Source organism: Pedobacter nutrimenti (genome assembly GCF_032678445.1).
Lineage (GTDB): Bacteria > Bacteroidota > Bacteroidia > Sphingobacteriales > Sphingobacteriaceae > Pedobacter > Pedobacter nutrimenti_A.
The window spans coordinates 1-50,981 of the sequence record NZ_JAVTSQ010000024.1 but is presented as its reverse complement, the minus strand read 5'-3'; the positions used below and the strand labels follow the sequence as shown (position 1 = coordinate 50,981).

At 36.6% G+C, this 50,981-nt stretch carries 46 protein-coding genes; 39 read left to right on the top strand and 7 right to left on the bottom strand.

Translation table 11 applies throughout. The annotated features are described in order from the left end of the window. From R2S08_RS28390 to R2S08_RS28380, 3 genes are all read left to right on the top strand, one after another. A partial coding sequence (locus R2S08_RS28390) for a hypothetical protein (protein ID WP_316838279.1) occupies positions 1-684 on the top strand: 684 nt, incomplete at its 5' end. 12 nt (positions 685-696) lie between these two features. Beyond that, complete coding sequence (locus tag R2S08_RS28385) at positions 697-4,092, top strand: DUF6443 domain-containing protein (protein ID WP_316838278.1); 3,396 nt, start codon at positions 697-699, stop codon at positions 4,090-4,092. A gap of 1 nt (position 4,093) precedes the next feature. Then, positions 4,094-4,747, top strand: coding sequence for a hypothetical protein (locus R2S08_RS28380; protein ID WP_316838277.1), 654 nt, complete (start codon positions 4,094-4,096; stop codon positions 4,745-4,747). 566 nt (positions 4,748-5,313) lie between these two features. Here R2S08_RS28380 and R2S08_RS28375 read toward each other — a convergent pair. Continuing rightward, positions 5,314-6,519, bottom strand: a complete 1,206-nt coding sequence (locus R2S08_RS28375) for an ATP-binding protein (protein ID WP_316838276.1) — start codon at positions 6,517-6,519, stop codon at positions 5,314-5,316. A gap of 360 nt (positions 6,520-6,879) precedes the next feature. Then, positions 6,880-8,088: an ATP-binding protein gene (locus R2S08_RS28370; protein ID WP_316838275.1), complete on the bottom strand. Its 1,209-nt coding sequence runs from the start codon at positions 8,086-8,088 to the stop codon at positions 6,880-6,882. 284 nt (positions 8,089-8,372) lie between these two features. Here R2S08_RS28370 and R2S08_RS28365 point away from each other — a divergent pair, with 284 nt between their 5' ends. The 6 genes from R2S08_RS28365 to R2S08_RS28340 all read left to right on the top strand — a co-directional run bounded on the left by R2S08_RS28365 (position 8,373) and on the right by R2S08_RS28340 (position 15,943). Next, positions 8,373-8,603, top strand: coding sequence for a helix-turn-helix transcriptional regulator (locus R2S08_RS28365; protein WP_316838274.1), 231 nt, complete (start codon positions 8,373-8,375; stop codon positions 8,601-8,603). After that, complete coding sequence (locus R2S08_RS28360) at positions 8,575-8,904, top strand: HipA N-terminal domain-containing protein (protein WP_316838273.1); 330 nt, start codon at positions 8,575-8,577, stop codon at positions 8,902-8,904. Before R2S08_RS28365 ends, R2S08_RS28360 begins: the two co-directional genes overlap by 29 nt. 77 nt (positions 8,905-8,981) lie before the next feature. After that, the gene (locus R2S08_RS28355) at positions 8,982-9,905 is read left to right on the top strand and encodes a HipA domain-containing protein (RefSeq protein WP_316838272.1); all 924 of its coding nucleotides are present in this window, start codon (positions 8,982-8,984) and stop codon (positions 9,903-9,905) included. Between the two features lie 185 nt (positions 9,906-10,090). Further along, positions 10,091-13,294 carry a TonB-dependent receptor gene (locus R2S08_RS28350; RefSeq protein WP_316838271.1) on the top strand — a complete coding sequence of 1,068 codons (3,204 nt, stop codon included), beginning with the start codon at positions 10,091-10,093 and terminating at the stop codon, positions 13,292-13,294. 29 nt (positions 13,295-13,323) lie between these two features. Then, positions 13,324-15,225: a RagB/SusD family nutrient uptake outer membrane protein gene (locus R2S08_RS28345; RefSeq protein ID WP_316838270.1), complete on the top strand. Its 1,902-nt coding sequence runs from the start codon at positions 13,324-13,326 to the stop codon at positions 15,223-15,225. Positions 15,226-15,241: 16 nt separating this feature from the next. Beyond that, positions 15,242-15,943 carry a DUF3823 domain-containing protein gene (locus R2S08_RS28340; protein WP_316838269.1) on the top strand — a complete coding sequence of 234 codons (702 nt, stop codon included), beginning with the start codon at positions 15,242-15,244 and terminating at the stop codon, positions 15,941-15,943. A 64-nt stretch (positions 15,944-16,007) separates the two neighbouring features. On the opposite strand, the gene R2S08_RS28335 is transcribed toward R2S08_RS28340, so the two are convergent. From R2S08_RS28335 to R2S08_RS28320, 4 genes are all read right to left on the bottom strand, one after another. Further along, positions 16,008-16,730: a LytR/AlgR family response regulator transcription factor gene (locus tag R2S08_RS28335; protein ID WP_316838268.1), complete on the bottom strand. Its 723-nt coding sequence runs from the start codon at positions 16,728-16,730 to the stop codon at positions 16,008-16,010. After that, positions 16,727-17,773 (bottom strand): sensor histidine kinase, encoded by a 1,047-nt coding sequence (locus R2S08_RS28330; RefSeq protein WP_316838267.1) that lies wholly within the window; start codon positions 17,771-17,773, stop codon positions 16,727-16,729. Before R2S08_RS28330 ends, R2S08_RS28335 begins: the two co-directional genes overlap by 4 nt. Further along, positions 17,773-19,179 (bottom strand): alpha/beta hydrolase family protein, encoded by a 1,407-nt coding sequence (locus R2S08_RS28325; RefSeq protein WP_316838266.1) that lies wholly within the window; start codon positions 19,177-19,179, stop codon positions 17,773-17,775. Before R2S08_RS28325 ends, R2S08_RS28330 begins: the two co-directional genes overlap by 1 nt. A gap of 117 nt (positions 19,180-19,296) precedes the next feature. Further along, positions 19,297-19,962 (bottom strand): tyrosine-protein phosphatase, encoded by a 666-nt coding sequence (locus R2S08_RS28320; protein WP_316838265.1) that lies wholly within the window; start codon positions 19,960-19,962, stop codon positions 19,297-19,299. 338 nt (positions 19,963-20,300) lie between these two features. Between R2S08_RS28320 and R2S08_RS28315 the strand changes: the two genes are divergently transcribed. From R2S08_RS28315 to R2S08_RS28170, 30 genes are all read left to right on the top strand, one after another. Further along, on the top strand, positions 20,301-21,080 hold the full coding sequence (locus R2S08_RS28315; protein WP_316838264.1) for a polysaccharide biosynthesis/export family protein: 780 nt from the start codon (positions 20,301-20,303) through the stop codon (positions 21,078-21,080). A 22-nt stretch (positions 21,081-21,102) separates the two neighbouring features. Beyond that, complete coding sequence (locus tag R2S08_RS28310; protein WP_316838263.1) at positions 21,103-23,487, top strand: polysaccharide biosynthesis tyrosine autokinase; 2,385 nt, start codon at positions 21,103-21,105, stop codon at positions 23,485-23,487. A 15-nt stretch (positions 23,488-23,502) separates the two neighbouring features. Further along, positions 23,503-24,792 carry a nucleotide sugar dehydrogenase gene (locus R2S08_RS28305; RefSeq protein WP_410479544.1) on the top strand — a complete coding sequence of 430 codons (1,290 nt, stop codon included), beginning with the start codon at positions 23,503-23,505 and terminating at the stop codon, positions 24,790-24,792. Then, positions 24,789-25,196: an FdtA/QdtA family cupin domain-containing protein gene (locus tag R2S08_RS28300; protein ID WP_316838261.1), complete on the top strand. Its 408-nt coding sequence runs from the start codon at positions 24,789-24,791 to the stop codon at positions 25,194-25,196. The genes R2S08_RS28305 and R2S08_RS28300 overlap by 4 nt, the downstream gene beginning before the upstream one ends. Further along, the gene (locus tag R2S08_RS28295; protein ID WP_316838260.1) at positions 25,189-25,602 is read left to right on the top strand and encodes an FdtA/QdtA family cupin domain-containing protein; all 414 of its coding nucleotides are present in this window, start codon (positions 25,189-25,191) and stop codon (positions 25,600-25,602) included. The genes R2S08_RS28300 and R2S08_RS28295 overlap by 8 nt, the downstream gene beginning before the upstream one ends. Further along, positions 25,599-26,666 (top strand): hypothetical protein, encoded by a 1,068-nt coding sequence (locus R2S08_RS28290; RefSeq protein ID WP_316838259.1) that lies wholly within the window; start codon positions 25,599-25,601, stop codon positions 26,664-26,666. Before R2S08_RS28295 ends, R2S08_RS28290 begins: the two co-directional genes overlap by 4 nt. Continuing rightward, positions 26,666-27,556 carry an NAD-dependent epimerase/dehydratase family protein gene (locus tag R2S08_RS28285; RefSeq protein ID WP_316838258.1) on the top strand — a complete coding sequence of 297 codons (891 nt, stop codon included), beginning with the start codon at positions 26,666-26,668 and terminating at the stop codon, positions 27,554-27,556. The genes R2S08_RS28290 and R2S08_RS28285 overlap by 1 nt, the downstream gene beginning before the upstream one ends. Beyond that, positions 27,553-28,170, top strand: a complete 618-nt coding sequence (locus R2S08_RS28280; protein ID WP_316838257.1) for an HAD family hydrolase — start codon at positions 27,553-27,555, stop codon at positions 28,168-28,170. The genes R2S08_RS28285 and R2S08_RS28280 overlap by 4 nt, the downstream gene beginning before the upstream one ends. 9 nt (positions 28,171-28,179) lie before the next feature. Then, on the top strand, positions 28,180-28,794 hold the full coding sequence (locus R2S08_RS28275) for an acyltransferase (RefSeq protein ID WP_316838256.1): 615 nt from the start codon (positions 28,180-28,182) through the stop codon (positions 28,792-28,794). A gap of 28 nt (positions 28,795-28,822) precedes the next feature. Beyond that, a complete protein-coding gene (locus tag R2S08_RS28270; protein WP_316838255.1) occupies positions 28,823-29,920 on the top strand; it encodes a DegT/DnrJ/EryC1/StrS family aminotransferase in 1,098 nt (365 codons plus the stop codon). A 25-nt stretch (positions 29,921-29,945) separates the two neighbouring features. Further along, positions 29,946-30,515: an acyltransferase gene (locus R2S08_RS28265; protein ID WP_316838254.1), complete on the top strand. Its 570-nt coding sequence runs from the start codon at positions 29,946-29,948 to the stop codon at positions 30,513-30,515. Positions 30,516-30,525: 10 nt separating this feature from the next. Further along, positions 30,526-31,815, top strand: a complete 1,290-nt coding sequence (locus R2S08_RS28260; RefSeq protein WP_316838253.1) for an O-antigen translocase — start codon at positions 30,526-30,528, stop codon at positions 31,813-31,815. After that, positions 31,805-33,016: a hypothetical protein gene (locus tag R2S08_RS28255; protein WP_316838252.1), complete on the top strand. Its 1,212-nt coding sequence runs from the start codon at positions 31,805-31,807 to the stop codon at positions 33,014-33,016. Before R2S08_RS28260 ends, R2S08_RS28255 begins: the two co-directional genes overlap by 11 nt. After that, positions 33,010-34,299 carry an O-antigen ligase family protein gene (locus tag R2S08_RS28250; protein ID WP_316838251.1) on the top strand — a complete coding sequence of 430 codons (1,290 nt, stop codon included), beginning with the start codon at positions 33,010-33,012 and terminating at the stop codon, positions 34,297-34,299. Before R2S08_RS28255 ends, R2S08_RS28250 begins: the two co-directional genes overlap by 7 nt. An 81-nt stretch (positions 34,300-34,380) precedes the next feature. After that, positions 34,381-35,265, top strand: coding sequence for a hypothetical protein (locus tag R2S08_RS28245; RefSeq protein WP_316838250.1), 885 nt, complete (start codon positions 34,381-34,383; stop codon positions 35,263-35,265). A gap of 52 nt (positions 35,266-35,317) precedes the next feature. Next, the gene (locus tag R2S08_RS28240; RefSeq protein ID WP_316838249.1) at positions 35,318-36,376 is read left to right on the top strand and encodes a glycosyltransferase family 4 protein; all 1,059 of its coding nucleotides are present in this window, start codon (positions 35,318-35,320) and stop codon (positions 36,374-36,376) included. Positions 36,377-36,395: 19 nt separating this feature from the next. Further along, positions 36,396-37,496, top strand: coding sequence for a non-hydrolyzing UDP-N-acetylglucosamine 2-epimerase (gene wecB / locus R2S08_RS28235; protein WP_316838248.1), 1,101 nt, complete (start codon positions 36,396-36,398; stop codon positions 37,494-37,496). A gap of 71 nt (positions 37,497-37,567) precedes the next feature. Next, positions 37,568-38,779 carry a glycosyltransferase gene (locus R2S08_RS28230; RefSeq protein ID WP_316838247.1) on the top strand — a complete coding sequence of 404 codons (1,212 nt, stop codon included), beginning with the start codon at positions 37,568-37,570 and terminating at the stop codon, positions 38,777-38,779. 5 nt (positions 38,780-38,784) lie between these two features. Next, the gene (gene rfbF, locus R2S08_RS28225) at positions 38,785-39,564 is read left to right on the top strand and encodes a glucose-1-phosphate cytidylyltransferase (RefSeq protein WP_316838246.1); all 780 of its coding nucleotides are present in this window, start codon (positions 38,785-38,787) and stop codon (positions 39,562-39,564) included. Further along, positions 39,555-40,658: a CDP-glucose 4,6-dehydratase gene (gene rfbG / locus R2S08_RS28220; RefSeq protein ID WP_316838245.1), complete on the top strand. Its 1,104-nt coding sequence runs from the start codon at positions 39,555-39,557 to the stop codon at positions 40,656-40,658. Before rfbF ends, rfbG begins: the two co-directional genes overlap by 10 nt. After that, positions 40,643-41,578 carry an NAD-dependent epimerase/dehydratase family protein gene (locus tag R2S08_RS28215; protein WP_316838244.1) on the top strand — a complete coding sequence of 312 codons (936 nt, stop codon included), beginning with the start codon at positions 40,643-40,645 and terminating at the stop codon, positions 41,576-41,578. The genes rfbG and R2S08_RS28215 overlap by 16 nt, the downstream gene beginning before the upstream one ends. A 74-nt stretch (positions 41,579-41,652) precedes the next feature. Then, on the top strand, positions 41,653-42,690 hold the full coding sequence (locus tag R2S08_RS28210; RefSeq protein WP_316838243.1) for a polysaccharide biosynthesis protein: 1,038 nt from the start codon (positions 41,653-41,655) through the stop codon (positions 42,688-42,690). Next, complete coding sequence (locus R2S08_RS28205) at positions 42,691-43,131, top strand: WxcM-like domain-containing protein (RefSeq protein ID WP_316838242.1); 441 nt, start codon at positions 42,691-42,693, stop codon at positions 43,129-43,131. It abuts the gene before it with no gap. Continuing rightward, positions 43,128-44,249: an NAD-dependent epimerase/dehydratase family protein gene (locus tag R2S08_RS28200; protein WP_316838241.1), complete on the top strand. Its 1,122-nt coding sequence runs from the start codon at positions 43,128-43,130 to the stop codon at positions 44,247-44,249. The genes R2S08_RS28205 and R2S08_RS28200 overlap by 4 nt, the downstream gene beginning before the upstream one ends. A 24-nt stretch (positions 44,250-44,273) precedes the next feature. Next, positions 44,274-45,416, top strand: coding sequence for a non-hydrolyzing UDP-N-acetylglucosamine 2-epimerase (gene wecB / locus R2S08_RS28195; protein WP_316838240.1), 1,143 nt, complete (start codon positions 44,274-44,276; stop codon positions 45,414-45,416). A gap of 6 nt (positions 45,417-45,422) precedes the next feature. Further along, entirely contained in the window at positions 45,423-46,646 is a 1,224-nt protein-coding gene (locus R2S08_RS28190; protein WP_316838239.1) for a glycosyltransferase family 4 protein, read from the top strand. Continuing rightward, positions 46,628-47,230, top strand: coding sequence for a sugar transferase (locus R2S08_RS28185; RefSeq protein ID WP_316838238.1), 603 nt, complete (start codon positions 46,628-46,630; stop codon positions 47,228-47,230). The genes R2S08_RS28190 and R2S08_RS28185 overlap by 19 nt, the downstream gene beginning before the upstream one ends. Further along, a complete protein-coding gene (locus tag R2S08_RS28180; protein ID WP_316838237.1) occupies positions 47,231-47,833 on the top strand; it encodes an acetyltransferase in 603 nt (200 codons plus the stop codon). A gap of 8 nt (positions 47,834-47,841) precedes the next feature. Beyond that, positions 47,842-48,987 carry a DegT/DnrJ/EryC1/StrS family aminotransferase gene (locus R2S08_RS28175; protein ID WP_316838236.1) on the top strand — a complete coding sequence of 382 codons (1,146 nt, stop codon included), beginning with the start codon at positions 47,842-47,844 and terminating at the stop codon, positions 48,985-48,987. Between the two features lie 36 nt (positions 48,988-49,023). Beyond that, positions 49,024-50,169, top strand: coding sequence for an acyltransferase (locus R2S08_RS28170; RefSeq protein WP_316838235.1), 1,146 nt, complete (start codon positions 49,024-49,026; stop codon positions 50,167-50,169). A 32-nt stretch (positions 50,170-50,201) separates the two neighbouring features. On the opposite strand, the gene R2S08_RS28165 is transcribed toward R2S08_RS28170, so the two are convergent. After that, positions 50,202-50,981, bottom strand: a 780-nt coding sequence (locus tag R2S08_RS28165) for an FkbM family methyltransferase (protein WP_316838234.1), incomplete at its 5' end; no start/stop codon positions are given.

The window sequence follows — 50,981 nt, the reverse complement described above, 5'->3', positions numbered from 1 at the left end:
GAGGAAACAATTTTAACCAGCGATGGACTGGCCAGGGAGGTTAATTACAAATATCCGCATGAGATGGTGAGCTTAGGACGGGATCCGAATGGAATCTATCAGGGCATGATTACCAGAAATATAATTAGTCCTGTAGTTGAACAAACGATTGTGAAAAATGGCAAAACAAGTTTAGAGCGTAGAAATTTCATTCAACCATTTTCGAATATCTATGTACCCGGAAGCGTAGATGTACTCAATACAGTATCAAATACCGATGAAACACGTATTCGCTACGAAGCTTATGACAACAAAGGAAATCCTTTGAGCCTTGCCCAAGAAAAAGGTGCTAAAATTAATTATGTATGGAGTTATAATGGACAATATCCAATAGCAGAAATAAAGAATGCAGATTATAGTTCTGTAGTTTCAGCATTGGGAGGTGAAGCCGCTGTAGCCACGTTCAGTGCAAAGCCTAGTCCTATAACGACAGAGGTTAATAGCTTTCTTGCTAATCTTCGTACCTCGCTTCCAAATGCACAAGTTACCACTTTTATGTATGAGCCACTAGTCGGACTGGTTAGCCAAACTGATGCCAAGGGGCAAACAACCTATTATGAATACGATGAATTCCTGCGGTTGAAGAACGTGAAAGACCAGAACGGAAATATCATCAAGAACAACATTTATCACTATAAACCCTAACCAGCTCTCCATATGAAAACAAAATCAAATAGGACAAAGCGGATCATATATTCCTTTGCCATCCTGGCAGCATTATTAACACCCGCTTTCACGGTTCATGCCCAGCAGGAACAGGATAGAGAGGTGTCCATTTTTAACAATGAAGCAGAAATCACGGCCCGCGGTAGCGTTACCTTAAAGCCTGGTTTCTATATTCCATCAGGAAAAACGGTACGGATCTATACTACCGGACTGAGTTTTGAGAAATGTGTTGCGGCCATCAATACCTTAACTACGGTAAGTGCCAACCAGAATTACATCTTAACCAAAACCTTTAAGCGAAAGGGGATTCTCACCGATGGTGATACCCAGCAAAACCTCAGCACCTGCGAGGTCAACCAAACCGTCCAATATATCGATGGGTTAGGAAGACCGCTGCAAACGGTAACCGTGCAGGGAAGCCCAGGCTTCCGGGATATGGTACAACCCATAGCCTATGATGCTTTTGGAAGAGAAACCGTGAAATACCAACCTTATGCCGCGATTAGCAATGGTGGCGCTTACCGCACCGATGCCTTAACAACTGGGGCAGGTCAGGCGGCCTTTTACGCTAGTAGTGCTGGCATCAAAACCACAGCCACACCCTTCTCTGTCACGGTCTTTGAGTCCAGTCCTTTAAATCGGGTCGAGCAGCAGGGTGCACCTGGTGATGCCTGGCAGCCTTCTACCAGCCGTACGGCTACAGCAGGGAGAACCGTGGTGAGTGAATATGGAACCAATGTCTCCGCAGAACCAGTGAAACTGTGGACAGTGACCTCCTCAGGTGCTTCTTCGGTAGGTACTTATGCCAACGGGAAACTGTATAAAACCAAGATCAAAGACGAAAACTGGGTGAGTGGAAACGGGGGTACAGTAGATGAATACAAAGATTTTGAAGATCATGTGGTACTCAAAAGAGTATGGGAAACCGATACCAAAAGTCTTTCTACCTATTACCTATATGATGACCTGGACAATCTGCGCTATGTATTGCCTCCGGCAGTAAATGAAAACGGCTCCAACATCAACAACTTTACAGAAAGTGATGCCGCCTTTAAGAACTTCATTTATGGTTACCATTATGATGGACGCAAACGCTTAACCGAAAAACAGGTTCCCGGAAAAGGCTGGGAATACCTGGTCTACAATACCCTCGACCAGGTAGTACTGAGCCAGGATTCCCTGCAAAGAGGATTGGGTAAATGGAACTACAGCAAGTACGATGCTTTCGGTAGGGTGATAACTACTGGTTTATATACCCGCACCCTGGCCAGACCAGCCATGCAAACTGAAGTAAGCACGGATGGGCTAAGCAACAGCCTTTGGGAAAGCAGACCGGATGCTCCAAACTCAGATTATAGTAACCTGGCTTTTCCACGAACAGCCACAGAGCCTCAGGTGATCAATTACTATGACAACTATTCTTTTGCAGGGAACAGCTTTAATGGACCTACCGGAGATCAAATGCCTGCTGCCCGTACCAAGACCCTGCTCACCGGAACCAAGGTGAATACCCTTGGAACAGCCACGATGCTGTTAACGGTTAATTACTATGATGATGAGGGGAGAGTGATCCAAAGCAAAAGCCAAAACCATGTAAGTGGTACTGATGTGGTAGATAATACCTATGATTTCATTGGGCAGCTGAAAGCGAGCAAACGTACCCACGTTGGAAATGGAGCGACTACCACTATAGCTACCCGCTATGATCTGGACCATATGGGCCGAAAACTCGCCACCTGGGAGTCCATCAATGGTGCACCAGAGATTGCCCTGAACAGGATGTATTACAATGAACTGGGGCAGCTGATCAAGAAATCCGTACACAGCAGTGATACCACGAATTTCCTTCAATCAGGTACTTATGCCTATAATGAAAGAGGCTGGACAAAAACTTATACTTCCCCACAGTTTAGTTTTGACCTGAAATACCAGGATGGTACCACAGCTCAGTTTAACGGAAATATCGCCAATCAAAGCTGGGGGTCTAATGGAAGTAATCCCAATACTTTTACCTATGGCTATGATAAACTGAACAGGTTACTCAGCGGAACCAGTACAGGCATTGTGATGAGTGAAGTGCTGACCTATGATGTGATGGGTAACATTGCCAGTTTAAACAGAAACGGATCGTTGGGAACGTATGACTATACAGGTACAGGCAATAAGTTGAACCAGGTGACTGGTGGATTGGCCACAGGGCTTTATACTTATGACGGCAATGGAAATGCCAAAGTAGACGGAAGGACAGGAGTAACTTTAACCTATAACCAGTTGAACTTACCAGCTACGGTAACTAAAGCAGGTTTAACCATGGCCTATACCTATGATGCCACAGGTGCTAAGCTGAGAAAAACAAGCAATGGAGCAACCCGGGATTATGTTGATGGAATAGAATACGATGGGGCTAATATTGATATTATCCATACAGAAGAGGGCCTGGCCAGAAGAAGTGGAACTGCCTACAGTTATGAGTATAACCTGACGGATAATTTGGGGAATGTACGGTTGAGTTTCTACAAGAATCCAAGCGCTGCTCTGGAAGTTTTACAACAGACCAACTATTATCCATTTGGAAAAACGCTGGTTGCAAAAGCTGGAACGAACAAGTATCTTTATAACGGCAAGGAGTTGCAAGAAGAGCTGGGACAGCTCGATTATGGAGCAAGGTTTTACGATCCGGAGATAGGTAGATGGAATGTGGTGGATCCGTTAAGTGAGAAGATGAGGCGGCATTCTCCATACAACTATGGATTTAATAATTCAATAAGATTTATTGATCCGGATGGAATGATGCCAGTTGGAAACGGGGGGCCTGGCGATGAAGATGGTGATCAAATTGGTTTTATAAGAAATGCTCCAGAACACTATAAAAAATCTAATCCTATTAAGGCAGCTATTACTGATGCTTCATTTGCATTTCTTGAAGCATTTGGGATAAATAGATTAGATAATTTAATTACTTCTGGTGAGGAGATAACGGTAGGAAAAGTACTCTCAGCCGGAGTTGTTATTATTCAGGGGATAGAGACAATTGATGGTGCAGCTAGCAGCGGAGCAAAACCATCTGAATCCATTAATGGAAATTCAAAAACGTCAACAAAAACACAACATTTATACGAGATAAAAAATGTTAAATCAGAGGAACCATTAGAGTATGGTATAAGCGGACAGAAATTAAATAAAGATGGAACCTCTCCTAGAGTTGCACAGAAAATCCGAACTAAATATGGAAAAGATCCGGATATTTATGGAAATGTCCTTGATGATAATATCATTAATAGAGCAGAAGCATTAAAGGCAGAACAAGCAAAAGTTGATGATTTTTCTATCTTAAATGAGGGACGTGGACCAGTTAATCAGATAAGACCAAAACCAAAAAAACAGTAATATGTCGTTATCACAGATAGATTTAAGAGCAAAATTTAGGCATGAGTATTCTGCAAGATTTAATAAAGAGAGTTGGTGTATTTCTGAACTATATTGGTCTTTTTTAGGAGATTATCAAGTTGGAAAAGTAAAGAAATGTTTGATAATTGTTAGTGATGACTGGGGAGAAGAACTTAATACCTATACAAATTGGAATGATTGTAAAGGTGTTAACCTGGATTTAAATTTCGAAAAGTACTTTTCTTATAATAATTATCATAGGAAAGAAATACTTTTAAAGATGATTCATTCTGGTATGATGATTATAGCAAATAAAGAGGGCTGGGAAGTTAATCAATTATTAGATACCGTCAATTTATGCGTTAAAGCAAAGTTGGAATACAAATTCTTAGTCCAAAATAAATTGAAATCTTCACCAAATAGGCAATATAAATTTGGACTTTGGTGTGAGTGGGATATAGATGAATTTAAAGTATTTTGGATTTTATTAGATAAGAGCGGCAAAGAAATTAGAAGGGAGCTATTTATTCAAGACAGTCCTTCTTTTGGAGAATTTATTTATTATGTTGGTTTCAAATGGGTAGATAACAATACTGTCTTAATTAATGATGATCATAGAAGCGAGAAAAGAGCTTGGGAGATCAAAATTGACTAATATTTTACCCTTGATTTATAAATTTAGATTGTTACAAAACAGATAAATAACAGAAGCCCGGTATATCCGGACTTTTGTTATTTACAGCGAAGCAGATTGTTATGATTTCAGTTAAATATACTTCAAAACCTTGTATCGAATGTAGTAATCGGTATTGTATCTTTTTGCAATTGAATAATGGGGTTCGGCATAAAATTCTTCTATATAGCTTGGGTTTTCGCAAATTTTAATATATCTGGCATGGTATGGGGCCTCTGCTTTCGTCAATACTTTTTTAACTATATGAGTGTTGCTTGCTCTTTGTCTGTGAACTTATGCTTATACACGCATTCAGTTTCGACCAGAGAAATCCATACCTACTTATCGAAAGGAATTCCCTCCGTATAAGTTTCATGTATACCGTAAACTTTTCTTAAAATACATTAAAGTTTCATGTGTATCGTAAATAGATGTCTGGTTGTTTTGTGATGAAAAATATGATTTCTGATCGCGCTGGATCTTACAGATCCTGAGGCTTGATCATGAAATCATATTTTTTTTGGTGCGGACCGGATAGGGTGTGTAATTTAAAGTTGTTCTGTTAGGAAATCTATCAGGTTTTTTTGAATAATTCCATCTTTACCTTGGCCAATCAAGATGTCATTTAATGTGATTACGTATTTTGGGTAGTTATCCTCAATTTTCAAAAGATTACCAAACTCCCTGTTCGCTGTACTTTCATCGATTATGGTAAGGCATACCTGAACATAGATTTTTGCTCCGTTTTTATCTCCTACGAAGTCGATCTCTTTGTCTCCAAGTTTACCCACAAAGACCTGATAGTTTTGTTGTTTTAAATATAAATAAACAGCATTTTCCATGAGTTTATGAATGTCGGCGCGTTGATTAAAACCTACAATGGCATTGCGTAAGCCCATATCCTCAAAATAGTATTTCTCACCGATTTCAAAGATTTTTAATCCTCCTATTTCTGATCTGACGGCTTTATGTACAAAAAATGTATTGGAAAGCGCCCGTAAGTAGCTAATGGTAAGTTGTGGTGAGATGTCGACCTTTTGTGATTTTAGATACTTACTGATGTTACTGGCGGAAAATAAGCTACCAATATTGTCTGCAAGATAAGCGACCAGGTTTTCTAAAAAAGAAACGTTCCGGATGTTCTCTCTGGCCACGACATCTTTTAGCAGAATTGTAGAGTAAACATTACGCAAATACTCATAAGGCAAGTCCTCTCTTAATCCTATGCTGGGTAGAAAAGGCATCCCGCCATACTGCAGATAGAGCAGGAGTGATTCAAGTTTGTTTTCAAGTTGGTGAAATTGTAAAAACTCTTGATAACTTAGGCTATGGATGTGGAATACTAGATATCTGCCGGCTAAATAAGTTGCCAATTCCCCTGATAGCATATTTGCATTGCTACCTGTACAATAAATATCACAAGTCCCTTTGGCTAATAGGCTTCGTAAGGTTCTTTCAAACTCTTGTACTTCTTGTACTTCATCAATGAAAAAATAATTATTCTTGCCTTCAATAAACTTATCTTTAAGATATGCACTTAAATCTACATGGGTTCTGATGTGGATATAATCATCTAATTCCATGTTAATGTAGATAATGTTGGCTTGTTGATCCGTATTACGGATATGTTCCATTAATTGAAGCATTACATAGCTTTTGCCTACACGTCTCTGTCCTGTAAGAACTTTAATAACCTGTTTGTTGATAAAGGGTATTATCCGGGTTGTATAAATCGGCCTTTGTATGAGTTTCATGTATATCGTAAACTTTTTATAAATATAACAAAGTTTACGGTATATCGTAAACTTTGTTTGAAATATATCGAAGTTTCATTTGTATCATAAATTCATGGGAGTGAAAAGTATGATTTCATGATCAAGCCTCAGGATCTGTAAGATCCAGCGAGATCAGAAATCATACTTTTCTTGGGTGCAGACGGGAGTTGGTGTGTGATTGGTGTTTATTGCTGAATTAGGTTGTTGAGTAAAAAATGACTTTGAAAATTTAACGTGGCACCATAAATGGCACTGAAGATGACACTGTAAATGGCACTGTAAAAATTGATCGTGCAATAGAGATATTAAAAGAAATTAGCAGTGATAATAAGGTATTCGTTATTGAGATAGATACTCGTGTGCTGGGATAAGTTTGATTACAAAGCCATCTTCTTCGAAAAGATCTGTCTGGTCTAAGGTCACAATAGTTCCTTCTGATAGTTTGAAAAATTTTAATGCTTCCAGAAGTCCGTTATACTCTCGTTTGAAGTTATTGTCATCTATCTGGTAGCATACTTGTACAGCTTCTTGTGCTTTTCCTTTGTTGAAGCTTATAAAGTCGCATTCTCCTTTTTCTTTATAATAATAGAGTTCTTTGCTTTTTCTGCGGAGGTGGAGATAAATCAGGTTTTCTAATTTGTGGCCCACATTTTCACTGAATGCGGTAGAGGTAGCCGAAATCAGGCCGGTATCGATAGCATATACTTTTTTAGGATTCCTGGCCTGAACTTTTAAAGAGTAACTGAAAAGGGGCAGGAATTCAATTAAATAGGCGTTCTTTAGCCATGCAAAATATTCTAATATAGTCGCGCTTGATTTGATCCCGAACAGATCTGTTAATTTATTCGCAGAAACTAATGTGCCTACGTTGGAAATTAAATAAACAGCTAATTGCTTCAGAGATTCTACTTCTCTAATGGAATGTCGCACCGCGATGTCGCGTACCAAAATGTCTTCCATCAAACTTTGCAGTATCAATTCTGCACCTGTTTTTACAAACTCTGGAAAACCGCCGGATTGAAGGTATGCCCGGAGAGAGTTAGGGTTGGCTGTCTCACTTTTAAAAGTAAGATACTCTGTATAAGAAAAGGGGAACATCTCCATGGAAACATGACGACCTGTTAAGTGGGTACCTAATTCCTTACTTAAAAGGGAGGCGTTTGATCCGCTAATAAATACGGTGTAGCCTTCGCGCAATAGTTGGTGTACAAAGATCTCCCATTTGCTGATTAATTGTATTTCATCAAAGAAGAGTACAGTAACTCCTCTTTTTTCTACTTCTTGTTGAAAGCGGATTAAATCAGTGGTTTCAAAGCCAACTAAACGGAGATCTTCGAAATTAAAATATAATGCGTTTTCGTATTTGTCTTTAATGATCTGTAAAAGGAGGGTGCTTTTGCCACATCGACGTACGCCGGATATTATGGTTGCAAAACTTGATAGAATAGGAACTTGTTTAAGTACTTCTCTGGACAAGGTGGAGTCCTTTTTTAAGAAAGATTTTTGCTGTGCATCTAAAACGGTTGCTATTTGGTCTTGTCTAAGCATTTGCTTTTGAATTGTTTATGTGCAAATATAAGTTTTATTTGTTAGTAATGAAAGATATCGTTTATTAGTAATGAATGATATGGATAAGGGTGAAAAATATGATTTCTGATCTCGCTGGATCTTACAGATCCTGAGGCTTGATCATGAAATCATACTTTTCTTGGGTGCAGACCGGGAAATAGTGCGGACCATTTGGTAGATTAACATTTAAAATCACATTATGATGTGATTTTTGTTTGTTTTATACAATTATAATACTTATTTTTATTAAAAATCACATTATAATGTTATTGTCGATAGGTGAATCTATAAAGTTTAGAAGGAAGGAGTTAAAAATCACCCAACCTCATTTGGCGGAACTCGCCGGCGTTAGCAAAAATACTATTTATAAAATAGAGAGGGGGGAGGCTAATCCTTCTTTAGATATTCTTACCCGAATTGCTGATGTGCTGGGGTTAAGGCTTAGAATGGATATTAAACAATTAAATGATGAGACAGGCAACCGTTTATTGTAATCGCAGACTTGCTGGAGTCTTAACGGAAGAAGAGGATAATAGCTACACTTTTGAGTACGAACAGGAATATTATACCGACCCTATGGCACCAGAGGTTAGTTTGACCCTGCCAAAAAAACAAAGAAAATTTCATTCAGCTTATCTATTTCCTTTCTTCTATAATATGTTAGCCGAAGGGGTCAACAAAAAGCTACAAAGCAGGCAACTCCAGATTGATGAGGAAGATTCATTTGGTTTGTTATTGGCTACTGCGGGCTCTGATACTGTAGGTGCAATTACTGTAAAGCCTTTGAATAAATGAATCTACCTGAAATAAACAACTGCCCGGGAACCCTTGCAACAGGATTTCATACCTATAGTCCGTTGGCATTGAAAAGGATGTTTGGTGGTAAAAAGGTTAGTCATATCTTGCCATACCATTCTCCAAAATCTAGCGAAGAAGATGCGGAAAAATTTATAGAGAACCGGAAGCGGATTTCCATTTCTGGAGTGCAGGAAAAGTTATCGTTGTTGTTGGAGAAAAAAGAACTTCGATTAACTAATGAGGGAGAGCAGGGTACATATATTTTAAAGCCAATTCCCCGCGATGTTTCACTAGTTGATCAGGTGCCGGCAAATGAGCATCTAACCATGCAAATTGCTAGACAGGTATATAAAATCTCTACTGCTGAAAATGCTCTTGTTTTTTTTGAGGGAGGGGAACCTGCCTATATTACATTAAGGTTTGATGTGAAATCTAATGGTGAAAAATGGAGGAAAGAAGATTTTGCCAGTCTGGCTGGAAAATCAAAAGACAGTAGTGGACCGGATTATAAATATCATTATAGTTATGAAGAGTTAGGCGGGTTGATCAGACAATTTGTTCCTGCATGGAGAATTGAAATTGAGAAATATTTTCAGCTTGTGCTCTTTAATTATTTGTTTTCTAATGGAGATGCGCATCTTAAAAACTTTGCGTTGTTGGAGACCTCGCAGGGTGATTTTCGATTAAGCCCAGCCTATGATTTGTTGAATACAAAAATCCATGTAAAAGACTCCGATTTTGGTCTGGATAAGGGACTTTTTGCTGATGATTATAAGTCTGTGGCGAAAAGGAGAACGGGGCATGTGGGGAAGGCAGATTTTATCGAATTTGGGAAAAGAATTGGTGTTCAGGAAACTAGAATAGAAAAAATAATGTCTGCATTTTTGGAACGTCAACCGCTTGTATCATTGTTAATTTCACAATCTTATCTTTCTGATCAAGCCAGAGCTAGTTATCTTCGTTATTATAATACCAAAAGAAATCAACTTCTGGCTTAACCTTTGGAAAGACTTTTTGAAATTAATTTAGATTGTGTAATGATAAAGAAAATATTATAAATACATTATTGCCTAATGGGCGTAATACTCTGTAAAATCGAGACAAATTGCAGAAAACTTGATACAAATCTGTAGGGGAGCGTAAGGCTAAAAGATCAATATTTGGGAAACCAAATTTAAACCTTATGAACAGAAGTCTACGTGCTTATTCAACGAACATGTCTTTTGAATGGTGCCTATTTTGGAAATCGTCTTTGTTTAGGAGTTTCTTGATCACGTTTGTGGCGGGTTTTTCTTTTTTGATGATTTCTTTTGCTGCGAGTGCCCAACAAGCTTTTAAAGTAACCGGAACGGTTAAGGATGAGTCTGGCGAAACATTGATTGGAGTGAGTGTCAAGATCAAAAATGGCAAGGGAGGGGCCACAACCGATAAGAATGGTAATTATAGTGTTAACCTTGATGATAAGAATGCGACATTGGTATTTATTTATGTTGGTTATGATCAGAAAGAGGTGGAGGTGAATGGCCGAAGCCAGATTAATGTATCGCTGAAGCCTGCTGCGAACAGCCTGGAAGATGTGGTGGTGGTGGGTTATGGCACGCAGAAAAAGGAGGCCATTACCGGGGCTATTGCGACGATTACCAGTAAGGATTTTGAGAAGGTACATGGTGGTTCTACCGTGAGTACTGGTCTTGCTGGTAAACTGCCTGGTGTGTCTTTCAGGATGCCGGATGGCCGGCCTGGATCTAGTGCGGCTATCCAGATCAGGAATATGGGTGATCCTTTGTATGTGATTGATGGTATCCAGCAGGATGCGGGTCAGTTTAACAATATCTCTCCAACGGATATTGAAAGTATAACGGTATTGAAGGATGCTTCTGCGGCGATTTATGGAAGCCGTTCTGCCAATGGGGTTATTATTGTGACGACTAAGAAGGGTACTAATAATAGCAGAAATACTTTTACGGTTGATGCTTATACGGGCTGGCAAAACTGGGTGCGTTTTCCGGAAACGACTAATGCTTATCAGTGGATGTTGGGCAAGGCGACTGCAGAACTGAATTCGGCGGGGAAAACAGATATTACACGGGCTGAACTGGAGAAATGGAAAGCTGGAACGGAATATGGTTATCAGAGCCAGAATTGGAAGGATTTAATCATTGTTCCGAATGCGCCGCAGTATTCGGTGAATTTGAATGCTTCGGGAGGTACGGATAAGATCACTTACTACCTGTCTGCTACGCATTTGGACCAGAAGGCGGTTTATGGTAAGGAGAGGGAGTTTGATTTTAACCGTACAAATATTCAAAGTAATGTGGAAGCTAAGATCAGTGATCGTTTCAAGGTGAATATGCTCATTAATGGCCGGATTGAAACCCGTGATCAGCCGGGTGTACCTGGTGGGGATGATTACTGGGCTGCGCGTTTTGCTTTGCTGAGAAACCGGCCTACTGAACTGGCTTATGCGAACGGAAATCCATTATACCCTAATGATATTGGTCATAATACGGAGCAGTTTGCGGTACAAAGCAAGGCCTTGACGGGTTACTGGAAGTCTGACTGGAGGGTATTGCAAACCAATTTGTCTGCAACTTATGATACGCCGATTACGGGTTTAAGTATAAAAGGCTTGTATTCTTATTATATAGCGGATAATGTGGTGAACGGACACGAGTACACGTATAATGTTTATACGTATCATCCGGATACAGATACGTATGAAGAGAAGGTAGGGAGTTCTAATCCTTATCGGGAGCGTCGTAATGAAAAGGTTATAACGAATACCTATCAGCTACAGGCTACGTATAACCGGACTTTTGGAAAGCATACGGTGGGCGGCATATTGCTTGCGGAGCGTTTGGATCGTTTCCGCACCTATACTTTCCAGCATGCGGTTCCGCAGACCAATGTTTTGCCTGTTTTACAGTTTGCAGATATGGATGGTCAGGATTTTCAGGATGTACAGGAGGAAGAGGCTAGAATCGGGTATGTTTCCCGTTTGAATTATAATTATGCGAATAAATATTATCTGGAGGTTTCGGGTAGAAGGGATGCTTCCTGGAAATTTGCACCAGACAGAAGGGTAGGTTATTTTCCTTCGGCATCTATTGGCTGGAGAATTACGCAGGAGGGCTTTATGAAGTCATTACTGGGAGAAAACTCGGTTCTGGATGATTTAAAATTCAGGGCTTCTTATGGTCAACTGGGTGACGATAATATTAATATTAACCCCTTTGCTTATATTCCAGGATACAACTATAATGCGGGAACCGTTATCCTGGATGGGAAAACGATTACGACCTCAAGGGATAAAGGCCCGATTGTGAACAACCTGACCTGGTTTAAAAGCCGTATCACAGATATTGGAGCAGATTTCTCTCTCTTTAAAACGAAACTGACGGGTACGTTTGATTACTTCTATAGGAAACGTACGGGCCTTAGAGGCACTAAGAATGATATTTTGGTACCTGCTGAATTGGGTTATAATCTTTCGGATGAGAATGTAAACAGTGATGCGCAATATGGCGGGGAGTTTTCTCTGAACTATCAGAATAAAATAGGGGAGTTTGGATATACTGTTGGTGGAAACTTTTCTTTGTCCAGGAGCAAATTCCTGGAATCTTACAAGCCACGTTTCAACAACTCCCTGGATCAATACAGGAATTCAATAGAAAACCGCTATAACAATATTTTCTGGGGCTATGAGGTGACCGGACAGTTTAAGAGTGTGGATGAGATCAACAATTACAAAGTGAATATTGATGGTAAAGGAAACAGCACTTTGTTGCCAGGGGATTTGATTTATAAGGACCAGAATGGGGATGGTGTAATTGATGGTTATGATGAAAGGCCTATTGGTTATACGACAACTGGCCAGCCCAATATTATGTTTGGCTTTAGTATTGGTCTGAGTTACAAAAATTTTGATTTCTCTGCAGATTTTTCTGGTGGGTCTTTGTATTCCTGGAATCAGAACTATGAACAGCGCTGGGCATTTCAAAATACGGGCGCTTTATTGCAAAGTTTTGCTGACGATAGCTGGCACCGGACCGATCCTTATGATTTGAATAGTCCTTGGGTGGCGGGTAAATATCCTGCTTTACGTTTTAATGAAGGCGGCCATAGCAATTACAACAGGAATTCTACTTTTTGGTTGCACAATGTGCGTTATCTGAGGGCCAGGACAATTGAGTTTGGTTATACCTTGCCTAAGAGATGGCTGGAGAAAATCAAGGTTCAAAATGCAAGGGTTTACCTGAATGGCTACAATTTGTTTTCTATCGATAACCTGAAAAGTTTTGGGGTTGACCCGGAAATTGCAGACGATAATGGTTTGCAGTATCCGCAAAACAAGTTTTTTAATATAGGAATCAAATTAGCCCTCTAATCATCAATCGATCAAAATAAGACTTAGTTATGAAAAATATAAGATATGCCTGGTTTGCCATCGTCCTGCTGACTTTTGGACAATCCTGTAAAAAAGATTCTGAATATTTAAATAAACAACCAACGAATACGCTTAGCGTAGAAGCCACCTGGAAGGATCCGAATCTGGTTCTTTCTGTGATTGGTGACCTTTATGACCGTTATCCTGATTTCCAAACCATTGAATCCTGGTGGGAGTTTACGGATTTTGATGAGGCTTTTGCTTCCAACGGTGGAGATTATGGACGTCATCAGAATGCTGAATTTGGTTATGACAACTGGAACTGGTGGGATTATGGCTATATCAGAGACCTGAATGTGTTTTTGAAAAGAGGCCAGGAAGCGACTGCATTGAGTGAGGCAGATAAGAACCGTTTTATTGCTGAAGCTCGTTTTATCAGGGCGGGTGTGTATTTTGAGCTGGTTAAAAGAATGGGTGGTGTTCCTTTGATTACGGAGCCTATGGAATATAATTACAGTGGTGATCCGACTTATCTTCAGCATGCCCGTGCTAAAGAATCGGAGATCTATGATTTTGTGATCAGTGAACTGGAGGCGGTTAAAAATAAGCTTCCAAATTCGGCTGGTACGCAAAGCCGGGCGACTAAAGGTGCGGCTTTGGCTATGGAATCTCGGGCGGCTTTATATGCGGCTTCTATTGCTAAATATGGTGTGTCGACTGGACAGGTGAGTTTGCCGGGTGGAGAAGTGGGTATACCTGCCTCTATGGCGACGGCTTATTACCAGAAATCTTTGCAGGCGGCAAAAGAGATCATCAGCGACGGACAGTATTCTTTATACAAGAAGAATCCGAATTTGTCGGATAATTTCTCGAGCCTTTTTACGGATAAGGCCAATAATCCGGAGGTGATCTTTGCTAAAGATTTCAAATTGAAGACCAATAAGGTACATGGGTATACGATTAATAATCAGCCTCGGTCTTCTGCTGAAGAACAGCAGGGTGGGCGTTTGAACCCTTCTTTGAATTTAGTGCAGTCTTTTGAAAAGTTAGACAATACTTATGCTTCTTTGGCGAGTGTGGATGCTTCTGGGAACCCGGTGTATTATACGGGGATTACGGATATTTTTGCTGGAAGAGATGCCAGGCTGGCAGGTACGGTGATTCTTCCTGGAACGCAGTTTAAGAATAAAACGGTAGATATCTGGGCGGGTTATATGTTGGCCAATGGAACGATCATCACCGGAGATAATTTTGGGCAGACCAAGAAAGATGTGCTTCCTGGTAAACCTGGAACGGTGCAGGTGGTGGGCGCAGACGGGCCTATTGATGGATTGGAGTTTAGTGCGCAGTCTGGTTTTTATGTACGTAAGTATTTGGATCCGGCTACGGGTTCTGGTCAGATTGGTACCCGTAGTGAGGTTTGGTGGATCAGGTACCGGTATGCGGAAGTGTTGTTGAATGCTGCTGAAGCTTCTTTTGCTTTAGGTGATGCTCAGGGGGCTGCAGATTATCTGAAGCCTGTTCGGGACAGGGCTGGTTTGACCACGGCATTGACTGCGGGTGATATGAGTTTGGATCGTTTGGTTCATGAGCGTAGGGTAGAACTGGCTTTTGAAGGGCATGAGCTTTGGGATATGAAAAGGTGGCGGCTTGCGGATAAGGCCTGGAATGGAAATGCGATGTCTGTTGCTGATTTTACCAATGCGACCAATATCGGTGTTGCTGCAAGAACGAATACGCAGGTGTTTGGTTTATGGCCTTATAAATATTATAATCCGGGTGATGCCAATGATGGTAAGTATGTGTTTAAGTTGGTCAAACCAAGTAAGGTTACTGCGGCACACCGCTTCCGTTTAGGGAATTACTATTCGTTGATCAATCAGGATATCATCAACAGAAATCCGAAAATTGTTAAAAATCCTAATCAATAAGTTTAAAGATACAGATATGAAACCTAGATTTTATTTTTTAACTGCTGCGTTGCTGGTGCTCTTTTTGGGTTCTTGCAAGAAAGATAATTATGATGCGCCGGCTACAGATTTTAACGGCAGGATTGTTTATAAAGGGGAAGCGATTAATGTGCAGTACGGGAATGTTTATTTTGAATTGTGGCAGCCGGGTTTTGGAAAGAGCGGTGCTATTAATGTGAATATTGACCAGGAAGGGCATTATTCTGCGAAATTGTTTGATGGGAATTATAAGCTGGTGTTTTCTGCGAACCAGGGACCGTTTTTATGGCCAAAGAATGGGCAGGGTGCACAGGATACGGTGGCGGTGATTATGAGTGGGAGCAAGACGATGGATATAGAGGTGATGCCTTATTATATGGTGCGGAATAGTGTTTTTACGGCGGCTTCTGGTAAGGTGAATGCGAGTTGTAAGCTGGAAAAGATCATTACGGATGTTAATGCGAAGGATATTGAAAGGGCGGTGTTGTATATTAATAAGACGCAGTTTGTTGATGGGAGTAACAATTTAGCCAACCAGGAATTGACGGGTGCTGCGCTTGCGGATTTGAATAATTTGAGTTTTTCGGTTGCTGTTCCGACGATTGTTCCGACGCAGAATTATGTTTTTGCACGGATTGGGGTAAAGATCAGCGGGGTGGAGGATATGATTTTTTCTCCGCTGCAGAAGGTGCAGTTTTAATTGGGGATTTCGTTTAGATTGAGTGGTTTTTTGGCCGCCCTGGTGTTGGACCGGGGCGGTTTTTTTATAAGGTGAACAGTTCTTTAATGCGGTTGGCTTGTCTTCGCGATACATCTACAATTTCGCCGGTGCTTAGCGTAAGTTTCAGTTTGCCTCCGAACCATTCATTGACATTACTGATAAACCTGGTGTTGACAATTTGCTGCCTGTTTATACGGATATATTGCTGCTGGTCTAATACCAGGTCAATTTGCTGAAGGGATTTTAAAATCAATGGGCTATTGTTTTCAAAATGAATTTGCGTGTAATTGCCTTTGGATTCAAAAAGGCGGATTTCTTCGAGGGTTACAAACCAGCATTTAGCCCCATCTTTGACAAAGATGCGGTCTGCTGAGGTCATTTTCTCTTTTTTTGAGCCTGGGTTCGGCTGTTGTTTTAATTGTTCTTTTGCTTTGGAAATGGCCCTTTGCAATTGTTCTGGCACTACGGGCTTGAGCAGATAGTCGATGGTATTGTATTCAAATGCTTGCAGGGCATATTGATCAAATGCTGTTGTGAAAATAACCAGTGGGACTTTATCGAGTTCCCGCAATATATCGAAGCCGTTTCTGCCTGGCAAATGTATATCCAGGAACAGGAGATCGGGTTCTTCAGCTGAGATAACGGATAAAGCCTGTTCTGCCGAATCTGCTTCTGCCACGACTTCAATTTCGGGATGGGCTTTCAGCAGCTCTTTTAATTCTTTACGGGCTAAACGGGAGTCTTCAACAATAACGGCAGTGATCATAAGTGTTTCTCTAAACTAATGGTTACGGTTACAAAATTAGCTTCTTCCTCCATGTGTAAGGAGGCCTTATTTCCATAAAGTAGTTTTAGGCGTTCTTTAATGTTGTTCAGGCCAATCCCCAGGCTTTCTTCCAGGGGGCTGCCTTGCTGTATTTTTCCTGTGTTTTTGACCGATAAAAGGAGTTTGGTTCCAGACCTTTTAAGTGTGATCCAGATGCTGCCGCCTGTGCTGCTTAGACCAATACCATGTTTAACGGCATTTTCTACCAGTAGCTGCAGCACCATTGGGGGGATCAGTTCTTTGAGCAGTTCAGTGTCTGCATCAATGAAATACTGTAGTTTTTCTTCATATTGGATTTTCAGTAGTTCCAGGTATTGCGTTAGAATTTTGAGTTCTTCGGCTGCGCTGGCTTCTTTTTCTTCTGAGTGTTGCAGGGCATAACGGAACAGTTCTGAAAATTTGGTGAGCATGTCTCTCGCCTGTACCGGGTTTTCGAGGATCAATGCGCGGATATTATTCAGTGCATTGAACATGAAATGGGGGTTGATCTGTGCTTTGAGTGCGCCCAATTGCGATTTTTGTACTTCGGCTTCCAGTTTCCATCTTTCTACCTCTGCAAGGTGGTTCTCGCTGATCAACCGGTAGCTGAGGTAAGCCAGGTTCCAGATCAGGATTAAAGCGAAAAGCGGAATAATATTGTAAATAGGGGGGAATAATGGGAATGAATATTTTTTATAAAAGGGAACACAAAACAGGCAAATGAGTAACAGCCAGCCAATGGCTTGCAGCAGAGAGGAGCCGAGTAGAAATAATATAAATTTTCCCCCTCTTATCCTCAATTTTTGATGATATCTCTTCAGATAATAACGATAGGCTGTGGTGATGAGTAAGCCACCGGCAGTCATATTTACAAAATTGAGGTATAAGATAACATCCTGTATTTTTGGAATACGTTTCTGAAACAGATAGTTGATCAGGCCGATTATAAACCAGGTACTGATTTGAACCGTCCAGAACCAATTCTTTTTCTTTGTTTCTGTCATTATAGCGTATTGATCCAGGTGGATACTTTTTGTAGAACTGCTGGGTTAATGGTTTCTTCTATTTGGCTGTATTCAGAAATAGCGCCTGTACTTGCTTTTTGAAGGAGATGGTTTAGTCCTTGCATAGGAAGGGTTTCAACACGGGTATTTCCTGCTTTTTGCAAACTGGATTTTATTCCGGCGAGATTGGATGTGCATTCTACCTGGCTATCTAGTGTTCCATTGAGCGCTAATACCGGACATTTAACTTTGCTGAGGTACTCTGCCGGGTTAAAGGTTATGAAGTACCTGAACCAGGGACTTTTATAGGCATCGGTTGTTTGTTTAATGATCTTGTCTATCTCGGTTTTGTTTGTTGCTTCCTTTGTAGAGGTCAGTTCCTGGCGCAGAATGGAGTCGATATTGGAGATGGATTTTTCCAGGGGAAGGTTTTTACTTTGTTGCATGCCCATAAATACCTTTAGATTGGTTGCTTCTGCCCGCTGAATAGTTTCTGAAGGTGCCCCACCTAATTTCATCTGATCGGCAAGTTGCTGGGTGTAGAGTTGAGGAATGTTAATTCCCGGGCCTGCCAGAAGTATGATAAATTTAACCGATTTATTGCGGCTGGCCACCATTGGGGCGATCATACCGCCTTCGCTGTGCCCTACCAAACCAATTGATAGCTTTTTAAGGTCCGGCCTGGATTGGATGTAGGTTACTGCAGCTTCTGCGTCATCTGCGAAGTCAGCGGTTGTTCCGGTTTTAAAATCACCGGTTGATTTGCCTACACCGCGATCGTCGTAACGAAGTACTGCAATGCCATTTCTGCACAGATGGTCACTCAGTACCAGGAATGGCCGGTGATTAAATTGATTAATCTCTTCGTTGCGGTTCTGTGGGCCCGAACCTGTAATCAGGACAACGATTTTTGATGCTTTACCGTTGGCTGGCATGGTTAAGGTTCCGGCAAGTGTATGGCCTCCTTTAGGGTTGGTGAAGGTCACTTCTTCTTGTTTGTAGGGGAAATCTTTTGGGTCTTGTGGTCTTGGCCCTGTTTTGAAGCTCAGCTTTTCTTCTGTTGTGCTTAGATTTAAAGGAAGGCTTTTACCTCCTTGTTGGAAGGTGCCGGTTATTTTGTTGCTGTCAGGCAGAAAGACTCCGGTGTAGGTCAAGCCCATGTTCGGGGCTTCTATCGTTAAGGTCTTGTCACTGAAGGTGGTTTTTGCTGTTGGAATGCCTATGGCTTTTTGTAATGGGCTATCCATAGTGGTGCTGTAGTCATTACCTTTTTTGACAATGTGAAATATCAGGTTAAGGTTGGTGCCTGAGATATGAAGTGTGCCGTACCAGGTGCCGGTAATGTCTTGTGCATAGAGACTGGTACTTAGAAACAGAACGGTGAGTAGCGTATAGATTTTTCTCATAATTTTTAGCGTTGTTGCCCAAAGGTGGTAAAAATTGAGCTGTCTCTTGCGGAAATTATGACGAATGGATTTATAAGAGGATAAATGGTAGTTGTGGCCTTATTTGTTGTTTTCCATTTATAGTAGTTGGTCGTTTTTTAATAATCCGCTGTCTATTAGTTTTGCGAAATGTCTCGTTCCTGGGACTTTTTTCAGGGAGTCCAGGTGTCTGAGGTGATGGATGTCTGTTCCGATGAAATCGATATAGTCTTTGTCGATGAGTTTTTGCGCGATGACATTGATCCTTTCGCCATAGTGTGGGGTTAAGGACATGGCGTTTACTTGGAATTCAACGCCCATTTCTTTCAGGCGTTTATAGTAATCAAATTGTTTGTGGAAGAAAAGGTAACGTTCCGGGTGGGCAAGGATTACTTGATAGCCTTTAATGCCCAGGTCGAAAACTTGTTCTTCAAGATCATGCGGGCGTGAGATTTGACTGAATTCTATGAGCAGGCGGTTGCCTGGCATCGGCATTACTGTTCCTGCTTCTACCTGGTTTAGGAATTGTTCGTCCAGATAGTATTCAGAAGAGAGGTTGAGTTTCATGCCTTCAGGTAATTTGCCTTCTAGTAATGCATGGCCTGCCTGTAAAGTGTCCTTTGTATTGGGATGGATATCCTGTAAGGTATGGGGGGTGGTGATGAGATGGCTGAAGCCTAATTCTTTTAGACCGGTGATGAGTTGTATACTATCTTGTACGTCTTTTGCTCCATCGTCTACACCAGGAACCAGGTGAGAGTGCATGTCAATTCCGATGGCGGAAAAGTCTGAATGGGCAGGTTTACGTTTGAAAAATAGCATTGTATTCTGTTTTTTATTATTTAATTAATCTAAAGGCAAGGTAGTTAATATTTTCAAAACCCGGAAAGGTTTTACTTTAAGTGTAGGTAGGTGTTGTTTTTGTGTTAGTTATTTGAGGATTTTGACATTTTTTGAGTGTTAAAGAGTCCCAAATAAATATATGGTACGCAAATTGGCATTGTAATTGTTTAGAGGGATAGCGTAACAAAAATGTAGTAAAATTGTTTCCACTGATTTAATATTATCTTTGGGGGATTTTAACTAAAATGTGCTTAGAGCCTATGAAACAGATATTATACTTGTCTATTGTTGTTGTCCTATTTTTTAGCTCCTGCGGGGTTAAATATAAATCTGTGCCCTATTTTCAGGATTTACAGGATAGTGGACTGGTTGCTGAAAGAATTGACAATTATAATCCCTTAAAGATTCAGAAAGAGGATATATTAGCAATTACCGTTACAAGTTTAAATAACGAAGCTTCAGCGATTTTTAATATGGGAAATACCTCATCTACTAATCCAGCTATTAATAATAGTACTGTGTCTAGTACTGCTGCTAATGGTTTTTTGGTAGATGAGAAAGGGGATATTCAATTGCCTTTGGTCGGTTCAATTAAAGTGTCTGGCTTAACGACAACGCAAGCGCGGGAGTTAGTTCAATCTAAATTGCTTACATATTTAAAGGAGCCTGTTGTTAGTCTGAGACTTATTAATTTTAAAGTTTCCGTTTTAGGAGATGTTGCTCATCCAGGTGTATATCCAATTCAAACAGAGAGAGTTTCTCTACCTGAAGCTTTGAGCCTTTCTGGGGATTTGAATATAACTGCTATGCGTAAGAATGTATTGTTAGTAAGAGAGAATGAAGGGAAAAGACAATTTATAAGGTTAGACTTGAGTAGTAAGGATATATTCAAATCTCCATATTATTATTTGCAAAATAATGATGTGTTGTACATTCAACCTGGAAATGCAAAATATGCCAGTGTAGATTCATCATATCGAAATGTTAGTCTGATTATTTCTGCACTTTCAGTACTTGCGATTATCATAACACGTCTATAGTTTACTTGCATTAAATATTAACATGAATACAGAAATACATTCTGATAATTACGACAAAGACTCTTCAGAAGATCAAAATATAAATATAGGGGAAGTGATAAATAGGTATATTTATTACTGGCCAGTTTCAGTACTTAGCTTAATTATAGCATTATCTGTAGCTTTTTTTTATTTGCGTTATACAAAACCAATATATCAAGTTAACTCTACCCTGTTAATTAAGGATGAGAAGAAAGGGGTGCAAACTGACGATGTGTTAAGTCAACTTGATCTTTTTGGTGGACCAAAAAAAGTAGTTGATAATGAAATCGAAATTCTTCAATCTAAAACTCTAATGCGACAAGTTGTTAGTCGTTTACATTTGGATGTTAGATACGAAGCCGAAGGAAGAGTGATTAACACGGATATATATGAGAAAAGTCCCATTGATATTACTACGTTTGGAATTAATCCGAATTTTTTTGGAAAAAAATTCTTATTTCATTTCATTAACAATCGCAATTATATTCTTGAAGAATATGCTACAGGAAAGAAGGTTTCAGGAGTATTTGGCGATATGGAACGAAACGTCTTTGGCGTTTATAAAATTAGTAAGATTGAGAATTATTCACCAAAATATAGTGGTTTAAATATTGTTTTTAACGATCCGGTTCAAGTAGCCGATAATTTGTTATCTACGTTATCTGTGAGTGTTACTACTAAGCAATCAACAGTATTGGATTTAAGTTTCCAAACCACTATTCCTCAAAGAGGTAAAGATATTTTAAATACCCTAATCCAGGTTTACATTCAAGCCTCCTTAGCAGATAAAAATAGGACCACAGAAAGTACTAAGGATTTTATTGATCAAAGACTTAAATTAATAACTGGTGAACTCAATGATGTAGAGAAGAGCGTTGAAGGATTTAAAAGTAGTCAGGGACTTACAGATATAAGTAGTGAAGGAGAATTGTATTTAAGTAGTGTTAAAGAGAATGATGCTAAGCTAAATGAAGTCAATATTAAGTTGAATGTAATCAAGGATATGGAACGTCGACTTTCAGGGTCTGTGAATGATAAATTACCTATGACGATCGGATTAGATGACCCTGTTTTGCAAGACCAAATCCAAGAATTAACTAAACTTCAATTGGAAAGGGAAAGGTTATTGGCTACTACCCAGGCCAGTAATCCAGTTTTGGATCCAATTACAAAGCAGATTGAGTCAACCAGGAGTGGTATCCGTTCGGTTATTAAGAATATTGAGGCTAGTTTAGTAAGTACTCAAAAATCTTTACTGTCTAATAGTTCAAAATATGAGGGTTCTATTAAAAGGATACCTGGACAAGAAAGACAATTTATAAGTATCAAAAGACAACAAACGATAAAAGAAAATCTGTACCTGTATTTGCTACAGAAAAAGGAAGAGGCTGCATTATCTTATGCTTCTGCCGTTGCTGATAGTAGAATTGTAGATGCAGCTTTTTCTTCCGCATCCCCTATCAAACCTAAAAAACAATTAACATATAGTATTGCCCTATTGCTAGGTCTTCTTTTTCCTATCATCTATCTCTATATTAAAGATTTATTGAATAACAAAATACTTAAATCTGGGGATATTGAGAAATTAACTAAGGCTCCAGTATTGGGTGAGATTGTTTATTCTGATGATAATGAACAAATCGTTGTTCAGGCCAATAGTAGAAGAGCTATCGCTGAACAGTTTAGAACAATTCGTACGAATTTGCAATATATCCATGGTAGAAAGGAAGGAACAAGAGTTACACTTTTAACCTCTAGTATGTCTGGTGAGGGAAAGAGTTTTGTTGCCTCGAATATTGCTGCTGCTTTAGCTATTAGCGGACGTAAGACGGTTTTGTTAGAGTTGGATTTACGAAAGCCAAAGGTTAGTAAATATTTGAATTTATCAAACAAAATGGGCTTGAGTAATTATTTGATTGGTAAAGCAACATTAAATGATATTCTTCAGCCTTCAAATGTGAATCCTAACTTATATATAATCGGTTCTGGACCGATTCCGCCAAACCCATCCGAATTATTGATAGATAGTGAAATTGAGATCCTAATCGAAAACCTGAAATCCAGGTTTGATGAGATTATTATCGACACACCTCCAATTGGCTTAGTTACGGATGCTCAAATTTTAGCTAGGCTGGCTGATGCAACGATTTATTTAGTAAGACATGGTGTAACATTTAAACAGCAAATAGTAAAATTAAATGAGTTATATCTTGACCATAAATTCCCTAAACTGAATATTATTCTCAATGGAATCCAGATGGGTGGAGGCTATGGCTATGGCTATGGTTATGGCTATGGCTATGGCTACGGCTACTACTCTGATGATCTTAAGAGTCGTAAAACAGGTTTCAAAGATTTTTTTAAAGAAATATTTAAACGATTTTAATAAATAATTATGCATTTGAGTATTAAAGATTCAAAAATTGCTGTTATAGGACTTGGATATGTAGGTCTTCCCCTGGCAATTGAATTTGGGAAAAAATTCGATGTTTTAGGATTTGATATTAATTCAGATCGGGTTCTTGAACTTGAAAAAGGTGAGGATAGAACGAGAGAGGCCGATATTGATGATTTAAATAAAGTGATTTCGAATCGTTTGCAAGGAAAGACTGGTTTACGATTTTCTTCAAAAATTGAAAATTTGAAGGAGAATAATGTATTTATTGTCACTGTTCCAACACCAATAAATCAATTTAAATCTCCAGATTTAAGCCCATTGTTAAAAGCGTCTGAAATGCTTGGTAAAGCGTTGAAAAAAGGGGACACAGTTATTTATGAATCGACTGTGTATCCTGGATGTACAGAAGAAGATTGCGTCCCTGTTCTTGAGAAATTCTCAGGATTAAAGTTTAATGAAGATTTCTATTGTGGCTATTCTCCAGAACGAATTAATCCCGGAGATAAGGTCAACACTCTAACTAAGATTAAGAAGGTTACGTCCGGTTCTACACCTGAGGTTGCCGAATTTGTGGATCAATTGTATAAGAGCATTATCGTAGCAGGGACACATAAAGCACCTAGTTTAAAAGTAGCGGAAGCATCAAAGGCTATTGAAAATGCGCAGAGGGACGTAAACATTTCTTTTGTAAATGAACTTGCATTAATTTTTGATCGGATAGGAATTGATACTACAGACGTGTTGGAAGCCGCAGGAACAAAATGGAATTTTCTTAAATATAGCCCGGGATTGGTTGGTGGACATTGTATTGGTGTAGATCCATATTATCTAGCCCATAAAGCAGAATCTTTGGGTTACCATCCTCAGGTAATTTTGTCTGGTCGAAGGGTAAATGACAATATGGGGATGTTTGTAGCAAATAAAGTTGTTAAATTGATGATCCAAAATGGCCATACAATCAAAGGAGCAAAAGCATTAATCCTTGGCTTGACCTTTAAAGAAAACTGCCCAGATATTCGAAATACAAAAGTTGTTGATATTTATAATGAACTTGTACAATTTGGGATTATGGTTGATGTTTATGATCCATGGGCAGATAGAGAGGAAGTTCTTCATGAATACGGAATTAATTTACTTGATAAATTAAATCTCAGCAAATATAAAGCAGTCATTGTAGCGGTAGCACATAATGAATTTTTGTCATTGGATTTTTCTCAATTAAAGGAGAATAAAATAGTTGTTTTTGATACTAAAAGTTGTATAGACAGAAGTTTAACTAATTCGAGATTATGATAGGCCCAAAAATTATTGATTTACCAAAAATATTAGATGAGAGAGGCAATTTGTCTTTTTTACAACATTCAAATCAGATTCCTTTTGAAGTAGAGCGATGCTTCTGGCTTTATGATGTTCCTGGGGGAGAAATTAGGGGCGGACATGCATATAAGAAACAAGAGGAAATTATAATAGCTCTAAGCGGAAGTTTCGATATTGTTATTACAAATTTGGATGGAACGACAGTTAAATATTCTCTCAACAGAAGTTATTATGGTTTATATCTACCTGCACTAACCTGGAGACATATGGAGAATTTCTCAACAAATTCATTGAGCTTACATATAACCAATAGAGCATACGAAGCATCAGATTATATAAGGGATTTTAGTGATTTTAAGAAAGGAGAAAACAATGCCTAATACATCTGTTTTTGATTGTTCTATGATTTATCTTCCACAAATAGGAGATAGAAACGGCCATATTACTCCAGTTACAAATGATCTGGAAATTCCATTTTCAGTTAAAAGAGTTTTTTATTTATATGATGTACCCGGCGGTGAATCACGGGGTGCACACGCACATAAAGAATGTCATCAATTCTTGATCGCTGCAAGTGGAGGTTTTGAAGTACTATTGGATGACGGTACTGCCAAGCGTTTGGTACAGTTAAATAGACCTAATATTGGATTGCACATTCCTCCTGGAATTTGGGCTTCTGAGATTAATTTTTCATCTGGATCTATTTGTCTTGTGTTTGCTTCGCATAATTATAATGAAGGAGATTATTTAAGAAATTACGAAGAATATTTAGAATACGTAAAATGAAGAAAATTTTAATAGCTGGTGCTGGTGGAGCTCCCTCAGAGGGTGTAATTAATTCACTTTTAAGAAGTGATAAGAAGGAAACTGTTTTAGGTATGGGAAGTGAACCGACTGACCTAGTTCTATCCAATGCCCATGAAAAATTCTATGTGCCGTATGCTGATACAGTTGAGTATAAGGCTTCTTTGCTTAATATTCTTAATCAGGAGAAACCAGATTTAGTTCACTTTCAGAATGATTTAGAAATATTTCATGCGTCCCTTTTTAGAGATGAAATTAAAGCAACGGGGGCAAAAATATTTATGCCCGATCATGATGTTATTGACACTTGCGTTCATAAATATAAGACATATTTGAAATGTAGAGAGGCAGGTATAAAGGTTCCAACAAATATCATAATTAATAATGAAGATGATTTAAAAAATGCCTTTGAATCTTTGGGTGATGAGTCTGGAAAAATCTGGTTACGCGCATCCTCAATTGGTGGTGGGGGGAAGGGGGCATTACCTACTAGTGATTTTACTTTTGCAAAGGGTTGGATAGAACGATATAATGGATGGGGTGATTTTGTTGCTGCTGAGATGTTAACGGCTAACACGGTAACATGGCTATCTATCTGGCACGAAGGAGAATTAGTCGTTGCTCAAACGAGAATTAGAAAAGGCTGGACGCATGGTAATCGCTCTGTTTCTGGCGTTACGGGAGTTACTAAGGTTGGACAAACTTTTTCTAATGCAGAAGTTGATAGAATTTCTATTGAGACTATAAAAGCCGTGGATAAGAAGCCACATGGTATATTTGGTGTTGATATGACCTATGATAAAAATGGCATACCAAATCCTACTGAAATCAATATTTCCAGATTTTTTACAACAGTTCTATTCTTTACCGAGGCTGGATTAAATATGCCGGAAATATTTAAAAATATTGCATTATATAATGAATTTCCTGTTCTTGAAAAAAGGATTAATCCTTTGGAAGATGGTCTTTTATGGTTGAGGGGAATGGATACTCATCCGAGGTTAATGCGCCATATCGATATTGAAAGAGAAATAAAGAATTTGTAATGATTTTAATAACGGGCGCTTCTGGTTTTATTGGTAAACATCTACTCTCTTCACTGATAGAGTTTTATGGATCAGCTAATATTGTTGCTCTTACTTCTGAGCCAATTGTTGAATGTCGCTTTTTATTACACCATAATTACACATTTACTAAAGATTATTTTGTAACATCTGGATTTAGCTCAATTAGAACCATTATTCATGCTGGAGCATTTACACCAAAGAATGGAATTCAAGCTAATGACAGCCAAAATTGCAATAGTAATATAATTAATACCATTACCTTGCTTAATGCTGATCTCCCCTCGCTTGAAAGAGTTATATATCTGAGTACATTGGATGTTTATGGAGAAACTGGTATTATTTCTGAAGACTCGTTGATTAAACCAATTTCTCTTTATGGTGATTCAAAACTATATTGTGAGAGAATGTTAACTGCCTGGGCCACGGAGCAGAATAAAATATGCCAATTATTGAGAGTAGGACATGTGTATGGGCCTGGTGAGGAGGCATACCAAAAGATAATTCCAGTTACTATTCAAAAGATACTAAATAAAGAGGTCTTGGAGATATGGGGTAGTGGAGATGATATTAGATCGTTTATTAATGTAAAAGATATAGTAAAGGCTATTTTTCAAGCAATGATATTGGAACGGAGTATTGGACCAGTAAATTTAGTTAGCAGCCATCAAATTACCATTAAAAGTTTGGTTTCGAAATTAATTGATATTAGTCTGCAGCCCTCGACAATTAAGTTTATTCCCTCCGATAAAGAGAGACGTGATTTAGTTTTTGATAATACAAAAATGAGGAAATTTTTGTTGACTGAAGAAGTTTCGTTGTATGAGGGGTTGCTCGAAGAGTTTCATTATATGAAATATAAAAGTAAATGAATATATTTTTTGATTTAGATGGTACGCTGCTGGATTCTAAGCCTCGTTTGTATCAATTGTTTCAACACTTGGTTTCTGAATCCGAGCTGTCTTTTGATGAGTATTGGGACTTGAAAAAAAATAAAATTGGGCATAAGGAGATTCTAAGGACAAAATTTTTGTACTCTGATAAAGATGTTTTTTCGTTTGAAAAAGCCTGGATGGAGAAGATAGAAAAGCTAGAATGGCTTGCTTTAGATCATCCCTTTGAAGGAATAACGGACTATCTGACTGAATTGGGAAAGCACCATAGTTTATACCTTGTCACAGCCAGACAATTTGAACAAATTGCAATTGAACAGATTACAACATTTGGATGGAATAAAATATTTAAGATGATATTGGTAACAGGACAAAAGAAAGAGAAATATGAATTAATAAATACTTCGGTATTTGTTTCAAAAGAGGATTGGTTCATAGGAGATACAGGGAAAGATATACAGACTGGAAAAAGGCTAGGAATTAATACGGCAGCGGTTCTTACGGGATTCTTAAGCAAAGAAAAGTTAGAAGAATATGCTCCCGATATTATTGCTGGTGGTGTTCCTGAGCTAGGACATTTTGTTAACACATAATTTTCAATTATGACTGAGGTTTTGAAAAATCAAAGAAAAGTAACATTCATTCAAAAGCTAAAGACGTGGATACTTAAAAATAAATACGGTGATCAATTGAGGACTAATGGAGCAATCCGGATTTTGGGCGATTTACCTGTTTTTAAGTTACCTGGAACCTCAAGTATCACTCTGGGTGAAAAAGTGGTTCTTAATTCTGATGCCGATAATTCTAATACGGCCTTAACTTTCAGATGTACATTGGCCTGCGGATTAAATGGAGTAATTGAAATAGGTGATAATACGATGATGAACGGTGTTTCTGTTACGGCGTATCAGAGGGTAAAAGTTGGTAAGAACTGTCAGATTGCTTCTTGTACATTTATTTCAGACACTGACTTTCATCCCGTTAATCCGGTGATTCGAGAACGAGAGGCCTTAGGTTATAAAATTGATCATACTGAGGTTAATAAAAAGGAAGTGATAATTGGTGATAATGTATGGATTGGATGGGGTTGTATAATTTTAAAAGGAGTTACAATAGGAGAGAATAGTATTATTGCTGCTGGTTCTGTTGTCCTTAGGGATATTCCATCAAATGTAGTCGCCGGTGGTAATCCGGCTATAGTAAAAAAGCATCTTTAATGTTATAATTTATTAAATTTTTGAAATCATGATAAAGTTTTTGGATCTGCTTGGGATTAATCAACAGCATAAAGAAGAATTGAAAGAAGCATTTGAGCGTGTTTTAGACTCCGGATGGTACATTATGGGGAAAGAACTGAAACAATTTGAGGCCAATTTCGCCAAATATTGTAATGTGAAACATGCCATTGGTGTTGCTAACGGTCTGGATGCTCTTATTTTGATTATTCGTGCATATAAAGAGATGGGAATTTTTAGAGATGGTGATGAAGTATTGGTACCATCGAATACCTATATAGCTAGTATTTTAGCTATTTCAGCTAACAACCTTGTTCCTGTTTTGGTGGAACCAAACATAGAAACTTATAATATAGATCCTTCATTAATAGAATCAAAAATATCGGATAAAACAAAAGCTATATTGCCGGTTCACCTATATGGGCAACTTTGTGATATGGAGTCGATATCGATTATTGCTAATAAATATGGATTGAAAGTAATTGAAGATTGTGCCCAGGCGCACGGAGCTAAGAGATGGGATAAGCAAGCTGGTAGTTTTGGAGATGCTGCTGGATTTAGTTTTTATCCAGGTAAGAATCTTGGGGCTTTAGGTGATGCCGGAATGATTACAACTAATGACGATGAGCTTGCCGCGACACTCAGAGCTTTATTAAATTACGGGTCACATATTAAATACGAGAATAAGTATAAAGGTATCAATAGCCGTTTGGATGAATTACAAGCAGCTTTGTTGGATGTTAAATTAAAGAACCTGAATGCTGAAACGGCTGCTAGAAGAATTGTGGCTAACAGATATCTCTCAGAGGTGGTCAATCCAAAAATCGTACTTCCTAATGTAATAGATCAAAATGCACATGTATGGCATTTATTTGTAGTTAGGACAAATGATCGGGAACATTTGCAAAAATATTTAGCAGATAACAAAATACAAACTGTAATTCATTATCCAATACCTCCTCATAAACAAGAGGCATATAAGGAGTTGAAGCATTTAAGTTTACCCATCTCTGAAAAAATTCATGGTGAAGTATTGAGCTTACCAATTAGCCCGGTAATGTCCAAGGAAGAGGTGTCCACAGTGGTTAGAGTTCTGAATGACTATTAGAAAAGGTGTGAGAAAACTACGGATAATGTTTGTTCAATTCTTTGTAATTCCTGTCTATAAGCGAATTAGAATTTTGAAATATTATTTTTTATCTACCTGTGAGAATGTGATTGGAAATCCAAAATTAAATCAACCTCTTTTAACGCGAGGACAAGGAACTATTGAATTCAAGGATAATGTTTTAATAGGATTGCCAAGTTCAGCTTATTTTTTTACTACATACGCATATTTAGATGCCAGAAAGACTACCTCGAGAATTGAAATTGGGAAAAATGTTTGGATCAATAATAATATTTGTTTAGTTAGTGAAGGAGAAGGGATAGTTATTGAGGAAGGAACATTAATCGGAGCAAATTTCTCTGCATTTGATAGTGATTTTCATCAATTGGATCCCGATAAGAGAATAGGGGGAATACCAAGGACTGCTGCTGTTAATATAGGTAAAAATGTTTTTATCGGTTCTAACGTTACTATTTTAAAGGGGGTTTCAATAGGCGATAACACTGTAATTGCCAATGGTTCTGTTGTTACCAAATCGTTGCCAGAAAATGTAATTGCAGGAGGAAATCCATGTAAAATAATTAGACCGCTTTAAAATGTATATTTTGACGAAATTAAAAAAACTTCTTAAATCTGATCTTGTTAAGGTATCATCTCTAAGCTCAATTTCGACTCTAGTGAAGGTTCTGACTGGATTTGTAAGTGTAAAAGTCGTTGCTGTTTTAATTGGGCCTGGTGGAGTTGCATTGCTTAGCCAACTAAATAACTTCTCCTCAATTTTTATGTCTGTTTCCAATGGAGGAATTAATAATGGTGTAACAAAGTACGTTGCTGAATACTCAGGATCGAAGGCTAAAGTAGCTATGTTCCTACGAACATCATTTCTTATTACTACTTCTCTTTCTATAGTGTGCGGTTTGATACTAATACTTGGATCTTATTATTTTTCAGGGTTGATTCTAAGGGATGTAAAATATACATCGATTCTTATTGTTTTCGGATTTACATTGATAATGTACTCTTTAAATAGCTTATTAATTGCGATAATAAATGGGTTTAAAGAGTTTAAGAGGTACGTTAAGGTGAATGTTATTGATAGCATTATTGGGCTCATATTCACGATTATCCTATCTAGATATTTTGGTATTTATGGTGCTCTACTAGCCGCTGTAACTTATCAGTCAATTATATTTTTTAGTACTTTAATTATTGTAAGAAAATGTGTTTGGTTTAAATGGAGTAATTTCAAGGGTGCTTTTAGTAAAGCCGCGGCCCTCAAATTATCACATTACTCTTTAATGACTTTAGTAAGTGCAGCAACCGTTCCTGTGAGCCAGTTGATCATTAGAAGTTATATGGTAAGGCATACATCACTTAATGATGCGGGTATATGGTCTGGTATGACGAGTATCTCGTCAGCATATCTAATGATAGTAACAACATCACTTAGTGTTTATTATTTGCCACGATTGGCAGAGATAAAGAATGATTTTGAACTCAGAAAGGAAATTCTAAATACATATAAAATTATTGTGCCTATTATTATTCTTTGTTCACTCAGTATTTTTTTGTTACGAGGAATTATTATCCAGGTGATTTTTGATAAAAAATTCTATGGAATGAAAGATCTATTCGCCTTCCAGTTAACAGGTGATTTTTTTAAAATGTGCACTTGGATTTTAGCATATCAATTTATCGCCAAGGCAATGACAAAGCTTTATATTATAGTTGAGATTGGATTTAGCATACTATTTGTTGGATTTTCTTGTTTTCTTATTAATCATTATGGAAATGTCGGAGTTACAATGGCATATGCAATGAACTATTTAATATGTTTTATTGTAATGTTGATAGTTTTTCGGAAGCTACTTTTTAAGAGAGAATATGAGAGATAGTATCACTTTTTTTTATCCAAGTAAAGCAGTCGGGGGGGCCCAATATTTAATTGTTAGATTGGCAATTGAGATTGCAAGTAAAATTAGAAAGAAAATCTATATTATTGATTTTAACGATGGTTTTATTTGGAATAAAGTAAGAAACTATGATAATATAGCTTTAATATCTTATAAAGAAGAGGAAATAGTAGAATTACCAACTCATACAACTTTGTTAATTTTTCCCGGTCATTTTAGTAAAATAGGAAGAGAAATTTCAAATCAGAATGATGCTAACATAATTGTATGGTTTATACAGCCTTATCTTTTAATAAACCTTCCTAAATTTAAAAATTTAGTTAGGTTTTTTATGAGAAATAGAATAAAAAAAATTGGAAAATTGTTGAATGGATTGTCAGCTAATAGTAGCTTGCTTTTTATGGATGAAGAGAATTTTACGGTTAACAAAGAGTATTTTAATTTGGGAATTTATCCGGAGTATTTACCTATACCAACGGATAAAAAAACAGTTACTTATAACAAAAGTAAAAAGAGGGGATTCAACATTGCTTGGTTGGGACGGGTTACGTCTGAGAAGATTGAGAGTATAAAGTATGTGTTAAATGATATTATCCGTTTTAATGAGAGAAACGAATCTTCGAAAATTAGGTTTCATATAATTGGTGACGGAGATCTTATCGATATATTAAGTGAAATCTCAATGAAAAATCCAAATACAGAAGTTCTATTTAAAGGGATTCTGATTGGAGAGAAATTGATTGACTATATGTTTCGCGAAATAGATTGTATGTTCGCAATGGGTACCTCAGCATTAGATGCCGCATCCTATAAAATTCCTACTATCCTTTTGGATTATACTAGTAAGAAAAATATCTTAATGAATAATAATTATAGATATAAATGGATTTTTGACACTAAAGGCTTTATGCTTGGTATAGATTTGGCCTTCAATACTTCAACAAATGAGCTAAATTTAATGGATATTGTTACACATGTAAGTAGAGATTCCATTAATCAAATTGGAGAAAAATGTTTTTTATATGTTGATGAATATCATAGTGTGGAAAATATTGGAATAAAACTCAATGAATATGCTGATAAGTCAACATTCCTAGTTCGGAACGCTACGAAATTTAATATTAGGCATACATTTTTAATAGATTCTGTTCTCAGATTAAAAAAAGTATTTTCCAGATGGTAAGTAATATAATCACAAATTCTCGACCAAAAGAAACGGACAATTGGAAAGGTAATTTAACATTGTGGCTATTTCTTTTTTTATCTTTTGGCTATCCAATTCAGGCGTCGATTCCTATTTTTCTTCATATACCTTCAACTCCTATAAATGCCACATTTAGAGGATTGTATCTGTTTATATCAATATTTTTAATTGTAAACAGTTTTAAAAGAAGTAATAAGCTCCCAAAAGGGATAAAGGCCTTGATTTTTTTCTGGATATTGTATGGCATTAGACTTATTTATGATGTTAGTTTTAGAGGGATCAAACTTGGTGATAAGGATGCATTATATATTTATTCCTTTGCATTTGGAAGTTGCTTTTTCCCTATGTTAGCTGTAATCCTTAATGCAAAATATATCAATCTGAATTCTATATATAAGAAATTGTATAGTATAATGGCCTTAAGTAATCTTCTATTGCTGATCCTGATTGTTTATCAGAATGGAAGTTTGTCTCTTAATTTATTTACTTCTAGAATTAGTATAACTGGCGGAGATAATGAAAGTGTTATTAATACAATTATTATAGGACTCTATGGTGATCTTTTATTTGTGCTATCAGTTTACTCATTGTTGTTTTTAAGATTTAAGAACTCATTGATAAAATTATTAGTTATTTTTTTTGGATTAACTGGGTTATTAAATTTAATTGCGGCGGCATCAAGAGGTCCTTTGGTCGTAATGGTTCTTATTGTCATTTATATGGTATATTTTAAGTATAAAATTGTGTCTAGAAGAGCCGATTTTCTGGCTAAAACAATAATGATATCTATTATAACCATTTTCTTTGTTCTCATTACAGGATTTCTGGATAATTTAACAGAAAGATTTACGATATTTTCTAGATTTGAGCAATTTGGTCAGGATTTGAAGAGCGGCGAAAAGGAAGCTAGAAGTTATGAGTATTCTAGTGCTTGGGACCAATTTTGCGATAGTCCTATCTTTGGGGATCGATTTACTACAAGATTGGATTCTACTTACCCACACAATATATATTTGGAAGTCTTGATGTCATTAGGTATAGTTGGAATGGCTCTGTTACTATTTCTTCATTGGGAGGTGTTTAGAAGGATAAAATATATCTTTAAAAAGAAGGATTATATATTTTTTCTTCTCTTGATAATTTTATTAATTATTTTTTTATCATCGATGACCTCTGGTGGAATTGGCTTTAATCCTGGCTTATGGCTTATTTTTGCACTTTTTCTTTCAGTTAAATATAAGAATGTTAAATATGGACATTAAATCTGGTAAGAATTTTGCTGGTATTTATCTTTTAATATTAACGTTATCGTTATTTTATTATAAAAATGTTTATTTGAAATCATGAAAAAAATATTTCTTTGTATTGTCGTATTTATATGCTCATTTCAGGTGATGAAGGCGCAGAATACACCTAAATTATATTTGAGCATGTACGACCTCGGCAATCAGGCAGAGTCGTTTGTGAAAAATAATAACATTGGGTACGTTCGGTTGGTTGGGGGTGCCTATATAGATCCAGATAATGACATGATTGTTAATGAGAGCCTATTGAGAGCTCAAATAAGCAAACTATTTCCAAATTCTAATGATAGTGGAATTGGAATTTTAGATTGGGAGGGTAAAGCAATGAATATTCTGAGCTCAGCCTCTGCAGATGATCCTAAATTTTTAACTGCACTACAACAGTATCAACGAGCTGTTAGGATAGGCCAAACAATGAGACCAAATGTGAGATGGGCTGTATATGGATTACCGTTTAGGGAATACTGGAATATCAATAGCAAATGGGAAGAAAGGTGTATGAAATTGCTGCCTTTATTGAAAATGTGTGATATTATTACTCCTTCTTTATATTCTCTTTATCCTGCATCAGTAGGAAAAGGATACGATGAAAAATATGTTTCAGGAAATGTACAACTTGCTCTAAAAATTGGCCTGATGATTGGTAAACCTGTTTATCCATACATCTGGCATAGATTGCCTGATGATAGCCTAATACCAAAAGATCAATTTTTAAAGCACACTGGTTCTATTTTGAGACAGTCTTATAAAGGAAATAAGGTTGCAGGACTTATCTGGTGGGGGTCAGATTTGTATTCATTAAACGTTAAAGCAAAACCCTTATTGATGGAAATTGGGAGTAAAAGTAATTTTACTCCATATCATGACAAATGGTTTATTGATTATGCGGGTGGGCTTTTAAATGAAATGAAAAATAGTAATTAAGCATAATTTGAATTAAAGATGATAATACATGGACTAATTTTTTCTCGCCCTAATGAATAAAGTTTTAATAATACAAGAAGTTATTCCTCATTATAGACTCCCATTATTTAACACAATTGGCAAAACACCAAATATAGAGTTGACAGTGGCTTATGATGAAAAGGGGGATTTTGATGAAATCGGGGCTACCAATTTTAATACTGTCCCTTACAGTAATAAGAAGATTTGGAAATTTTATAAAATTAAGCAATTTAGGCAGCTTATAAAATCATTTAGTCATGTTATAATAATAGCAGATTTACGATGGCTCCCTACATTTATTTTACTGCTTTTGTTCAGAAAAAAGGCAAAGGTCTATTTTTGGGGAATAGGGATGTCGTCTGAAGACGGACTGCGAAAAAAGACAATAATAGACAAAGTTAGATTTTTGTTGAATGACATATCATCTGGTACTATTCTTTACTCACCAAAAATTGCTGAATATTATGTCGAAAATGTAAATAAAAGAGAGCAAGTCTACGTTGCAAAAAATACTGTTGAAGTAGAAAAGTTTCCGTTTTCAAGAGAAAATAGAACTAAAATCTTGTCTATAGGTAGCTTTAAAAAGTATAAGAATTTGGGGAATTTAGTTATTGCTTTTAGCCAGATTATAGACAAATTGCCTGAAAATATCACGCTAGACTTTATTGGGGATGGAGAAGAAGAAGAAAAGTTAAAACAATTGGTAAAACAATACGATTTAGAGAAACGCGTAATATTTTGGGGAAGAAGAGAAAGTGATAGCGAAATTTTTCCGATTATTTCCCTGTCTATGGTTTCTGTATCGCCAACCCAAGCTGGACTGGCAGTATTGCATTCTATGGCTTTTGGTTGCCCTTTTCTTACTTCTAATGATTCCGTTACTGGGGGAGAGCGGTTTTATATTGAAGATAATGTAAATGGATATTTTTATGACGGTACAATAGTTCAGCTCGCTGAAAAACTTTTATGGATCGTAAATAATCAAAAAGAAAATATGCTGATCGCAAATAATGCGTACGAATTTTATCATACTAATTGCAACATTAGTAATTATGCAAATTCATTTATTGATATAATCAAATCAAAATAATATTATATAAAACCATAATATGCTGATAGATATAATAGCTGGTGCTAGACCAAATTTTATGAAGATTGCCCCAATAATTGCGGCCATAGAAAAAGCAAAAATAGACGGGAAAAACATTAATTTTCGCTTAATCCATACGGGTCAGCATTACGATAAGAAAATGTCAGGGGACTTCTTTGAGCAACTTGGGATTCCTGAACCGCATGTTAATCTTGAAGCGGGCGGTGGTTCCCAGTCTGAACAGACAGCCGCAATAATGATTAGATTTGAAAAGGAACTTCTAGAGAATCCAGTTGACCTTGTATTAGTTGTTGGTGATGTAACGTCTACCATGGCATGTGCTATAGTTGCTCAAAAACTTCATGTCAGAGTCGCACATGTGGAAGCAGGGATTCGATCTAACGACTGGAGTATGCCCGAAGAGATAAATAGACTTGTTACAGATAGTATCACAAACTATTTTTTTACGACTTCAGTAAGTGCGAATGAAAATTTAAAAAAGAGTGGGGTTGAAGATAGTCGTGTTTTTTTTGTTGGAAATACTATGATTGATACTTTACTAAGGCAGATGGGTAGGTTTAAAATGCCTGAAGTTTGGCATACGCTTAATTTGAAAGAGAAAGAATATATTATCATGACTCTTCATCGTCCTGCAAATGTTGATCAGGAATTTCAACTTAGAGATTTGATCGAGACTATTGTAAAATCATCGAATGGACTAAGCATCGTTTTTCCTGTACATCCCAGGACAGAGAAAATGCTCAAAAGTATTGGGATAAATTATCCGAATTTACATTTAATTGAGCCATTAGGTTATTTGGAGTTTAACTATCTTGTTAAGAATGCAAAGGCTGTAGTAACAGATTCTGGAGGTATAACTGAAGAGACAACAGTAATGGGGATTCCATGTATGACATTACGTGATAATACAGAGAGACCAGAAACAATTTCAGTTGGTACAAACGAACTATTAGGGACTAATCCCTCGGCTATTCCAGGAGCGTTTAAGAAATTACTAAATAATGAGTGGAAGAAGGGAAGGATACCTGAGTTATGGGATGGAAAGACTTCCGATCGTATCGTCGATGTTCTTTTAAGGTTGAATGAAAAAAATGGATAGAAGTAAGTTGATTCACATTCAATCATGTAATACCTCTCATTTTCAACTTATAGATTTTGTCTCAGAACTAAATGAAAATATTACAGATTAATTCAGTGTTAAATATTGGTTCCACTGGAAGAATAGCAGAGGAGCTTGGTCAAATTTCTATTGAAAAGGGGTGGAATAGTTACATTGCCTATGGACGAGAGTTTAGAGGCGAGAGTAAGTCAAAGACGTTTAAGATTGGGAATAAACTTGATTTTTATGCGCATTTAGTTACAACAAGGCTGTTTGATCGTCATGGTTTCGGTTCAAAAAGGACTACTAAAAACTTAATTCGATATATTAAAGGGATAGGGCCAGATGTGGTTGTTCTTCACAATATTCATGGGTATTACCTTAACATAGAGATTTTATTTGACTTTTTAAAAGAATATAATAAGCCCGTTTTTTGGATACTTTATGATTGCTGGTCCTTTACAGGACACTGTGCCTATTTTGATTTGGTGGGATGTGAAAAATGGCAAAAGGATTGTTTTAATTGTCCTTGTAAAAACTCCTATCCAAAATCTTTAGTTTGTAATTCTTCGAAAAATTTTAATGACAAAAGAAGAATATTTAATGGAATTGAGAATCTAAATCTAATTGTTCACTCCGATTGGTTAAGGAAAAGTATCGGGAAATCCTTTCTTAAAAACTATCCAGTTTCTTTAATTAGAAATGGTGTCAACTTAGATAACTTTAAACCTAAAGAAGATAACAAGATACGCGACAAATATAACCTCGGAAATAAATTTGTAATTCTGGGCGTAGCAAGTGTTTGGGGAGAACGAAAGGGGTTTAAAGACTTCTTACTGTTAAGTGAGATACTTACTGATGAGATTATTATAATGGATGGTCTTAGTAAAGAACAGGAAAGACTTTTACCGGTAAATATTATTTCAATTGGTAAAGCACCAAATGTTATTGAACTAGCAAGTATTTATTCCACTGCTGATGTTTTCTTTAATCCAACCTATGAAGATAATTTTCCTACAACAAATCTCGAATCAATGGCATGTGGAACACCCGTAATTACCTATGACACTGGCGGAAGCCCTGAGGCAGTCGATGATATGACAGGTTTTGTGTGCGAAAAACGCAATATTAATGAGGTTTACTCTAAAATTAAGACAATAAAGGAAGTGGGAAAACAGAATTACGCTAAAAATTGTGTTGATCGTGCAAATAAATTATTCGATTATAAAGAGAGATATGCAGAGTGTGTGGATTTTTTTGAAAAAGTATTTAAACAAAATTAATTGATATGAAAGTAGTTATCCTGGCAGGAGGATTTGGAACACGGTTAAGTGAAGAAACGGTCTCCATTCCTAAACCAATGGTTCAAATTGGAGATAAACCAATTATTTGGCATATAATGAAAATTTATTCTCACTATGGCTTCAATGACTTTATAATATTAGGTGGCTATAAGTCTTATGTTATTAAGGAGTATTTCTCCAATTATTTTCTTCATCAATCTGATGTTAGAATTGATCTTTCAAACAATAGTCTTGAAATTCTGGACTCAAAAAGCGAACCTTGGAAGATAACAATACTGGATACCGGGTTGAATACTTTAACTGGAGGAAGGATTAAACGAGCTGAGAAGTATCTGAAAGATGAACCTTTTTTGTTGACCTATGGAGATGGTGTTAGTAATGTTGATATAAATAGTTTGGTTGATTTTCATAAGAGCCATGGAAAATTGATTACAATGACTGCTGTACAGCCCGAAGGGCGATTTGGTGCTCTAGATGTTGATAGTGAGTCAAATAAAGTGAATTTCTTTATGGAAAAGCCAAAAGGGGATGGCTCCTGGATTAATGGAGGCTTTTTTGTTTGTGAGCCGAAGGTCTTTGATTTTATTAATGAAGGAGATGAGACAATTTGGGAAAGGACTCCTTTGGAAAACCTTGCGAAAAGCAATGAGTTGTTTGCCTATAAACATTTTGATTTTTGGAAACCAATGGATACCTTAAGAGATAAAACACAACTGGAAGAAATGTGGGAAAGTAACAAAGCTCCGTGGAAATTATGGAAATAGGAAAGTTATTTAACGGCGTTTTTAATCATAAAACGATTCTTGTAACAGGTGATACAGGATTCAAAGGTTCTTGGTTAGCATTATGGTTGGAAAAATTAGGAGCACGTGTTTATGGAGTTTCTTTAGAGCCAAATACGAATCCAAATCACTTTGATATTACTGAAAGGAAATATAAAACCCATATACAGGATATTAATGATAGAGGAGCTATCGCTTCTTTAATTTCGGAAATTAAGCCTGATCTTATTTTTCATTTGGCTGCGCAACCATTGGTCAGATTATCTTATGATGATCCATATAATACTTATTTGACAAATGTGATTGGAACTGTGAATGTTTTAGACGCTTCGAGAGGATGCTCTAATTTAAAAGGGGTTGTTGTGGTTACAAGTGATAAATGTTATGAAAATAATGAATGGTTATGGGGTTATAGAGAAAACGAGCCTATGGGAGGAAAAGATCCGTATAGTTCATCTAAGGGATGTGCAGAACTAATTACTGCTGCATATAGACATTCTTATTTCCCTAATAATAAATTTGGCGAAACACATAATACTCTTATTGCGAGTGTAAGAGCAGGAAACGTAATTGGTGGGGGGGATTGGGCTGTAGATAGAATCGTACCTGATATGGTAAAAGCAGCGAATCAGAGGGAAACTCTTTATTTGAGGTTTCCGAATGCAACTAGGCCATGGCAACATGTATTAGAGCCTTTAAGCGGTTATTTAAATATTGGTCAAAAACTATTGGAGGGAGATAGTAAAGCTGCAGAAGCTTGGAATTTTGGCCCTTCGGCAGAAAGTAATCTTACTGTCCGAGAACTTGTTGAAGAGTCGACCAAGCTTTGGATTGATATTAATTATGAAATTGAAAATAAAAGCCATGTTCAAGAGGCTAATTTTTTAATGCTTGATAGCTCTAAAGCGAACAAGTTATTAAATTGGAAACCTGTTTGGGATTTTAAGGAAACGATAAAACAAACCATTGGATGGTATAAGACATATTATACTCTAAATGAAGTAATTTCCGAAAGCCAATTAGAGCAATATATAAAAGATGCAATTAATAAGAAGACAGGATGGGCAACGCAATAGAATCTAGTCATTGTATTGTAATTACCGGTGGGGGTGGATATTTAGGCTCCAAACTTGCTGAAAGATTAGCTCCGCTTAAATGTAGTGTGCATTTAGTTGATGTGAATTTTAATAACTTGTCCAAGTACTTAGGGGAGTCTTATGATAATGTATTTTGTGAAATACTTGATCTAACGGAAAAATCTGAAGTAGGAAAGTTTATTGGCTTACATAAACCGGATCACATATTCCATTTCGCTTCGGTAATAGATAGAAGTAGGGACTTCTCTATTTTCGAAAAGTTATATAGGGTAAATGTAAGGGGAACATTTAATCTTTTAGAAGCCTTGTCTGAAGTTCCATATTTAAGTTTCAATTTTGCAAGTACTTCTGAGGTCTATGGAGATTGGAATGGAACGCCATTTAAAGAGGATGATCCTTTAACTCCAATGTCACCATATTCGTTAACAAAACTTTATGCTGAGAATCTGATTGAATTGTATTCTAAACTTAATGGAGAGAAGCCATACAATATTCTAAGAATATTTAATTTCTTTGGAATTGATATGCCTCCTACAACCTTCATGGGGCAGATGATAGAATGCTATTTGGGCGGTAAAGGATTCCCTATGACAAAAGGAGAGCAAGCTAGGGACATTCTAAAGATAGATGATCTATTAGATCAGGTTTTATTTGTTGTGGATTCTGGAAATGGTTCGCAAATATTAAATATCTGCAGTGGAAATTCGTGTAAATTGATTGATATAGTTAAATACTTCAAGCAAACGGTTCAGTCTCATTTTGAATATCAAACGTTATTAGCCTATAGGGATAATGAGGTTTGGGAAACTAAAGGGGATAACAACAAGATTAAACTTTTGGGCTATAAAATAACTAATTACACAATCGAATCTTTATTAGATGGTTGTGAAAAAATATAGGTAAGATTACAATAGGTCAAATTAATTTTTTTTCTACAATTTTAATATTAATGTGTAAATGAAATATGACGAGTATGCTTAAAAATAAGATATTATTAATTACTGGTGGAACTGGATCGTTTGGTAATGCTGTTCTTAATCGATTTCTTTATACAGATCACTTTAAAGAAATCCGAATTTTCTCCAGAGATGAAAAAAAACAAGATGATATGAGAAACCAACTTAAGAATGATAAGTTGAAATTTTATATTGGAGATGTTAGGGATTATGATAGTGTTGAACGTGCAATGCGTGGAGTGGATTATGTTTTTCATGCGGCTGCTTTAAAACAAGTGCCTTCATGCGAATTCTTCCCTCTGGAGGCAACAAAAACAAATGTGTTTGGGACACAAAATGTAATAGATGCTGCTGTAAACAACAAAGTAAAGAAGGTGATTTGTTTAAGTACTGATAAAGCTGCTTATCCAATTAATGCTATGGGTATTTCAAAAGCATTAATGGAAAAAGTAGCTATTGCTGCTTCTCGGAATATTGTTGGAGATACAACGGTTTGCCTTACTCGTTATGGCAATGTTATGGCATCTAGAGGTTCTGTTATTCCCTTGTTTCTAAAGCAAATAAGAGAGGGTAACCCAATAACCATTACAGATCCTAATATGACAAGATTTTTAATGTCATTGGAAGAAGCAGTAGAATTGGTTCTATTTGCCTTTGAACATGGGAATCAAGGTGATTTATTTGTTAATAAAGCACCTGCTGGAACTATCGGAGACTTGGCCGTTGCTTTAAAGGAATTATGTAACGCAGATAATGAAGTTAAGGTTATTGGAACTCGTCATGGGGAAAAGTTGTATGAGACCTTATGTACCCGTGAAGAAATGCAGAAAGCAGAAGATATGGGTGATTTTTATCGTGTTCCGGCAGATAATCGCAATTTGAATTATAACCAATATTTTTCAGAGGGTGAGACTGATTTGTCGAAAATAGAAGATTATCATTCCCACAATACAGAACAATTAGGTGTAGAAGGGATGAAGAAACTTTTGTCTAAACAACCTTATATTAAAAGAGAAGTTTTAGGTGATTTAAATGCGGTTCAATATCCAGGTTAAATGATACAACAACCAAAAATAATAAAAGGAGGTATTCATACAGACCATCGTGGGAAAGTAAGTTTTATGAATGATTTTGATATGACTGAGGTAAAAAGGTCATATGTTATTTTCCATCCTGAAACTGATATTATTAGGGCTTGGAGAGCACACAAAATTGAACAACGTTGGTTTCATGCATTGGATGGGGGATTTCTTATCCGTTTGGTTAAAATTGATAATTGGGAGATGCCAAATAGAAAGCTCTCCATTGAAGAGTTTATCCTGACTGCTGAAAATACCGAAGTATTGCACATTCCTGCAGGTTATGGAAGTTCAATCCAGGCGATTGAAAAGAACTCCAAATTGATTGTATTTGGTGATTATGGAATTGACAATGCAAAATTGGATGATTACCTATACCCTTCAGATTTTTTTGAACATAAAGAAAATAATTCATGAAATTGAAAATTGGAATTACTGGACAGGATGGTTTTGTCGGTAAACATCTTTATAATACTCTAGGCCTTTTTCCTGATGAATTTGAGCGTGTTGAATACAAGAGATCTTTTTTCGAAGACGAAGCGGAACTAGTTGAATTTGTAAGTAAGTGTGATGTAATTGTTCATCTGGCAGCGATGAATAGACATAATGATCCTCAGATTATTTACAATACGAACATTGGGTTAGTAAAGAAGTTGGTTGGCGCACTTGAAGTATCAAAAAGTAAAGCCCATGTGATTTTTTCTTCTTCCTCCCAAGAAGAAAGGGATAATCTATATGGAAGAAGTAAAAAGGAAGGAAGAGAATTGCTTCTAAATTGGGCTAGGGAATCGGAAGGAACATTTACGGGAATGGTTATTCCAAACGTATTTGGACCTTTTGGGAATCCTTATTACAATTCCTTTATTGCAACTTTTTCACACCAACTTTGTCACAATGAGAAACCAAAGATAGAAGTTGACGGCTCGGTTAAACTCATTTATGTAGGAGAGTTAGTAGAAAGTTTGATGGAAGAGATTAGGTCTGGAAAAGGAAATGATCTTCTGATTGTTCCTTATACAGAAGAACACAAGGTATCTGAGATATTATCATTGTTAGAGAAATATAAAGGCCAATATTTTGATCTTGGAATTATTCCTGAATTAAAAGATTCCTTTGAGCTTAATCTATTTAATACGTTCAGGTGTTATATGGATGTTAAAAATCATTTTCCAGTTAAGTTTATAAAACATACTGATCCAAGAGGTGCTTTCGTCGAAGTTATTCGTTTAAATATTGGTGGACAAGTTTCATTTTCCACTACGGTGCCTGGAATTACCAGGGGGAATCATTACCATACTCGTAAAATTGAACGTTTTGCCGTAATCAAGGGTAAAGCACTGATTCAACTTCGTAAAATTGGAACTGAGGAGGTTTTAGATTTTTACCTGGATGGGGAAGAGCCTGCTTATGTAGATATGCCAATCTGGTATACACATAATATTAAAAATATAGGTGACGAGGAACTATATACAAATTTTTGGATTAATGAGTTCTATGATCCAAATGATCCGGACACCTATTTTGAGAACGTATAACTTAAATATAAAGATTTCATATAAATGAAAGAAAAATTAAAGGTAATGACCGTGGTAGGCACACGGCCAGAGATTATAAGATTGGCTAGGGTTATGGCAGCGTTAGATGCCTCGGAGGCAATTGAACATATTATTGTACATACTGGACAAAATTATGATTATGAGTTAAATCAAATTTTCTTCGACGATCTTGCTATTCGTAAACCAGATCATTTTCTTAATGCCGCTGGTGCAACAGCAACTGAAACCGTAGGACAAATCTTAATCAAAATTGATCCTTTATTGGAAACCGAAAAACCCGATGCTTTTTTAGTTTTGGGTGATACTAATAGCTGCCTATGCGCAATTCCTGCAAAGAAAAGACATATTCCTATCTTCCATATGGAGGCGGGGAACAGGTGTTTTGATCAAAGGGTACCAGAGGAAACCAATAGAAAAATAGTTGATCATGTATCTGATATTAATTTGACCTATAGTGATATAGCAAGAGAGTATCTGTTGCGTGAAGGGCTGCCTGCGGATCGGATTATTAAAACCGGCTCTCCGATGTTTGAAGTTCTAAATCATTATCTGCCTGAGATAGAAAATTCAGATGTTTTATCCCGTTTGAAACTGGAAAAGCAGAAATATTTTGTTGTTTCTTCACATCGTGAAGAGAATATCAGTAGCGAAAGGAACTTTACTGGATTAATGATTAGTTTAAATCTGATTGCTGAGAAATATGGTTATCCTATCATTGTGAGTACGCATCCAAGAACTAGGAATATGATTGAAGTAAAGAAGATTGAGATGAGGTCAGAGATTCAATTTTTGAAACCTATGGGCTTTAATGATTATAATGCCCTGCAGATGCATTCCTATGCTGTTCTTTCCGATAGTGGAACCATTTCTGAAGAGTCTTCAACTCTTAACTTCCCTGCTTTAAACTTAAGGGATGCTCATGAGCGTCCGGAGGCTATGGAAGAGGCTTCTGTAATGATGGTTGGTATGAATCCTGAAAGGATAATGCAGGGATTGACTCAATTAAAGTATCAGAAGAGAGGAAAAGAAAGAAATTTTAGAACTGTAGCAGATTATTCTATGCCAAATGTTTCTGAAAAAGTTGTTAGAATAATCATTAGTTATGTTGATTATATCAAACGGGTAGTTTGGAGCGAAAGATATTAATACATTATGAACATTCTTTTTTTAACAATTCTGGGGATTAATGATGTAGCTGAGAGAGGTCTTTATACAGATCTCATGAGACAATTTAGCAAGGAGGGACATAGTGTTTACATTGCTTGCCCATTAGAAAGGCGTTTTAAAAGAAATACATGTATTAGTACAGAAAACGGTATACAGATTTTGAGGATTAAGACACTCAATTTCCAGAAGGCCAATATTATCGAGAAGGGAATTGGTACTCTGCTTCTGGAAAATCAGTATTTCAAAGCCATAAAAAAATATTATTCTGAAGTTAAATTTGATCTTGTTTTATATTCAACCCCCCCAATTACCTTTACAAAGGTTGTCTCTTTTTTTAAAAGGAGAGATCAGGCTAAATCTTATCTGTTATTGAAGGATATCTTTCCCCAGAATGCGGTCGATCTCGGTATGTTTAGATTAGGAGGAATTCTTCACCGTTATTTTAGAAAAAAAGAGAAAGCATTATACGCTGTGTCCGATTATATTGGTTGTATGTCTCCTGCGAATGTTGAGTTTGTTAGAAAAAACAATAATGAGCTTGATCCGGATAGAATAGAAGTAAATCCAAATAGTATTGACCCTATTGAAACATTCATTTCGAAGGAGGACAGAAATCGCTTGAGAACGAATTATTCAATTCCCTTAAACGCAACAGTGTTTATATATGGAGGGAATCTTGGTAAGCCTCAGGGCATTGATTTCCTAATAGAAATTATTCGGTCAAATTGTGATCAAAAACACATGTATTTTATGGTGGTTGGAACGGGTACCGAATTTCCAAAGTTAAAGGAATGGTTTGAAGTTAATAAACCTATCAACGCCGCTCTAATAGAAGGATTAGTCAAAGACGATTACGATCAATTATTACAATCATGTGATGTCGGGCTTATATTTTTAGATCGAAGGTTTACTATACCAAATTTTCCATCGAGATTGTTATCATATATGGAGTGTAAAATGCCTGTACTCGCAGCAACTGATATCAATACGGATATTGGAAGAATTATTGAAGAAAATCAATTCGGATTTTGGTGTTTGAATGGGGATACGTTTAAATTTAATCAATATTTAAATATGCTGTCTGCTGACCGAGTTCTATGTGAAAAAATGGGACATAATTCGTATTCCTATTTAATGAAAAACTATCTCACAATGCATTCTTATCAAAAAATAATTAATCATTTCCCAGTATGTACAAGTTATTCTTAAAGAGACTGATTGATTTTATCTTGGGCACTATATTTATTTTTATCCTGTCACCGGTATTTATAGTAGTCTTAATCTTTTTATGTGTTACAAATAATGGGAAACCTTTTTTCTTTCAATCACGACCGGGGAAGGGAAAAAAGATATTCAGGATTATTAAGTTCAAGACAATGAATGATAAGAAGGATAAAGATGGAGAACTTTTGCCCGACTCGGAAAGACTAACGGCAGTTGGGAGATTTATACGTAAGACATCGCTCGATGAGATTCCGCAATTGTTAAATGTAATCAAAGGTGATATGAGTTTAATTGGACCGCGGCCATTATTAATAGAGTATTTACCGCTATACAATGAAAATCAAGCTCGGAGGCATAATATTAGACCAGGTATTACTGGTTGGGCCCAAGTAAATGGCCGGAATGGAATTAGTTGGAATCAGAAATTTGGCTTGGATATATGGTACGTGGATAATTTAAGTTTTTCATTAGATTTGAAAATCATATTATTAACAATAAAAAAGGTAATCATTAAAGAAGGGATTTCTTCGGATACCTCAGAAACAATGGAAAAATTTACAGGAAACTAGATGCATATTATAGGCGCAAGTGGACATGCTAAGGTTATCATAGATACTCTTGTATTGAACAAACAGGATATTCTAGGTATTTGGGACGACAACGAGGACTTAAAAGTATTAGATTTCGCAGTTAATGGGAATGTTTCTGCATTTAAAAATCAGATTGGCCAAAAAGTTGTTATTGCGATAGGAAATAATAAGACAAGGAAGTTGATTGCAGAACAACTCTACGCGGAATTTGGAATAGTTGTGCATCCTAGCAGTGTGATATCTTCTTCGGCTGTACTATCGGAAGGTACAGTGGTTATGCCTAATGTAACTGTTAATTCTCTAGCCAAAATAGGTAAACACGTTATCTTAAATACAAATTCATCTGTTGATCACGATTGCAGAATTGGTGATTTCGTTCATATATCTCCCCAGGCAGGTTTGGCAGGAAATGTGGACGTTGGTGAGGGCACCCATATCGGTATTGGAGCTTGTATTATTCAAGGTGTAAAGATCGGAAGATGGGTTACTATTGGAGCCGGAGCTGTTATCATTAGAGATGTGCCTGATTTTGCTGTTGTTGTTGGGAATCCTGGGAAAATAATTAAGTATAATCAAATTTAGAAAGAAACATGAAGGATAAAATTTGGCTTTCATCCCCACATATGGGTGGGTCTGAACAGAAATATGTGAATGAGGCGTTTGAAACAAACTGGATTGCTCCTCTTGGGCCTAATGTAGATGGCTTTGAACATGATCTTACTGCTTATACCAAAACGAAATATGCTGCAGCTTTAAGTTCTGGTACTAGCGCGTTACATCTGGCTTTAATTATGCTAGGCGTTAAAGCAGGTGATGAAGTGATATGTCAGTCAATGACGTTCTCTGCAACTGCTAATCCTATCGCTTATTTAGGAGCTATCCCTATATTTATAGATAGTGAAAAAGAGACTTGGAATATGTGTCCTGAACTTTTAAGGGATGCGATTAAAGATCGATTAACGAGAGGTAAAAAGCCCAAAGCGATTATTCCTGTTCATTTGTATGGTATGCCAGCTCAGATGGATAAGATTTTGGAAGTGGCAAAAGAATATGATATCGCTGTTATTGAAGATGCTGCTGAGGCACTTGGCTCATGCATCAACGGTAAAGCTATGGGAAGTTTTGGTTTAATGGGAATTCTTTCTTTCAACGGGAATAAAATTATAACCACTTCAGGCGGAGGGGCATTGATTTCAGATAATGAATATTATATGAAGAAGGCCAGATTTTTGGCAACCCAGGCACGTGATCCTGCTCCTCATTACCAACATACTGAAATAGGATACAATTATCGGATGAGTAATATTGCTGCGGGTATTGGCCGTGGTCAGATGGAAGTTTTGCAATCTCATATTGAAAAACGACGTGCTAATTTCGAGGCTTATAAAAATGAATTACAATTTGTGGAAGGAATTAGTCTGAAGAGTGAGCCCGACGGTTATTATTCGAATAGATGGTTGAGTACAATAGTTGTTAATCCAATACTAACAAACGGTATAACAAGAGAGGAGATAGCAGATGAACTTTTGAAAGATAATATTGAAAGTCGACCCCTATGGAAGCCGATGCATTTGCAGCCGATATTTAGGGAAAGCCCATGTTATCTAAATGGGATTTCAGAAGGGCTATTTGAAAATGGCTTATGTCTTCCGTCAGGATCAAATTTAACGAGTGATGATATTAATCGTGTCGTAAATGGAATTCTCAAGGTGTTCTCCTTAGATGTTAATAATTGATATTAGATTACAGCTTTAATCATTGAACAAATAATAATGAAATTATCGTTTAAGCGAATTACATCATCAGGTAGTTTTATTCCGGAAATAGATGGGTTAAGATTTATTGCAATCACAAGTGTTGTTTTGTACCATATCACCGGATATTTAATGACCAAGAAAGGTCAAAACTCTGAATATAGTTCATATTATTTGTTCCTTAAGCAGATGTTTTCCAATGGCCATCTTGGCGTACCGCTTTTTTTTGTTATAAGCGGTTTTATTTTGGCAATGCCATTTGCAAAACATTACCTTAAAGAGAATAAGCCAGTTAATCTTAGAAACTATTTTATTAGACGGTTGACTAGATTGGAACCCCCTTATGTTCTAGTTATGACCATATTGTTATTTGGTGCGGTCTACATAGCTAAAAACATCACTTTAGGGGATGGGTTAATTAGTTATTTGTCATCAATTACATATTGTCATAATTTTATTTATGGAAAGGATGTTCTTCCGTTATTGAATGGAGTTACTTGGAGTTTAGAAATTGAAGTTCAATTTTATATTTTGGCGCCAGTATTAGCTTATATGTTTGCATTGAAATCTTCGTTATTGAGGAGAACATTAATATTTGGAATAGCAATTCTTTTTTTAATACTTAACTCCTTCATTGATTTGCCATTTAGAAGTTTAGTTGGTTATATTCAATATTTTTTAATAGGGTTCTTATTAGCAGATTTATATATTTCGAAATCCGAAATCCTTCCAAAAACAAAGTTTGATATTGGAATTGGCCTGTTTTTCTTCTCAATTATATGGTTTTTTGATGAAAGCGATTTTAAATCAAATTTTCAAAAGGGTAGTTGGGAATTAGTTCAACTAATAGGAATATTCTTTTTCTACTATTATGTTCTATTTCATAAGATTCTTAAATTTCTGTCCTATAGGGTAATCACTAATATTGGAGGAATGTGTTATTCCATTTACCTTGTACATTATCCTATAATTAGTATGTTCGGCAGCAATATTTTAAAACTTTCATTCTCAAAACATGAGATTATCAACGTGTTAATGTATCCATTTTTGTTAATCATTGCGGTAATGTCTATTTCTTCTGTTTTTTTTCTGTGTGTTGAAAGGCCTTGTATGGATAAAGATTGGTATAAAAAACTGTTTCGAAAGCGCTTCTCAGAAAGGTGAGAATATAGAGCTTGAAATATATGAACTAAGCTTTAGGTTTTCTTTAGACTATCTTTATGTATAAAAGAGACTTCTTCATATGTTTCGGATACTGCAAATATTTTGTAGCCCTCATCATTTAATTTTTTTATTGTCTCTTGGGTCTTTAATTTGCCGTTTTCGAAGAATCTGTCATGAAATTCTATTAAGATTTGGGATATTGATATTTTGGACTTTAGTATGTTCTCGATTACATCATATTCAGCACCTTCAATATCCATTTTTAAAACGTCAATATGTTGATGTCCCAAATCTCTAAGGATATGATCTAGTGATTTTATTATCACTGAAGTTTTCTCTTGTGTATCGATATTATCTTGAATAATAATACTACCAGATACATGGTTTTGATTTTTAGGTAAATAAAAATCTACAGTTCCACTTTTGTTACTAATGCCAAATTCATGAAATTTAAATCTTTCCGGCAATTTTTGATTTGCAAGCCAATTTATTGATTTGGGAGTCGGATCAAACCCAAATACATAACAATTATGATTCTCTATCATATCCTTATCAAATGAAATGTCTTCTCCTATTCCAAAAGAATAAATGACAGAGTCTTCATTTAATGCTGTAGGACAGACATAAAATCCACCGTACATATTACCATACCATTTGGAATTACATTTGACGCCTCTTTTTAAATGACGATTTCTTCCACCTATTGTCAGGAGCAAAAATTTTATTTTTCTTTTAATTGAATATGCCATTTTGATTTCCAGTTTGTGGTACTTAAGTAATACTAAATTTACTATTTTTTTCAAGGAGTGTCG

Excerpts from the sequence above, each read along its gene's own strand:
- R2S08_RS28385 (WP_316838278.1), top strand. The coding sequence starts at position 697 with ATGAAAACAAAATCAAATAGGACAAAGCGGATCATATATTCCTTTGCC.
- R2S08_RS28380 (WP_316838277.1), top strand. The coding sequence starts at position 4,094 with ATGTCGTTATCACAGATAGATTTAAGAGCAAAATTTAGGCATGAGTAT.
- R2S08_RS28375 (WP_316838276.1), bottom strand. The coding sequence starts at position 6,519 with ATGAAACTCATACAAAGGCCGATTTATACAACCCGGATAATACCCTTT.
- R2S08_RS28370 (WP_316838275.1), bottom strand. The coding sequence starts at position 8,088 with ATGCTTAGACAAGACCAAATAGCAACCGTTTTAGATGCACAGCAAAAA.
- R2S08_RS28365 (WP_316838274.1), top strand. The coding sequence starts at position 8,373 with ATGTTATTGTCGATAGGTGAATCTATAAAGTTTAGAAGGAAGGAGTTA.
- R2S08_RS28360 (WP_316838273.1), top strand. The coding sequence starts at position 8,575 with ATGATGAGACAGGCAACCGTTTATTGTAATCGCAGACTTGCTGGAGTC.
- R2S08_RS28355 (WP_316838272.1), top strand. The coding sequence starts at position 8,982 with ATGTTTGGTGGTAAAAAGGTTAGTCATATCTTGCCATACCATTCTCCA.
- R2S08_RS28350 (WP_316838271.1), top strand. The coding sequence starts at position 10,091 with ATGAACAGAAGTCTACGTGCTTATTCAACGAACATGTCTTTTGAATGG.
- R2S08_RS28345 (WP_316838270.1), top strand. The coding sequence starts at position 13,324 with ATGAAAAATATAAGATATGCCTGGTTTGCCATCGTCCTGCTGACTTTT.
- R2S08_RS28340 (WP_316838269.1), top strand. The coding sequence starts at position 15,242 with ATGAAACCTAGATTTTATTTTTTAACTGCTGCGTTGCTGGTGCTCTTT.
- R2S08_RS28335 (WP_316838268.1), bottom strand. The coding sequence starts at position 16,730 with ATGATCACTGCCGTTATTGTTGAAGACTCCCGTTTAGCCCGTAAAGAA.
- R2S08_RS28330 (WP_316838267.1), bottom strand. The coding sequence starts at position 17,773 with ATGACAGAAACAAAGAAAAAGAATTGGTTCTGGACGGTTCAAATCAGT.
- R2S08_RS28325 (WP_316838266.1), bottom strand. The coding sequence starts at position 19,179 with ATGAGAAAAATCTATACGCTACTCACCGTTCTGTTTCTAAGTACCAGT.
- R2S08_RS28320 (WP_316838265.1), bottom strand. The coding sequence starts at position 19,962 with ATGCACTCTCACCTGGTTCCTGGTGTAGACGATGGAGCAAAAGACGTA.
- R2S08_RS28315 (WP_316838264.1), top strand. The coding sequence starts at position 20,301 with ATGAAACAGATATTATACTTGTCTATTGTTGTTGTCCTATTTTTTAGC.
- R2S08_RS28310 (WP_316838263.1), top strand. The coding sequence starts at position 21,103 with ATGAATACAGAAATACATTCTGATAATTACGACAAAGACTCTTCAGAA.
- R2S08_RS28300 (WP_316838261.1), top strand. The coding sequence starts at position 24,789 with ATGATAGGCCCAAAAATTATTGATTTACCAAAAATATTAGATGAGAGA.
- R2S08_RS28295 (WP_316838260.1), top strand. The coding sequence starts at position 25,189 with ATGCCTAATACATCTGTTTTTGATTGTTCTATGATTTATCTTCCACAA.
- R2S08_RS28290 (WP_316838259.1), top strand. The coding sequence starts at position 25,599 with ATGAAGAAAATTTTAATAGCTGGTGCTGGTGGAGCTCCCTCAGAGGGT.
- R2S08_RS28285 (WP_316838258.1), top strand. The coding sequence starts at position 26,666 with ATGATTTTAATAACGGGCGCTTCTGGTTTTATTGGTAAACATCTACTC.
- R2S08_RS28280 (WP_316838257.1), top strand. The coding sequence starts at position 27,553 with ATGAATATATTTTTTGATTTAGATGGTACGCTGCTGGATTCTAAGCCT.
- R2S08_RS28275 (WP_316838256.1), top strand. The coding sequence starts at position 28,180 with ATGACTGAGGTTTTGAAAAATCAAAGAAAAGTAACATTCATTCAAAAG.
- R2S08_RS28270 (WP_316838255.1), top strand. The coding sequence starts at position 28,823 with ATGATAAAGTTTTTGGATCTGCTTGGGATTAATCAACAGCATAAAGAA.
- R2S08_RS28265 (WP_316838254.1), top strand. The coding sequence starts at position 29,946 with ATGTTTGTTCAATTCTTTGTAATTCCTGTCTATAAGCGAATTAGAATT.
- R2S08_RS28255 (WP_316838252.1), top strand. The coding sequence starts at position 31,805 with ATGAGAGATAGTATCACTTTTTTTTATCCAAGTAAAGCAGTCGGGGGG.
- R2S08_RS28250 (WP_316838251.1), top strand. The coding sequence starts at position 33,010 with ATGGTAAGTAATATAATCACAAATTCTCGACCAAAAGAAACGGACAAT.
- R2S08_RS28245 (WP_316838250.1), top strand. The coding sequence starts at position 34,381 with ATGAAAAAAATATTTCTTTGTATTGTCGTATTTATATGCTCATTTCAG.
- R2S08_RS28240 (WP_316838249.1), top strand. The coding sequence starts at position 35,318 with ATGAATAAAGTTTTAATAATACAAGAAGTTATTCCTCATTATAGACTC.
- wecB (WP_316838248.1), top strand. The coding sequence starts at position 36,396 with ATGCTGATAGATATAATAGCTGGTGCTAGACCAAATTTTATGAAGATT.
- R2S08_RS28230 (WP_316838247.1), top strand. The coding sequence starts at position 37,568 with ATGAAAATATTACAGATTAATTCAGTGTTAAATATTGGTTCCACTGGA.
- rfbF (WP_316838246.1), top strand. The coding sequence starts at position 38,785 with ATGAAAGTAGTTATCCTGGCAGGAGGATTTGGAACACGGTTAAGTGAA.
- rfbG (WP_316838245.1), top strand. The coding sequence starts at position 39,555 with ATGGAAATAGGAAAGTTATTTAACGGCGTTTTTAATCATAAAACGATT.
- R2S08_RS28215 (WP_316838244.1), top strand. The coding sequence starts at position 40,643 with ATGGGCAACGCAATAGAATCTAGTCATTGTATTGTAATTACCGGTGGG.
- R2S08_RS28210 (WP_316838243.1), top strand. The coding sequence starts at position 41,653 with ATGCTTAAAAATAAGATATTATTAATTACTGGTGGAACTGGATCGTTT.
- R2S08_RS28205 (WP_316838242.1), top strand. The coding sequence starts at position 42,691 with ATGATACAACAACCAAAAATAATAAAAGGAGGTATTCATACAGACCAT.
- R2S08_RS28200 (WP_316838241.1), top strand. The coding sequence starts at position 43,128 with ATGAAATTGAAAATTGGAATTACTGGACAGGATGGTTTTGTCGGTAAA.
- wecB (WP_316838240.1), top strand. The coding sequence starts at position 44,274 with ATGAAAGAAAAATTAAAGGTAATGACCGTGGTAGGCACACGGCCAGAG.
- R2S08_RS28190 (WP_316838239.1), top strand. The coding sequence starts at position 45,423 with ATGAACATTCTTTTTTTAACAATTCTGGGGATTAATGATGTAGCTGAG.
- R2S08_RS28185 (WP_316838238.1), top strand. The coding sequence starts at position 46,628 with ATGTACAAGTTATTCTTAAAGAGACTGATTGATTTTATCTTGGGCACT.
- R2S08_RS28180 (WP_316838237.1), top strand. The coding sequence starts at position 47,231 with ATGCATATTATAGGCGCAAGTGGACATGCTAAGGTTATCATAGATACT.
- R2S08_RS28175 (WP_316838236.1), top strand. The coding sequence starts at position 47,842 with ATGAAGGATAAAATTTGGCTTTCATCCCCACATATGGGTGGGTCTGAA.
- R2S08_RS28170 (WP_316838235.1), top strand. The coding sequence starts at position 49,024 with ATGAAATTATCGTTTAAGCGAATTACATCATCAGGTAGTTTTATTCCG.